The sequence below is a fragment of the Corynebacterium sp. MSK039 genome (assembly GCF_030232315.1).
Classification (GTDB): Bacteria; Actinomycetota; Actinomycetes; order Mycobacteriales; family Mycobacteriaceae; genus Corynebacterium.
Genome location: NZ_JASPJL010000010.1, coordinates 1 through 57,671, shown reverse-complemented (window position 1 = coordinate 57,671; position 57,671 = coordinate 1). Strand labels below are relative to the sequence as shown.

At 63.8% G+C, this 57,671-nt stretch carries 48 protein-coding genes, 1 tRNA gene, 1 other RNA gene and 1 riboswitch (1 of these 51 running past the window's edge); of the genes, 32 read left to right on the top strand and 18 right to left on the bottom strand.

All coding sequences use genetic code 11. The features are described 5' to 3' along the window. Together nagB and pgi are read right to left on the bottom strand one after the other, a co-directional pair. A protein-coding gene (nagB, locus tag QP997_RS07680; RefSeq protein ID WP_070760628.1) for a glucosamine-6-phosphate deaminase crosses the window boundary here: on the bottom strand, positions 1 to 9 show its start. Its footprint begins 765 nt before the window's first position; 9 of the gene's 774 nt are visible here — the first part of the coding sequence; its start codon is at positions 7 to 9; its stop codon lies beyond the left edge, outside the window. Between the two features lie 63 nt (positions 10 to 72). Beyond that, positions 73 to 1,767, bottom strand: coding sequence for a glucose-6-phosphate isomerase (gene pgi / locus QP997_RS07675; protein ID WP_284846751.1), 1,695 nt, complete (start codon positions 1,765 to 1,767; stop codon positions 73 to 75). A gap of 258 nt (positions 1,768 to 2,025) precedes the next feature. Here pgi and QP997_RS07670 point away from each other — a divergent pair, with 258 nt between their 5' ends. After that, positions 2,026 to 3,591 (top strand): NAD-dependent succinate-semialdehyde dehydrogenase, encoded by a 1,566-nt coding sequence (locus QP997_RS07670; RefSeq protein ID WP_284846750.1) that lies wholly within the window; start codon positions 2,026 to 2,028, stop codon positions 3,589 to 3,591. A 100-nt stretch (positions 3,592 to 3,691) separates the two neighbouring features. On the opposite strand, the gene hisN is transcribed toward QP997_RS07670, so the two are convergent. Both hisN and QP997_RS07660 read right to left on the bottom strand, forming a co-directional pair. Next, positions 3,692 to 4,513 carry a histidinol-phosphatase gene (hisN, locus tag QP997_RS07665; RefSeq protein WP_284846749.1) on the bottom strand — a complete coding sequence of 274 codons (822 nt, stop codon included), beginning with the start codon at positions 4,511 to 4,513 and terminating at the stop codon, positions 3,692 to 3,694. 23 nt (positions 4,514 to 4,536) lie between these two features. Continuing rightward, positions 4,537 to 5,412, bottom strand: coding sequence for an inositol monophosphatase family protein (locus QP997_RS07660; protein ID WP_371260062.1), 876 nt, complete (start codon positions 5,410 to 5,412; stop codon positions 4,537 to 4,539). Positions 5,413 to 5,451: 39 nt separating this feature from the next. Here QP997_RS07660 and prfB point away from each other — a divergent pair, with 39 nt between their 5' ends. Next, entirely contained in the window at positions 5,452 to 6,585 is a 1,134-nt protein-coding gene (prfB, locus tag QP997_RS07655; RefSeq protein ID WP_070758753.1) for a peptide chain release factor 2, read from the top strand. Here prfB and QP997_RS07650 read toward each other — a convergent pair. Together QP997_RS07650 and QP997_RS07645 are read right to left on the bottom strand one after the other, a co-directional pair. Further along, positions 6,582 to 10,091 carry a proline dehydrogenase family protein gene (locus tag QP997_RS07650; protein ID WP_284846748.1) on the bottom strand — a complete coding sequence of 1,170 codons (3,510 nt, stop codon included), beginning with the start codon at positions 10,089 to 10,091 and terminating at the stop codon, positions 6,582 to 6,584. The two genes, prfB and QP997_RS07650, sit on opposite strands and share 4 nt — an antisense overlap. Positions 10,092 to 10,518: 427 nt before the next feature. Continuing rightward, entirely contained in the window at positions 10,519 to 12,201 is a 1,683-nt protein-coding gene (locus QP997_RS07645) for an AbgT family transporter (RefSeq protein WP_502870443.1), read from the bottom strand. A 50-nt stretch (positions 12,202 to 12,251) separates the two neighbouring features. On the opposite strand from QP997_RS07645, the gene ftsE reads away from it, so the two are divergent. The 5 genes from ftsE (at position 12,252) to ssrA (ending at position 16,069) form a co-directional block, all read left to right on the top strand. After that, complete coding sequence (gene ftsE, locus QP997_RS07640; RefSeq protein ID WP_070758750.1) at positions 12,252 to 12,941, top strand: cell division ATP-binding protein FtsE; 690 nt, start codon at positions 12,252 to 12,254, stop codon at positions 12,939 to 12,941. A gap of 30 nt (positions 12,942 to 12,971) precedes the next feature. Next, positions 12,972 to 13,874 carry a permease-like cell division protein FtsX gene (ftsX, locus tag QP997_RS07635; protein WP_070758749.1) on the top strand — a complete coding sequence of 301 codons (903 nt, stop codon included), beginning with the start codon at positions 12,972 to 12,974 and terminating at the stop codon, positions 13,872 to 13,874. A gap of 124 nt (positions 13,875 to 13,998) precedes the next feature. After that, positions 13,999 to 14,535 (top strand): SsrA-binding protein SmpB, encoded by a 537-nt coding sequence (gene smpB, locus QP997_RS07630; RefSeq protein WP_070758748.1) that lies wholly within the window; start codon positions 13,999 to 14,001, stop codon positions 14,533 to 14,535. A gap of 34 nt (positions 14,536 to 14,569) precedes the next feature. Beyond that, complete coding sequence (locus QP997_RS07625; RefSeq protein WP_284846747.1) at positions 14,570 to 15,649, top strand: hypothetical protein; 1,080 nt, start codon at positions 14,570 to 14,572, stop codon at positions 15,647 to 15,649. Positions 15,650 to 15,694: 45 nt separating this feature from the next. Beyond that, positions 15,695 to 16,069, top strand: a transfer-messenger RNA (tmRNA) gene (ssrA, locus tag QP997_RS07620). A gap of 595 nt (positions 16,070 to 16,664) precedes the next feature. On the opposite strand, the gene QP997_RS07615 is transcribed toward ssrA, so the two are convergent. Beyond that, complete coding sequence (locus tag QP997_RS07615) at positions 16,665 to 17,042, bottom strand: toxin-antitoxin system YwqK family antitoxin (RefSeq protein ID WP_148812729.1); 378 nt, start codon at positions 17,040 to 17,042, stop codon at positions 16,665 to 16,667. A gap of 44 nt (positions 17,043 to 17,086) precedes the next feature. Beyond that, positions 17,087 to 17,173, bottom strand: a riboswitch (SAM riboswitch). A gap of 263 nt (positions 17,174 to 17,436) precedes the next feature. Between QP997_RS07615 and QP997_RS07610 the strand changes: the two genes are divergently transcribed. The 3 genes from QP997_RS07610 (at position 17,437) to QP997_RS07600 (ending at position 22,679) form a co-directional block, all read left to right on the top strand. Next, positions 17,437 to 20,088 (top strand): Cna B-type domain-containing protein, encoded by a 2,652-nt coding sequence (locus QP997_RS07610; RefSeq protein ID WP_284846746.1) that lies wholly within the window; start codon positions 17,437 to 17,439, stop codon positions 20,086 to 20,088. 612 nt (positions 20,089 to 20,700) lie between these two features. Beyond that, entirely contained in the window at positions 20,701 to 22,005 is a 1,305-nt protein-coding gene (locus QP997_RS07605) for an anaerobic C4-dicarboxylate transporter (RefSeq protein WP_070760644.1), read from the top strand. A gap of 95 nt (positions 22,006 to 22,100) precedes the next feature. Then, entirely contained in the window at positions 22,101 to 22,679 is a 579-nt protein-coding gene (locus QP997_RS07600) for a lipoprotein LpqH (protein WP_148812725.1), read from the top strand. A 164-nt stretch (positions 22,680 to 22,843) separates the two neighbouring features. Here QP997_RS07600 and QP997_RS07595 read toward each other — a convergent pair whose 3' ends face one another. Further along, positions 22,844 to 24,331, bottom strand: a complete 1,488-nt coding sequence (locus tag QP997_RS07595; protein ID WP_148812723.1) for an alanine/glycine:cation symporter family protein — start codon at positions 24,329 to 24,331, stop codon at positions 22,844 to 22,846. Between the two features lie 294 nt (positions 24,332 to 24,625). Between QP997_RS07595 and QP997_RS07590 the strand changes: the two genes are divergently transcribed. Beyond that, on the top strand, positions 24,626 to 25,363 hold the full coding sequence (locus QP997_RS07590) for a DsbA family protein (RefSeq protein ID WP_284846745.1): 738 nt from the start codon (positions 24,626 to 24,628) through the stop codon (positions 25,361 to 25,363). 91 nt (positions 25,364 to 25,454) lie between these two features. After that, positions 25,455 to 25,527 (top strand) — tRNA-Ala (locus QP997_RS07585). A 128-nt stretch (positions 25,528 to 25,655) separates the two neighbouring features. Here the strand turns inward: QP997_RS07585 and QP997_RS07580 are convergent. From QP997_RS07580 to QP997_RS07570, 3 genes are all read right to left on the bottom strand, one after another. Further along, positions 25,656 to 26,036 carry a hypothetical protein gene (locus QP997_RS07580; RefSeq protein ID WP_070760652.1) on the bottom strand — a complete coding sequence of 127 codons (381 nt, stop codon included), beginning with the start codon at positions 26,034 to 26,036 and terminating at the stop codon, positions 25,656 to 25,658. A gap of 535 nt (positions 26,037 to 26,571) precedes the next feature. Next, positions 26,572 to 27,159, bottom strand: a complete 588-nt coding sequence (locus QP997_RS07575; protein ID WP_284846744.1) for a TetR/AcrR family transcriptional regulator — start codon at positions 27,157 to 27,159, stop codon at positions 26,572 to 26,574. A 3-nt stretch (positions 27,160 to 27,162) separates the two neighbouring features. Further along, entirely contained in the window at positions 27,163 to 29,520 is a 2,358-nt protein-coding gene (locus tag QP997_RS07570; protein WP_284846743.1) for an MMPL family transporter, read from the bottom strand. 242 nt (positions 29,521 to 29,762) lie between these two features. Between QP997_RS07570 and QP997_RS07565 the strand changes: the two genes are divergently transcribed. Together QP997_RS07565 and QP997_RS07560 are read left to right on the top strand one after the other, a co-directional pair. Beyond that, positions 29,763 to 30,407, top strand: a complete 645-nt coding sequence (locus QP997_RS07565; protein ID WP_070758739.1) for a vitamin K epoxide reductase family protein — start codon at positions 29,763 to 29,765, stop codon at positions 30,405 to 30,407. A gap of 26 nt (positions 30,408 to 30,433) precedes the next feature. Next, entirely contained in the window at positions 30,434 to 30,823 is a 390-nt protein-coding gene (locus tag QP997_RS07560; protein ID WP_284846742.1) for a DCC1-like thiol-disulfide oxidoreductase family protein, read from the top strand. On the opposite strand, the gene nadE is transcribed toward QP997_RS07560, so the two are convergent. Then, positions 30,820 to 31,653, bottom strand: a complete 834-nt coding sequence (nadE, locus tag QP997_RS07555) for an NAD(+) synthase (RefSeq protein ID WP_284846741.1) — start codon at positions 31,651 to 31,653, stop codon at positions 30,820 to 30,822. The genes QP997_RS07560 and nadE overlap by 4 nt on opposite strands. A 181-nt stretch (positions 31,654 to 31,834) precedes the next feature. On the opposite strand from nadE, the gene ykgO reads away from it, so the two are divergent. The 5 genes from ykgO to nrdE all read left to right on the top strand — a co-directional run bounded on the left by ykgO (position 31,835) and on the right by nrdE (position 36,908). Beyond that, positions 31,835 to 31,957, top strand: a complete 123-nt coding sequence (gene ykgO, locus QP997_RS07550) for a type B 50S ribosomal protein L36 (RefSeq protein ID WP_005288826.1) — start codon at positions 31,835 to 31,837, stop codon at positions 31,955 to 31,957. Positions 31,958 to 32,324: 367 nt separating this feature from the next. Then, positions 32,325 to 32,555: a glutaredoxin-like protein NrdH gene (gene nrdH / locus QP997_RS07545; protein ID WP_070759159.1), complete on the top strand. Its 231-nt coding sequence runs from the start codon at positions 32,325 to 32,327 to the stop codon at positions 32,553 to 32,555. A gap of 326 nt (positions 32,556 to 32,881) precedes the next feature. Further along, positions 32,882 to 34,216 (top strand): MFS transporter, encoded by a 1,335-nt coding sequence (locus QP997_RS07540; protein ID WP_284846740.1) that lies wholly within the window; start codon positions 32,882 to 32,884, stop codon positions 34,214 to 34,216. A 7-nt stretch (positions 34,217 to 34,223) separates the two neighbouring features. After that, positions 34,224 to 34,658, top strand: coding sequence for a class Ib ribonucleoside-diphosphate reductase assembly flavoprotein NrdI (gene nrdI, locus QP997_RS07535; protein WP_284846739.1), 435 nt, complete (start codon positions 34,224 to 34,226; stop codon positions 34,656 to 34,658). 90 nt (positions 34,659 to 34,748) lie between these two features. After that, positions 34,749 to 36,908 carry a class 1b ribonucleoside-diphosphate reductase subunit alpha gene (gene nrdE / locus QP997_RS07530; protein WP_148792547.1) on the top strand — a complete coding sequence of 720 codons (2,160 nt, stop codon included), beginning with the start codon at positions 34,749 to 34,751 and terminating at the stop codon, positions 36,906 to 36,908. Positions 36,909 to 37,037: 129 nt separating this feature from the next. On the opposite strand, the gene QP997_RS07525 is transcribed toward nrdE, so the two are convergent. Next, complete coding sequence (locus QP997_RS07525; RefSeq protein ID WP_041628508.1) at positions 37,038 to 37,529, bottom strand: ferritin; 492 nt, start codon at positions 37,527 to 37,529, stop codon at positions 37,038 to 37,040. 248 nt (positions 37,530 to 37,777) lie between these two features. On the opposite strand from QP997_RS07525, the gene nrdF reads away from it, so the two are divergent. The 4 genes from nrdF to QP997_RS07505 all read left to right on the top strand — a co-directional run bounded on the left by nrdF (position 37,778) and on the right by QP997_RS07505 (position 43,131). Continuing rightward, entirely contained in the window at positions 37,778 to 38,773 is a 996-nt protein-coding gene (gene nrdF / locus QP997_RS07520; RefSeq protein ID WP_070759163.1) for a class 1b ribonucleoside-diphosphate reductase subunit beta, read from the top strand. A gap of 307 nt (positions 38,774 to 39,080) precedes the next feature. Then, positions 39,081 to 40,778 carry an aa3-type cytochrome oxidase subunit I gene (gene ctaD, locus QP997_RS07515; protein WP_070759164.1) on the top strand — a complete coding sequence of 566 codons (1,698 nt, stop codon included), beginning with the start codon at positions 39,081 to 39,083 and terminating at the stop codon, positions 40,776 to 40,778. Positions 40,779 to 40,876: 98 nt separating this feature from the next. Beyond that, positions 40,877 to 42,265, top strand: coding sequence for a phosphoserine phosphatase SerB (gene serB / locus QP997_RS07510; protein ID WP_070759165.1), 1,389 nt, complete (start codon positions 40,877 to 40,879; stop codon positions 42,263 to 42,265). Continuing rightward, on the top strand, positions 42,265 to 43,131 hold the full coding sequence (locus tag QP997_RS07505; protein WP_284846738.1) for an aminoacyl-tRNA hydrolase: 867 nt from the start codon (positions 42,265 to 42,267) through the stop codon (positions 43,129 to 43,131). Before serB ends, QP997_RS07505 begins: the two co-directional genes overlap by 1 nt. Positions 43,132 to 43,224: 93 nt before the next feature. Here QP997_RS07505 and QP997_RS07500 read toward each other — a convergent pair whose 3' ends face one another. The 3 genes from QP997_RS07500 to QP997_RS07490 all read right to left on the bottom strand — a co-directional run bounded on the left by QP997_RS07500 (position 43,225) and on the right by QP997_RS07490 (position 48,359). Continuing rightward, positions 43,225 to 44,796, bottom strand: a complete 1,572-nt coding sequence (locus QP997_RS07500; RefSeq protein WP_284846737.1) for an AMP-binding protein — start codon at positions 44,794 to 44,796, stop codon at positions 43,225 to 43,227. Positions 44,797 to 44,944: 148 nt separating this feature from the next. After that, complete coding sequence (locus QP997_RS07495) at positions 44,945 to 46,948, bottom strand: ATP-dependent DNA helicase (protein WP_284846736.1); 2,004 nt, start codon at positions 46,946 to 46,948, stop codon at positions 44,945 to 44,947. Positions 46,949 to 47,021: 73 nt separating this feature from the next. Then, entirely contained in the window at positions 47,022 to 48,359 is a 1,338-nt protein-coding gene (locus QP997_RS07490; RefSeq protein ID WP_148813094.1) for a nicotinate phosphoribosyltransferase, read from the bottom strand. 201 nt (positions 48,360 to 48,560) lie between these two features. Here QP997_RS07490 and clpS point away from each other — a divergent pair, with 201 nt between their 5' ends. From clpS to QP997_RS07445, 9 genes are all read left to right on the top strand, one after another. Further along, complete coding sequence (gene clpS, locus QP997_RS07485; RefSeq protein WP_148812702.1) at positions 48,561 to 48,866, top strand: ATP-dependent Clp protease adapter ClpS; 306 nt, start codon at positions 48,561 to 48,563, stop codon at positions 48,864 to 48,866. Between the two features lie 35 nt (positions 48,867 to 48,901). Next, complete coding sequence (locus tag QP997_RS07480) at positions 48,902 to 49,576, top strand: DUF2017 domain-containing protein (RefSeq protein ID WP_284846735.1); 675 nt, start codon at positions 48,902 to 48,904, stop codon at positions 49,574 to 49,576. 1 nt (position 49,577) lies between these two features. After that, a complete protein-coding gene (locus QP997_RS07475) occupies positions 49,578 to 50,741 on the top strand; it encodes a P1 family peptidase (RefSeq protein WP_284846734.1) in 1,164 nt (387 codons plus the stop codon). A gap of 69 nt (positions 50,742 to 50,810) precedes the next feature. Beyond that, on the top strand, positions 50,811 to 51,395 hold the full coding sequence (locus QP997_RS07470; RefSeq protein ID WP_284846733.1) for a rhomboid family intramembrane serine protease: 585 nt from the start codon (positions 50,811 to 50,813) through the stop codon (positions 51,393 to 51,395). A gap of 109 nt (positions 51,396 to 51,504) precedes the next feature. Continuing rightward, positions 51,505 to 52,371, top strand: coding sequence for a glutamate racemase (gene murI, locus QP997_RS07465; RefSeq protein ID WP_284846754.1), 867 nt, complete (start codon positions 51,505 to 51,507; stop codon positions 52,369 to 52,371). A 155-nt stretch (positions 52,372 to 52,526) separates the two neighbouring features. Then, complete coding sequence (locus tag QP997_RS07460; RefSeq protein ID WP_284846732.1) at positions 52,527 to 53,333, top strand: MBL fold metallo-hydrolase; 807 nt, start codon at positions 52,527 to 52,529, stop codon at positions 53,331 to 53,333. A gap of 21 nt (positions 53,334 to 53,354) precedes the next feature. Next, positions 53,355 to 54,128: a ribonuclease PH gene (rph, locus tag QP997_RS07455; protein WP_148792541.1), complete on the top strand. Its 774-nt coding sequence runs from the start codon at positions 53,355 to 53,357 to the stop codon at positions 54,126 to 54,128. Positions 54,129 to 54,160: 32 nt separating this feature from the next. Further along, a complete protein-coding gene (locus QP997_RS07450) occupies positions 54,161 to 54,796 on the top strand; it encodes a non-canonical purine NTP pyrophosphatase (protein ID WP_284846731.1) in 636 nt (211 codons plus the stop codon). A gap of 86 nt (positions 54,797 to 54,882) precedes the next feature. After that, positions 54,883 to 56,238: an amidohydrolase gene (locus QP997_RS07445; RefSeq protein WP_284846730.1), complete on the top strand. Its 1,356-nt coding sequence runs from the start codon at positions 54,883 to 54,885 to the stop codon at positions 56,236 to 56,238. A 50-nt stretch (positions 56,239 to 56,288) separates the two neighbouring features. Here the strand turns inward: QP997_RS07445 and QP997_RS07440 are convergent, their stop codons facing one another. Together QP997_RS07440 and QP997_RS07435 are read right to left on the bottom strand one after the other, a co-directional pair. Beyond that, positions 56,289 to 56,669 carry a DUF3817 domain-containing protein gene (locus QP997_RS07440; RefSeq protein WP_284846729.1) on the bottom strand — a complete coding sequence of 127 codons (381 nt, stop codon included), beginning with the start codon at positions 56,667 to 56,669 and terminating at the stop codon, positions 56,289 to 56,291. Positions 56,670 to 56,724: 55 nt separating this feature from the next. Further along, a complete protein-coding gene (locus QP997_RS07435) occupies positions 56,725 to 57,168 on the bottom strand; it encodes a hypothetical protein (protein WP_012360708.1) in 444 nt (147 codons plus the stop codon). Positions 57,169 to 57,671: the final 503 nt, after the last annotated feature.

The window sequence follows — 57,671 nt, the reverse complement described above, 5'->3', positions numbered from 1 at the left end:
AACGTCCATGAGCAGGCGGTTCTTTCCAGTATCGGTCGGCGCAGGTCATTGCGCCGATGGTGTTTATTGAGTCTAACCCTCGTTGCGGTGCTGCCGGTAAAAGCTGATCAGCGCGTCGGTGGAGCCATCCCCGGCGGCCACCGCAGCCGTGCCCCGTACCGCTGGGAGTAGGTCGCTGGCCTGGAGTTTTCCGAACTCTACGCCCCACTGGTCGAAGGCGTTGATGCCCCAGATCACCGATTGCACGAAGGTGATGTGCTCGTAGAGTGCGATCAGCCCACCCAGGGAACGCGGGGTCAGCATGTCCGCCAGGATGGTGGTGCTGGGCTGGTTGCCCGGCATCTCCTTGTGGGGGATCAGCTCTTCCGGGGTGCCCGCGGCGCGCAGCTCGTCCGCAGTGCGACCGAAGGCCAGCACCCTGGTCTGGGCGAAGAAGTTTGCCATCAGCATGTCGTGCATCTTCGTGCCCTCGGGTTGGGTGGTGACCTCGCCGTGGGGGGTGCAGAACCCGATGAAGTCCGAGGGGATGAGCTGCGTGCCTTGGTGGAGCAGCTGGAAGAACGCGTGCTGGCCATTTGTCCCGGGCGCGCCCCAGTACACCGGGCCCGTGGGGACCCCGACCTTGGATCCATCCAGGCGTACGGACTTGCCCAGCGACTCCATGGTCAGCTGCTGCAGGTAGTCCGGGAATTCGCGGAGGTCCTCGCTATAGGGCATCACCGCGTGGGACTGGGAGTCCAAAAAGTCGCGGTACCACACGCTGAGCAGACCCATCAGGGCTGGCGCGTTGGCATGCAGCGGGGCGGTGCGGAAGTGCTCGTCCACGTCGTGCAGGCCGGCGAGGAATTGGTCGAAGTCCTGCGGGCCGATCGCGGCCATGAGGGTGAGCCCGATGGCGGAATCCACCGAGTAGCGGCCGCCCACCCAGTCCCAGAAGCCGAACATGTTCGCCGGGTCGATGCCGAACTCCGTGACGGCTTCGCGGTTGGTGGACACCGCGACGAAGTGTTTTTCGATGATGGCTTGCCGCTGCGCGCTCGTGTCCGCTGCTACGCCGCGACGCTCCAGTTCGGTGAGGAGCCACTGCTTCGCCGCGCGCGCGTTGACCAGGGTCTCCTGGGTGCTGAAAGTCTTCGAGCTGATGACGAAGAGGCAGGACTCCGGATCCAGGTCATCCAGCGCGGCGCTGAGGTCAGCCGGATCCAGGTTGGAGACGAAGTAGGGCTCGATGCCCGCGGTTCGGTAGGGGCGCAGCGCGGCCGCCGCCATGGAGGGGCCCAGGTCGGAGCCCCCGATGCCGATGTTGACGACCTGCTTGATGGTCCTCCCAGTCACACCCAGCCACCGGCCGCTGCGTAGGTCGCGGCAGAAGTCCCGCATCCGACCGAGGACCTCGTGGACGTCGGCGGCGACGTCCACCCCGTCGACCTGGAAATCCTGGTCCACCGGGACACGCAGCGCGGTGTGCAGGGCGGCACGGTTCTCGGTGGTGTTGACCGTAGCCCCGGCCATCATCGCGTCGCGGTACTCCGACAGCCCCATCGCTTCGCCCAGCTGGACCAGCAGCTCCATGACGCGGGCGTCGGCGAGGTTCTTCGACAGGTCGATGTGCAGGGGGCCTGCCTGGATGGTCATGTCCTCGACGCGGGTGGCCTCCTGGTTGAAGATCTCCCGGAGGGTGGTGCCGACGAAGCTTTCCTTATAGTCCTGGAGTTCCTGCCACGGTGCGGTGCTGGTCACCCGCTGTGGGTTGGGTGGGATGCTCACTGCTTGAGTTCTCCTCGGGAGGTGCGTCGCCGGTGAATCTTGGACGTATCGTCACCCAGCCTAGTCGTCTCGGTGGCGGTCGCACGGTAGTGCCACAGCGTGCCCCGCGACATAGCTACCGGTGGGGCTGTGTACCCGCGCGGTGGTCGGTGTCTGATCCCAGCGACCAGCGCTGAAGCACGGTGGCCGACGGTCACGCCCAGCGGCCGGCGCTGAAGCACGGTGGCCGGCGGTCACGCCCAGTGGCACAGTGGAGGTATGGCTACTTCGGCAGAAAACAACACAGCACAGAACACCTCGAATCCAGAATTCTTCACCACCGTCACCGCCGGACCGCGGGAGATCACCGTCCCGACGGGGCTGTTTATCAACGGCCAGTGGCGCCACGGCGCGGACGGGGAGACCCTCGGGGTTACCGACGCCGCGACCGGCCAGGAGTTCGTGCGGGTGGCGTCCGCAACGGAGGGCGACGCCCGCGAGGCGATGGATCACGCTGCGAAGGCGCAGCCCGATTGGGAGAACACCAGTCCGCAGGAGCGCGCCGACCTGCTGCGCTCCCTGTATCAGCTGGTGCAGGACAATGCCGATGACCTGGCCTACCTGCAGTCCCTGGAACTCGGGCGCGCGCTGAAGGACAGCAAGGGCGAGGTCGGCTACGGCGGCGGATTCTTCCGCTGGTACGCCTCCCGCGCTGAGGCTATCGCGGGGGAGTACCGCGTGTCCCCGGACGGCGGTAGCCGCATCATCACCCACCCGAAGCCGGTCGGTCCGGTTCTGGCGGTGACCCCGTGGAACTTCCCGCTGGCGATGATCACCCGTAAGCTCGCTCCGGCGTTGGCCGCGGGCTGCACCATGATCGTCAAGCCCGCGCAGATGACCCCGCTGACCGCGCTCTACCTGGCCGAACTCTCCCGCCAGGCCGGCCTGCCGGACGGGGTGTTCCAGGTGCTGCCGACCAGTACCGCGTCGAATGTCTCCGCCATTTTGGACGACGACCGCCTGCGCAAGTTCACCTTCACCGGTTCCACCGAGGTGGGCCAGGCGCTCGGGGCGAATGCCGCCGAGGGCACCATCCGCACCTCCCTGGAGCTGGGAGGCAACGCCCCGCTCGTCGTCCTCGAGCACGCGGACATGGACAAGGCCGTGAACGCCGCCATCGACGCGAAGATGCGAGGTGCCGGGCAGGTCTGCATCGCCGCCAACCGCATCCTGGTGCACGAGTCGCTCGCCGAGGAGTTCACCGCAGCGGTCACCAAGCGGATCGGCGAATTCGTGCTTGGCGCGGGCACTGATAGTGACGCCACCGCAGGCCCAATGGTCAGCGCGGAGCAGCGCGACAAGGTCGCAGACATGGTCGAAAAGGCCGTCGAGCAGGGCGCGAAGGTGGAGATCGGCGGCTTCACGCTGACCGAGGACTCCCTGGCGAAGCACCCGGAGCTCAAGACCACCGGTGAGCTGGACACCAACGGCTTCTGGTACGCCCCGACCGTCCTCTCCGGGGTCACCCAGGACTTCGAGATCGCCAACCAGGAGATCTTCGGACCCGTCATGACCATCCAGACCTTCGCCGATGAGGACGAGGCCCTGGCCAACGCCAATGCCACGAACTTCGGCCTGGCCGGCTACGTGGTCGGCGAGAAGCTACAGGAGACGATGGCCTTCGCCGAGAAGATGGAGGTCGGCATGGTGGCCGTCAACAAGGGCCTGCTCTCCGACCCAGCCGCGCCATTCGGTGGGGTGAAGCAGTCCGGCATCGGCCGCGAGGGCGGCTTCGAGGGCATCGAGGAGTACCTCGAAACCCAGTTCATCACCGTTTCCTACTAGGGCCGGTCCGGGGGAGTTCCCCCCCCAACAGTTAAGGACGCCACCGCAACGTGCGGTAGCGTCCTTTTTCTTTCTGTCTGCCCTGGTTAGGGCAAGCGGCTTAGTTATTCAGCGCGGTGATGACATCCTCGTGCAGCAGCCCGTTGGTGGCCACCGCGGAACCACCGTGCGGTCCCGGCTCGCCCTCCACGTTCGTGAAGGTGCCGCCGGCCTCCGCCACGATCGGGACGAGTGCTGCGAGATCCCAGAGGCTGACCTCCGGCTCCGCCGCGATATCCACGGAGCCCTCGGCGACCATCATGTAGGACCAGAAGTCCCCGAAGCCGCGCAGGCGCCAGGTCTTGTCGCTCAGTCCCACCAGCTGCTCCCGCAGGCCGCGATCCTGCCAGCCGGACAGGGAGCTGATGGAGAGGCTGGCGTCGGCGATCTGGCTCACTCCCGACACGCTCAGGCGGCGCGGTTGGGCAGAAGGGGTGGAGTCCTCGTCGAAAGTATTCGGTACAGAGAAGGAGCGCCACGCCCCGGCCCCTGGCGCGGCCCACCAGCGGCGGCACAGCGCGGGCGCGGAGACCAGACCCACCTTCGGCACGCCGTCCTCCAACAGGCTGATCAGCGTGGCCCACACGGGCACGCCACGGACAAAGTTCTTCGTGCCATCGATCGGATCGATGACCCACTGGCGGCCCTCGAAGTGCGCTTCGCCGCCGAACTCCTCACCCAGCACGAAGTCGTCCGGGCGGGAATCCGCCAGGATCTCGCGCAGGCGACGCTCGACGGCGGTGTCGGCGTCGGAAACGGGGGTGAGGTCGGGCTTGGATTCGATGCGGAGATCCTCGGCCTCGAACCGAGCCATGGTGATCTCGTCCGCGGCGTTGGCCAGCTCGAAGGCAAGCGACAGGTCATCGGAGTATGTGGTGCTCATGCCCTGGATCTTAGCCTCAAAAACTAACTGCCGATGAGCGCAGTCTTAACGCTCGCAACAGCCGACTCGGTGCCGGCCACCGACCAGGTCTTGCCCGCAGCCTCGATCTGCTCGGTCACGCCACCGGCGCCCTCCACGAGCGCCCGGCCCGGCAGCCAGTCCCAGGCCGCCACGGAGTCCTGAATCCAGCAGCCGAGCTCCCCGGAGGCCACGCCGGCCATGTCCACGGAAGCTGAGCCGAGCATGCGGACGGTCGCGAAGTTGCCGGTCACCGCGATCCAGGCGTCCCTAACCTCTGGCACGGAAAACAGCGGCGGGTGCAGGTAGGTGCCGACTACGGTGCGTTCCGCAGGGGTGTTCTTGAACTCCGGGACCGGCTGGGCGTCGCGGGTGGTGGGGATCTCCGGGCCACCGAACCAGGTGTAGCCCATCGCGGGGCGGTGCACGGCGCCGAAGATGACCTCCTCCGGGTCATTCGGGTCGCCCTTAACCAGGGCCAGCGCGGAGCACCAGTAGTCCGAGCCGGTGGTGAAGTTATAGGTCCCGTCCACGGGGTCGATCACCCAGGTCCGCCCGCTGGTCCCTTCGCGCCGGGTGCCTTCCTCGCCGAGGACGCCGTCCTCCGGTCGGATCGTCTCCAGCGCATCGGTGATGAACTTCTCGGCGGCCCGATCCGCGGCGGTGACGACGTCGGAGATGGAGGTCTTCGTCTCCGTCTCGAGCCCGGAGGCGCGCATCCGCCACGCCAGGCGGGCGGCGTTGTACACCAGCGCCTGGGCGAGGTGGTTATCGGTGTCGTCGACGTGCGCGACGATGAAGGTCTTGATGATCGCGTTGAGCATCTCCTCCGGCACCGGGGAGTTGCCGGTGGAGGTGGACGTATTCTTTGCCTTAGCCATACATCCCATTGTGCACACTGCCGGGTAGACTTGCGCACTATGCAACCGGATGTGAGCTCTGATCTGAAAGACCTGGAAGGCACCCTGACTACCATCGAGCGGGTGTTGGACCTCGACGAGCTGGACTCGCGGGCCCGCGAGCTGGAGGATCAGGCCGCCGACCCCTCGCTGTGGGACGATCCGGATCACGCCCAGCAGGTCACCTCGGAGCTCTCCCGTGTGCAGGCCAAGCTGAAGAAAATCCGCGAGCTGCGCCAGCGGCTGGACGACCTCCCGGTGCTCTACAACATGGCCGAGGAGGAGGCCGCGGAGGATCCGGCGGCGGCCGAGGACGCCGCCGCGATGGCGGAGGAGGAGCGCACGGCGCTGCGGGCCGCCATCGAATCCCTGGAGATCACCACGATGCTCTCCGGCGAGTACGACCAGCGCGAGGCGCTGGTCAACATCCGCTCCGGCGCCGGTGGGGTGGATGCCGCGGACTGGGCGGAGATGCTGCTGCGCATGTACACCCGCTGGGCCGAGCAGCACGGCCACAAGGTGGACATCTACGACATCTCCTATGCGGAGGAGGCGGGTATTAAGTCCGCGACCTTCGTCATCCACGGTGACTATATGTACGGCACGCTCTCCGTGGAGCAGGGTGCCCACCGCCTGGTGCGCATCAGCCCCTTCGATAACCAGGGGCGCCGCCAGACCAGCTTCGCCGAGGTGGAGGTCCTGCCCGTCGTGGAGCAGACGGACTCCATCGAGGTGCCGGATGCGGACGTCCGCGTGGACGTCTACCGCTCCTCCGGTCCGGGCGGGCAGTCGGTGAACACTACGGATTCCGCGGTGCGCCTGACCCACATCCCAACCGGCATCGTCGTGACCTGCCAGAACGAGAAGTCCCAGATCCAGAACAAGGCCTCCGCCATGCGCGTGCTGCAGGCCAAGCTGTTGGAGAAGAAGCGCCAGGAGGAGAAGGCCGAAATGGATGCCCTTGGCGCGGGCGGCAACGCCTCCTGGGGCAACCAGATGCGCTCCTACGTGCTGCACCCGTACCAGATGGTCAAGGATCTGCGCACCGAATACGAGGTCGGGGACCCGCAGAAGGTCCTCGACGGCGACCTCGACGGGCTCATCGAGGCCGGCATCCGCTGGCGCATGGCGCAGCAGCAGGAGGAGAACGCCTAAGGCGTCAGCCCGTGGATGTAGCCGAAGCGGTGCTCGGTGGTGGCGATGTTCTGCTCCAGCAGCATCGTCAGCAGCTCGCGGTGGCCATCCGGTAGCACCGGCTGGTCGAAGATCTTCGAATTCGAGTCGACCGCTGCCTCGTAGAAGGCATCCGGGCTCTCGCCCAGGGAGCGGATGCGGGAGTTCGCGGCCTTCGAGATCTCCGCGGCGAACACCAGGTCGCTGGCGATGCGGAAGCTCTTGCCCAGCTCACCGAACTGCGCTGCCACCTCCTCGGACGCCGAGATATCCAGCTCCGTGCCGGTGACCGCCGCCCCCAGCTGGAGGCGCAGGACGTCGCGCGCCTTGGCGTCGGCGTTAACGCGGACGCGCAGCGGTTCCAGCAGCGGCTTGTAGCGGAAGACGTTGGACTCCACGACCATCGCCGACTTGTCGTGCTCGACGCCGAACTCCACGGCCATCGCGTGGGCGTCGGACTCCGCCGCCCGGCGGAGCCACTCGTGATCCGCGTCCTCCAGAACCGGGGAGCCGAGCCCGCGGAACTCTCGCAGCAGCTGGGTGATGCGGGGCTCGACCGTCCCGGAGGTCAGCTCCTCGACATTGCCTTCGGTCCACACGCCCTGTTGGGCGACGTAGTTCGGGCCGCCGGCCTTCGCTCCGGAGCCAATGGAGGAGCCCTTCCAGCCACCGAAGGACTGGCGCTGCACGATCGCACCGGTGATGCCGCGCTCCACATAGGCATTGCCCACCTCGACCCGCTCGCGCCAATAGGCGGTCTCATCGCGGTCGATGGTGTGGATGCCGCCGGTCAGCGCGAAGCCGGTGGAGTTCTGCCACTCGATCGCCTCGTCCAGGTCCTTGGCATGCATGATGCCCGTGACCGGGCCGAAGGCCTCGTTGGTGTGGTACCAACTGCCCGGCTGCACGTTATCGCGAATACCCGGGCTCCACAGGGTGCCGGTCTCGTCCAGCTGCTTCGGCTTGACCAGCCACTTCTCGCCCCTATCGAGCTTGCGTAGCGCCCGGTCCAGCTTCTCGCCTGGGGCCTCGATGATGCCGTTCATGTACGTGGAGATGTCGGTGCCGCGACCCACCTTGATGGACTCCACGGCATCGACCAGCTGGTTCATGAAGCGCTCGTTCTTGGACATCGAGCCCACGGTGATGATCAGGGAGGCTGCGGAGCACTTCTGACCCGCGTTGCCGAAGGCGGACTGGTAAATATCCTCCACGGCCAGGTCCGGGTCCGCGGCCGGGGTGACGATGATGGCGTTCTTGCCGGAGGTCTCCGCGTTCAGGACCTTGCGGGGGTCCCAGCTGCGGAACAGCTGCGCGGTCTCCGAGGCTCCCGTGAGGATCACGGATTCCACGTCCGGGTGGCTGATCAGGCGCTTGCCAGCCTCGTCCTCGTCGGCGTTGACTAACTGAAGCAGGTCCTCGCCGACACCGGCCTCGCGCATGGCCTCGACGAAGACCTCGGCGATGCGCAGCACCTGGGGCGCGGGCTTGAGGATCACGGCGGCGCCAGCGGCCAGCGCGGCCGTCACACCACCCACCGGGATCGCCACGGGAAAGTTCCACGGCGGGGTGACCACGACGACCTTGTACGGGGTGAAATTCGAACCGCGGTGCCGGTCGAGCTGGCGGGCGGATTCTGCGTAGTAGTGCGCCATGTCGATGGCCTCGGAGATCTCCGGGTCGGATTCCGCGATCGTCTTATCGGCCTCGAAAGCCGCCGCAGAAATCAGGCGGCCACGGTAGTTCGCCAGGGAATCAGCGACCTTATCCAGCAGCTCGGCACGCTCCGCGCCGGTCTTCTGCCCCCACGCTCCCTCGTGGGTCTCAACGGCACGCTGCACGATCTTGTCGATCTCCGCCGGGTCGGTGACCAGCGGAGACTGTGCCGGGCCCGGGTCGGCCTCCGGGGTGAGCAGGCTGCGGGCCCACTCGCGGTTCTGCGCCAGAGCGGGGTCGGTGTCAGGCTCGTTGAGGAAGTTGCCCGGGATGGAGCCGCCCGTGGCACCAACCTTGTCCCTGGCTTCCTGGATGCGGTCCTGGGTGCGGCGCGGCCCGTGATAGGTCGCCCAGCGGTCGGCGACGGCGTCCCGGAAGCGCTGCTCCTGGTTTTCCATCGGCGTCAGGCCGGTGTCGTCGTCCTCTTCGGGGGTGAACAGCGCGTAGAGGAAGTTCTGCTTCGCGCCGTTTTCCTCCAGGCGGCGGACCAGGTAGGACACGGCGACGTCGAAGTCCTCCTTGCGGACGACGGGCGTGTACAGGATTAGGTTGCCGGTCTTCTTCTGCACCTCGCTGGCCTGGGCTGGAGCCATGCCCTGCAGCATCTCGATGTCCAGCTGCTCGGCCACGCCCCGCTGTTCGGCGAGCTTGTGGGCGAGTGCTACGTGGTAGACGTTGTGGCTGGCCACGCCGATGCGGATGGCCTGCGCGTTTTCCGGGTTCAGCACCCAGTCGATCAGGCGCAGGTAGTTGGCGTCGACCTCCGCCTTCGTCAGATAAGGGGTCTGCGGCCAGTTGTGCATCTCCGCATCCACCCGCTCCATCGAGAGGTTCGCGCCCTTGACCAGGCGCACCTTGATCTTCGCGCCACCCTGGGCCACGCGCTGCTTCGCGAATTCAGTTAGTCGCTGGAGGGCCTCGAAGGAATCCGGCAGGTAGGCCTGCAGCACAATGCCGACCTCTAGGTCGAGGAACTCCTCCTCGGCGAAAAGCTCGGTGAATAGCTCCAGCGTGAGGTCGAGGTCTTCATAGGCCTCCATGTCGAGGTTGACGAAGGTGGGCTTGCCGGACCGTCCCTGGCCCGCACGCTTGGCCTCCCGGTACAGCGGACGCAGGCGGTCCTTCAGCCGGTCGACGGAGCCGCGGAAGTCCCAGTGGTTGAGCTGGGAGACCACGGAGCTGGCCTTGACGGAGACGTACTCCACCTTCGGGTTCCGGATCAGGTCGATGGTCTGCTGGAGGCGTCGCTTGGCCTCCGCCTCGCCGAGGACGGCCTCGCCCAGCAGGTTCAGGTTGAGGGTGAATCCCTTCTCCCGGGCATCGTCGAGCATCGCGTCCAATGTCTCGGAACCGGCGTCCAACACCAGGTGGCCGACGGTGGAGCGCAGGTACTTTCGCGCGATGGGCATCACGACGTTCGGCAAGATCGGGGCTGCGATGGAGCCCGCCGTGACCAGGATCGTGTCGATCAGGCCGAGGAATGCCGGGGCCGGGTCGGTGCGCTTAAAGGGGGAGGCGATCTTCGCGAACTCTTCGGCCGCGACCTTGTTGTCCTCCGGTCGGGCCACGCGGTCGACGAAGCTGAAGGTGAACTCCACGCCGTGCGGGTCGTGGACCATGTCGGCCAACTGCTTCGTGGCCGGGGCTGTTTCCTTGACCTCCAGCCACGTATCGGCCTGTTCGATGGCGACGTCGACGAGGCCCTCCATGTCCTGGTTCGGCGCGAGGTCCTGGTGTTCGGTGTTCTTGCTGTTCTCCTTGTGAGAAGTCATGGTCGCTGTCTCTCTATGTGAGGGGTTTCCCGTTGTGGCCTGGCTCCACTGCGGTTTTTGGGGGAGCCGAAAAGAAGGCCTCGAACGGGCTGGGCAAGAGGGGGGGACCGGCTGCCGGGGCAGGGGCGGTCTTAGACAGCGAGAACGGGCGGGCGGTCACCGGGTCGGCGACGACGATCGCGGGATAGCGCGTGCAGCCGGGTTTGAGTGACCCGGCTCAGCGCACCGCGGTACTGGGTGCTGTACCGGGCGATATGCCCGGTGTTGCACCCCGCGGGGGAAGCCGTGTCATTCCACATGACCCAAATCTACGCCCTTTTCGGGGCTGTTTCATCAAGTGAAATAAAAACCGCGCACGCCCTAGTTGCGGGGGAGTGCGCGGTGTGCGGGGCGCCCCGCCGGAAGGATATCCGGCGGGACCGAGTGTTTAGGCCGGGTAGTCCATTGGGGTGCCCGGGCCCAGCGGGATGCCGAGCAGCCACCAGGCGACGAAGAAGAGGAACCAGCCAATGAGCATCGCCGTCGCATAAGGCAGCGCGAGCGACATCAACGTGCCGATGCCCGAGCGCGAGTAATAGCGCTGCAGGAAGGTCAGCGCCAGCGCGAAGTAGGGGCTCATCGGGGTGATGATGTTCGACGGCGAATCACCCATGCGGAAGAGCATCTGGGTGACCTCCGGGGCGTAGCCCAGGTACATGAACATCGGCACCACGATCGGGGCCATCAGAGCCCACTGCGCAGAGCCCGAGGTGATCAGCAGGTTCAGGCCCGCGACCAGCAGGACGAAGAGGGCGAAGAGCAGCAGCGGGGGCAGGTCCGCCTTCTGCAGGATCTCCGCGCCGGTGATCGCGGTCCAGGAGCCCAGGTTGGACTCGGTGAACCACGCCAGGAACTGGGCGACGGCGAAGAAGAGCACCATCATCGGTAGCAGCGTCTTTAGACCGCGGGCCATCCACTCCGGGACCTGGTGCCACTTGGTCAGGGTCTTGGCGACCAGGCCGTAGACCACACCGAGCAGGAAGAAGCCGACCGCGATGGGGACGCCGACGTCCGTAATCAGGGGGCTTTCCATGACCGCGCCACCCTCGCCCTGCAGCGGGGAGCCGGGGACAAACAGGGCGGCGAAGTACGCTGCGAAGAAGACGACGGCGGCGACGCCGGTCCACTTCAGGGCGCGGACCTCCTTCTCGCTGAGGGCGAGGTCTGCCTCCAGCTCGTCCTTCGTCATGTCCTTGGCGTCCTTGTCGAGGGCTGCGCTGCCCTCGGAGTCGACGTGCTCGGCGTTACCAAAGGTCAGCTCCTCGTAGTTGATCCGATCGTGGTCGACCAGCTCGAGAGCCTTCTTATTGATATAGAGCTCCGTGACTGCGGTGATGATCAGCGCGAGGACGACCGCGGAAGCCATGACGAAGAAGTAATTAGCCAGCGGGGAGACCACGTACTCGGCGTCCGCGATGTTGGCGGCCGAGGTGGAGATGCCTGCGAGCAGCACGTCCGTGATGTTGAGGACCAGCGAGGAGTTGAAGCCCGCCGAGGAAGCGGCGAAGGCGACCATCGCACCGACGATGGGGGAGCGTCCCATCGCGCGGAAACTCATCGCCCCGATGGGGATGAGGATGACGTAGACGGCGTCCGAGGCGACGGAGCCGGTCACGCCAGCCAGCGCCACGACGAAGGTGAGGCTCTTCGGACCCACCTTGCTCACCACCGCGCGCACCGTCGAGGCGATCAGGCCGGAGTGTTCCGCGATGGCCACGCCCAGCATGACGGTGATGATGAGCCCGAGCGGCGGGAAGCTGGTGTAGTTCTCGACCGCGTTGGAGACGATGGAAGACAAGCCCTCGGCGGAGAGCAGGTTCTTCACGACGACGGTTTCGCCGGATTCGGGGTCCTTCGCGCTCAGCCCAGCCAGTGAGCCCAGCCAGGAGCTGAAGAGGACGAGTCCGCCGATGATGACGAAGAGCCAGAAGGGCTCTGGCAGTTTATTGCCGACGCGCTCCACCCAGCCGAGGAAACCGCCAACCTTCTCAGGCGCGTGTTCCTCGTGGTGTTCTTCGCTGCGGTCGGTTTTCTGGTCGCTGTGCTTGTTCGCTGTCTTCTCGGCAGTCACACGCTTCCCTTCTGTAACAGTTTCATCTTTGGTTCGCTAAGGTTAGAGCCGTGATCACTTTCGATAACGTTTCCAAGAGCTACCGGACCTCAACCCGGCCTGCGCTCCAGAATATTTCCGCAGAGATCGAAAAGGGCGAGTTTGTCTTTCTTATTGGCCCTTCCGGTTCCGGAAAGTCTACGTTTCTGCAGCTCATGGTCCGCGAAGAGGCGCTGGACTCTGGTGACCTGCATGTCGCCGGGTTCCATGTCAACGCGCTGAAGGATAAGGAAGTCCCGAAGCTGCGCCAGCGCATCGGCTACGTCTTCCAGGACTTCCGTCTGCTCCAGAAGAAGACGGTCTTCGAGAACGTCGCATTCGCCCTCGAGGTGATCGGCAAGAAGCGCCCGGACATCGAGAAGCTGGTCCCGGCTGCCCTCGAGACCGTGGGCCTGCAGGGCAAGGAGAACCGCTTCCCGCACGAACTTTCCGGCGGCGAGCAGCAGCGCGTCGCTATCGCCCGCGCCTCCGTCAACCGCCCGCTCGTCCTGCTTGCCGACGAGCCGACCGGAAACCTTGACCCGGATACCTCCGCCGAGATCATGAACCTGCTCAACCGCATCAACCAGCAGGGCACCACCGTCGTCATGTCCACCCACGACGACGTCGCCGTCGACTCCATGCGCAAGCGCGTCATCGAACTGCACAACGGTGAGCTCGTGCGCGACGACGCTCGCGGCATGTACGGCGTCGGCCACTAAGCCGGGGCAACGAGGAAGGTTTAAATACTTATGCGAAGTAACTTCATCACCCGCGAGGCCTTCGGTGGCCTGACCCGCAACGCCACCATGACGATCGCGATGATCATCACCACCGCGATCTCCCTGGCGCTGCTGGCCACCGGTTTCCTCATGACCACGATGACCGAGCGCACCAAGGACATTTACATCGACCGCATCGAGGTCATGGTTCAGCTCAAGGACGAGGTCTCGGTCGAGGACCCGGAGTGCGCGAAGCCGGAGTGCGCCAAGCTCCGTGAGCAGCTGGAGGGCGACGAGGCCGTCAAGTCCGTCACCTTCCGCAATAAGCAGCAGTCCTACGACCGTTTCGTGGAACTATTCCAAGACTCCGACCCGCGTCTGGTTGAGCAGACCAGCAAGGACGCCTTCCCGGCGGCCTTCCACGTCCGGCTGGAGGATCCGACCGACACCGCCCCGATCGACGCGGTGCGCGATAACCCGGTCGTTCAGGATGTCGTCGATCAGGGCGAGGACCTGCAGGCAGCGACCCGCAACCTGGACTCCATCCGTAACGCGGCGTTCTTCGTCGCCGCTGTGCAGGCGGTGGCCGCGATCTTCCTGATCGTGAACATGGTGCAGATCGCGGCGTACTCGCGCCGGGAGGAAATCAGCATCATGCGCATGGTGGGCGCGTCCCGCTGGTACACCCAGGCACCGTTCGTGCTGGAGGCCATCATCGGCGCGGTGATCGGTGCGGTCATCGCGGTGGGCGGAATGCTCGCCGGCAAGGCGCTGGTCGTGGACAAGGCGCTGGACTCGGTCTACCGGGCCAACCTGGTCGCGAAGATCACCACCGCCGATATCTGGCTGATGGCACCGATCCTTGTCATCATCGGTGCCGCGGTGGCGGCGATCACCGCGCAGATCACACTGCGCTGGTACGTCAAGAACTAGCGTTGTGTTTGGCGGGGCTGGCTGATGGGGGATCGGCTGGCCCTTCTGCTTCCTCTTAGCTGGGCGCATTCGTCCTCAGCTCGACTGCTTCGCCAGCCGTGCGGCTGGTAACGTGTGAGCAATCATGGCTAAGAAGAGCACCCCGGTGGACTCCGGGAAATCGAAGGGGAAGAAGGCCTCCGCACCACGTGGTGGGGGCCCGGCTGTCATTGCCACCAACCGCAAGGCGCGCCACGACTACCACATCCTCGACACCTACGAGTGCGGCGTGGTGCTCGTCGGCACGGAGGTCAAGGCCCTGCGGGAGGGTAAGGCCAGCCTCGTGGACGCTTATGCCACCATCGATGCCGGCGAGGTCTGGCTGCGGGGGCTTCACATTCCGGAGTACTCCCGCGGCAACTACTGGAACCACACCCCGCGTCGCGTGCGTAAGCTGCTGCTGCACCGCCGCGAGATCGACTCGCTGATGGGCAAGGTCCGCGACGGCAACCACACGCTGGTTCCGCTGCAGCTGTACTTCGTCGACGGCAAGCTCAAGTGCGAGCTGGCCCTGGCCCGCGGTAAGCAGGACTACGACAAGCGCCAGGACATCAAGCGCCGCACCGAGGAGCGCGAAGTGGTCCGCGAGCTGGGGCGCAAGATCAAGGGGATGAAGGGCTAGGCGCTATCGGCGTCGAGACGAAGGGAGTACCGCCGTGGAGCACTGGCGGCTTAGCCACCCGAGCCTGGGGCAGCTCGAGGTATGTGTCGGTCAGCCGGCCGAGATTCGAAGCGTTGACCCGGGGTTCCCGTTGCCTACGAAAGACGACGCCCAATCTGACGCGGTGGCCAGCTCCGAAGGGTTTTACGAGCTTGAATCACCGGACGGCGCAAAGATCGAGGTGGGGGAATTACCCGCGTCGCGGTCTGCTGAGCAGCGACCTGCTTCCCTCGCGGAAGGGGAGAAAGGAAGCCCTGATGGTGGGGTACGGGGAAAGATCGCCGAGAAGTGGCAGTCATTTCTCGAATACGAGGCGCCTCCCGTGGTCGTGCTCCAGCACGGTGTGCCCGTCTATCGGGAACGCAGCCTGGGCCAACGAAAGGTCCGGCTGGCGCCGGCGGGGCGTGACCCCAAGCAGGTGGCCGACGGGGAGTTTTCCGAAACGCTCGATCCGGGCGTCTCTGCGGCTCCCGCGATGTTGAAATTGGACACCGCGGTTTTCGACCGGCATCTCCTCCAGGTCGGGGTGAAAACCAAGGATTCTTTCATCTTCTTCGATCCACCGGCCGGTACTCCTGCCGCGGAGCGTGCCGCGAAGATGGAGGCTTCGCCTGTCCGGCGCTGGCTCTATCCGCTGCTCGGCGGGCTCGGTAAGAGTGGTTGGGCGATCCTGGCCGTTCTCCTGGCCCCGGTTGTGACCAAGTTCTTGGTGTGGCTGATCGGGCTGATTCTCACGCCCATCATCGCCGTCATTGAGTTCCTGCTGGGGCTGTTGCCAGATATTGACTGGCCGGAGATCCGCTGGCCAAAGATTCCGTGGCCGGACATCAACTGGCCCACCATCCCATGGCCCGAGATTAACTTTCCCAGCCTGCCGAGCCTTCCCGAGTTGCCAGACTGGCTCGTCTGGCTGCTGGACCACCCGAAGTTCTGGGTGCCCATCGTGATGGGAGCCGTCGTAGGAATCATCGCGGTGCGCAACGCTCGACGGTCGCAGAAGGAAAAGCTGCACTGGCAGCGGCAAAAGATGGCAACGGCATTGAACGCGCTTTACGAAAAGCGAAAAATGCAGTAATCTGAACCACCCTGCTGAGACGCAACTTCCGCAGCAGGCTTGTATGGGGCCGACATGGTTTCGACTTCGTGCATTGAGCTAGGGGAAGCGTGCCGGTGAAGGCAGATGACCACCGTAAGCGTCGCTGCGATTTCTAAGCGCCGAGAACACTCAGCGCGACTACGCCCTCGCTGCCTAATTCAGCGACCGCGTGTCTGTCGGCCTAAGCTAGCCTCTGGCTTAGCACCCGGCATCGTTTAAAGAGGCTTGCTGTGCAGCTAGGTCACTCGAGCTGCATGGGACACTTGAGAGTGACTGGGCTCATCATCCGGGCTGGTTCGCGTGACCCGGAGAGCCGAGCAGAGATGACAGCGAACTGCGCACGGAGAAGCCCTGGCGAAGTCGCGAAGGACGCGGGTTCAATTCCCGCCGGCTCCACGATTGTCATCAGTCGCGACATAGTTGACAGCTCAGTCGCGACATGATGGACAAACCGGCGCCTTGGTTTTTATTTTCCAACGGCGCCGGTTTTGTGTTTTTACACCAGGGGCGGGTCCCCTTTTCGCCAGTATGGTTTTTGATAATCACGGGACGTGTCGATGTAGTGCTCCGTGATGATTTCTGCGGTGAGGCGCGGGAGGGGCACATACGCCGACGGCAAGGCCTCAGAAGCTCGTCCTGTGCTGAATCGTGGGCTGTGCAAGCGGCTGACACCCTGCCTGGCTGATCCCCGCCCGCCTTCGCGCCACGCTTGCATAGTCAGTGTCAACGATGTCGCGACTGATGTGACAACCATCATCCCGCAACGGTGCTATCGGTCGGTGTCAACGATGTCGCGACTGATGTGACAACCATCAGGAATGTTCTGCCAGGCACACCGTGTCAACTATGTCGTGACTTCAGACACCGCCGGCTCCACGATTGGCTTTACCCCTGGTCACAGTGACCAGGGGTTTTGCCGTTCCTGCGCGGTTATATTGGTGAATACTCTGATGGGGCCTGCCTCATATTTCGGCGCTGCGGGGGCGGCCCGCCTTCAATCCAGGGAGCCATAGCCTTCGGGCTTGACCACGCGCGGCCAGCCGATTCCAGACTTGGAGATGGTGAATGGCCCGGAGTGGAGAACCTGACCCTCTTCGTCGAAGAAGGTTCCGGTTACGGGGTAGGAGGGGCCATAGTACTGCCCATCGTCCGGGTCGTTGTATGTCGCGACCGATTTGAGCCGGCCATTGGGGTAAAACTCGCAGCCGTAGACCAGCCCCCTGCGCTGGAACGTCCCAACCTTCTTCGGCGTGCCGTCCTCGTAGTATTCGATGCCGTAACCCTTGCGGTAGACGTGCCCCGTCTGCGGATCGGTGGTCGTACCACCGAAATATTTGAGCTCGCCGCTGTCGTAAAAAATCTCGCCGCGCATGTCTTCTCCTTGATGTTGATCGGCTGGAAACAACATAAAAAGAAGACTCATCGTTCAAGCTGGAGCACCTTGCACGTCGGTAGGTTGCTGAAGGGTCATCGAGCTTGTCTCTCGCCTTCTCTTTATGAATGACCCCAGGCTAGCAGCCCGGAGAGCGTTCTCGATGAAAAATTTTTGTGGTCGTGCATATTCGATGACCGAGACATCCGGGTTCGATCTAGATGAGTCCGGGTTGATCTGCCCCGAATGGGGCTAGGTGGTAGGAGGTGTGGGCCGCTGGATGTGGCAGCCATTCGTCACTGGGTATCAGATGTGAAAACATTAAGAATGTAGTGGCGAATATCCTGGCCCGTACAGAGCGAACCAGCGCCGCTTCCTTTTGAGAGGAGTAGCAATGGGTCGGCTATATCGGTCTTGGGCAGCAATTCTGGTCGCACTGTTGGCCACCATCGGGTTGGCGGGGGGAGTGGGGCACGCGGCCGAGGTCAATTCGTGGGAGGAAATGGTTGCCACGGTTGATGCCCTCGACGCGGGTGGTTCTGCGGAGCTGTCAATCGCGTCGGACATCGAAGCGCAGGAGGGCACGCAACCGCTGACGGTACGTGAAGGAAGGGCGCTCACCCTCACGGGCAGCGGGCAGCTGACTGGTCCCGGTGCCCCTTTAATTACGGTGGAAAAGGGGGGATCGCTGACCCTGGCGGGACCCACGTTCCGTGGCGTGCAGTTTGCCGTCGCTGGTGATCTGAATTTTAACGCTGGCGCGATTCGGGACACTAAGGTCACCGGGCCAGTGATCTTCGTCGACGGTGGTTCGCTGACCATCGGCGGAACGGCGGATTTTTCGCAGAACTCCGTTGCCGATGAGACGGGCGAGCTGAATCCGGCCGGGGTGGAAAAGGAAAAATACGCCCCTATCACTGCATATAACGGCACTGTTCGCGTCGAGGGCGGGACGCTCACCGATAACTCGGGGCTGCGTTATGGCGGTGTGATTGGCCTGTGGGCGCGTGATGGCGAAAAACCGAGCTTCGAGATGACGGGCGGCACGCTGCAGGGCAACAAAGTCAGTCATCCGAAGTACAACGGCCGCGGTGGTGCCGTGTATGGTGACGGCGCTGTGGTGGCCATGTCCGGCGGCTCCCTGAAAGAGAACACGACGGAGCAGGGTGCGGCTCTTGCCTTCATCGATAGCGATGTCACGATGTCAGGCGGAGTTCTTGTCCAAGGCAATAACAACGGCGACTACAAGGGTTTTGGCGGTGGCCTATTCCAGCATGGTGGCACGCTGAAGATCCAGGGTGCCACCTTCACAGAGAACGTATCCACTGGTCGTGGCGGTGCAATCTACACGACCGGGGATGCCACGGTGGAGATCACCGGCGCCGAGATCACGTCGAATACCGCTGCGAAGTCGGGCGGCGGCATCGCCTTTATGGGAACCACCAAGGCCACCCTCCACGCTGCGGATTTGAGAGATAACACCTCGACCGGCTTCTGGGGCGGCGGGGCCATGTATAACGACACCAACACGGATGTGACGATTTACAACGGCCTCATCCGCGACAACGTCATCAAACCCGGGTTTCTGATTGGTGCCGGGAACCACCCGGTGAGCGCCCAGGGCGGTGGCGTGTGGAACTGCCCCACGGGCTCGACGGTCATGCACGTCAACCGCGGCGTGGCGATCTTCGATAACGTGGCCCCCAACGTGGTTGGAGGTAAGAACGCTGGTGCGGGCGATGATTTCGCGAGCATCATTAAGCACAAGTTCGGCGAGCCTGTGGAAGGCCACTCGGTCGTGGTTACCGACCGCATGCTCGGCGGCAGCCCACGCCAGTGGTTCCAGGATGGCTCGATCTACAACGTCCACAGCAACTGGTCGGAGGAAGGGAAGGTTCCGCGTTATTCCGAGGAAGGGCCGAATACGGCGATCGAGCCGAACACGGAAGTCACTGAGAATATCGCTTTCAAGTCCGTGCCGAGTGAGGACGCCAAGGCGATTGCGGAGCGCCTCGCAACGGTGCGGATCGTGGAAAACACCGCTACGGGCACCGGAATCTCGGGGGCAGGTATTGCCAATAACGGCAAGCTGACCTTCGGCGAACCCGACCCCTGGACCGTCAAAGTGGCTAAGACCTGGGTTAATGATGAGCCAACCGAGCGCCCGGAGGACCTCTTCTTGGATGTCAAGCTCGGGGACAAGGTTCTGGAAACCGTGAAGCTCGACAAGGCCAATGGTTGGGAAGCCGAGCTCAGCAACTACCCGGATCCGAAGACTCTGATCGATGCCAAGACGGGGGAGACCATCCCGTTGACCTTCGTCGAGCACGCAGTCGATGGTTACATGTCCCACACCCCTGTGGTGACCTTCAACGAGGCTACCCGGACGTATGAGGTTGCGCTGCGCAACGAGCCGCCGACGTCGATCGACGTTCGGAAAGAATGGTCCGGCGACGCGGAGGAAGACCGCCCCGAGGCTATCGTCGTGCAGCTGCTGGCCGACGGCGAGGAGACCGGGAAAACTCTTGAGCTGACCGCCGAAGATGGCTGGCACGGGAAGTTCGAGGGGCTGCCGAAGTATAAGACGGTGGATGAGCAGCGGACCGAAATCAAGTACTCGGTGCTCGAGGTCGACGTCCCTGGTTATGAGTCCTCTGTCAGCGGTGACGCGGAGCGCGGCTTTGTGCTGAAGAACTCGAAGGATGTGCCACCGCCCACGGAGACGACCGAGGTGCCACCTCCAACGGAGACGACGGATGTCCCACCGACGGAGACGACGGACGTTCCACCGACGGAGACGACGGATGTCCCACCGACGGAGACGACGGACGTTCCACCGACGGAGACGACGGACGTTCCACCGACGGAGACGACGACCGTTCCGCCGACCGAGACCACGGACGTGCCGCCGACGGAGACCACGACCGTGCCGCCGACCACGGATAAGCCTCTGGCTCGGACCGGTGTCGCGGTTAGCGGCCTGGTGGGAGCGGGAGTGCTTCTACTTGGCGCGGGAGCCCTGGTGCTCGCACGCCGTCGCGGATAACTAAGTTGGGGCTGGCTCCACAGATAGTGGGGCCAACTCGCCCCCTTTGTGGCGGACTGATGGCGCAGCACTGCGCCCATGTCCCAGCGGGTGCTCCGCCAAACGAGTCACCGAGAGGGGAGGAATGGGGGAATTGCCGTTCAGGGCTCTGGGGTGCTGTGAGGAAGTTCCTGGGGGTATTCCTAAAAGAAGCTGCCTGAAATTAAAGCAAGCGTGAAGTCTCCGTGTTTGCGGTTAGATGGTGACTTGTCACGCCTGTTATTGAGATCACTTTTGGGATTAACTCCTTTTTGGATGAGCTTCGATGAGCTAGGAGAAAAAAGAGCTACCCGCATGGCTTGAGCTGGAAAAATAGCCCGATTTATCGGACGTATGACCTTATTGAGGTTCCCTTAAAATCGATATAGTGACGAGCTGCACATTATGGTTGTCTTGTTTTTTGAGGCTTAGTGGACTTTATTTTCCGTGTTATTCTCGGGTTCCCGAGGGCGCATTTCATCTCATTGTTGTGCGATTCATAGCGTTCTATGAACTTCCTTTTGCTCCGCATAGGTACTGCGGTTAGTGGGCGAGTGGAAGCCGAACCCTCGTTGAGTTGAAAGAAACGCCACCATGATTTGGGTTCACCTACTGATCGTCCTCGCGGCCATTGTGCTCGGCGCGCGGTACGGTTCCATCGCGATCGGTGCTGCCGGTGGCCTCGGTGTAATCGCCTTGGCGATCGCTGGCGCGCCGGTAACGGGGGAGGATATTCCCTTCGACGTCATCGGCATCATCATGTCCGTCATCGCTGCCATCGCCGCGATGCAGGCTGCCGGCGGCATGGACTGGCTCGTCGCGCAGACCGATAAGCTGCTGCGTAAACAGCCGAAGCGAATCACTCTCTTCGCTCCGATGGTCACCTATTTCCTGACGCTTTTCGCGGGCACCGGGCACACCGCCTTCGCCGCTTTGCCGGTGGTCACGGAGGTCGCCAAGGAAAACGAGATTCGCCCATCGCGGCCGTTGTCGATCGCGGTCGTGGCCTCGCAGATGGCTATCACCGCCAGCCCGATTTCCGCGGCCGTAGTGTTCCTGGCCTCCATCCTGGAGCCGATGGGGGTGGGGTACCTGACGTTGCTTGGGATCGCGATTCCTTCGACGTTCCTCGCGGTCATTATCACCAGCTTTGTTGCCAACTGGCTTGGCACTCCGCTTTCGGAGGATCCCGTCTACCTGGAGCGTAAGGAAAAGGGGCTGGTGAAATTCCGGGGAAAGGTCCAGTACACCGAGAAGCCGGGTGCCAAGGCATCGGTGCTGATCTTTCTGCTCGCCATCGTCGCAGTGGTCAGCTACGCGGCGCTGATCTCGGATAACCTGCAGGTTATTGTCGACCCGACCCTGCCGCGCACCGAGGCGATCATGTCGATCATGCTTGCCGCGGCGATGGCTATCACCGTGTTCTGCCGAGTCGAGCCGGGGCGGATTCTGGAGATGGCAACTTTCCGCTCCGGGATGTCCGCCTGCGTGTGTGTCCTCGGTGTGGCCTGGTTGGGGACGACTTTCGTGAACGCTCATCTCGACGAGATTACGGATGCTGCCGGGGCGACCCTCAGCACCAAGCCGTGGCTGCTGGCCGTGGTTCTCTTCTTCGCGGCGGCCCTGCTGTACTCACAGGCTGCGACGGCAAAGGCGCTGATGCCCACGGCGCTGGCGCTTGGAGTTGGCCCGGTTGCTGCTATCGCTGCTTTCCCGGCCGTGTCCGCGCTTTTCGTGCTGCCGACCTACCCGACGCTGCTCGCGGCGGTCGAGATGGATGACACCGGCTCGACGCGGGTGGGTAAGGCGGTCTTCAACCACCCGTTCATGATCCCGGGTGTGGTGAATATTGTTCTTGCGGTGGCTTTCGGATTCCTTTTTGGGTCTTTGCTGATCTAGCTCCACGTTATTGCTGAGGGGAAAGTCGCCCTGATTCACTGTTGAGCCCGATATGGTTTCGGAGGGCAAAGGCAAGAGTCTGTTAGCGTGGATTTATGACTAACACCGCTAAGAGCAATGTTCTGAAGTCGCTGACCGCTGCCGTCGCTGCCCCGGCTCTACTGCTGGGCGTGGCTGCGTGCGGTGACTCTGGCGAAGAGACGGTCAACAACGCCACCGAGCAGGCGGGCGACGCCGCCAGCTCCGCGACCGAGAAGGCTGGCGACGCGGTGGATTCCGCGAAGGCGGACGAGTCCACCTCCACGACGGACGCTGCCGACGAGAACTCGGACCTGAGCCAGCCGGAGATCCTGCTGGACGGGAAGCCTGTTGACGGCGAGTTCGCTCCTGTGAAGGTCAAGCGCACCACGGACGATGGCCAGCAGGAACTGAAGTACGAGGCTGGCGATGGTGCTACCGAGCTCGAGGTCGAGATCATCGAGGGGGATGACCCGGCCCTCGACGAGCTCAGCCTCAAGGTCGACGGTAAGGAGTGGGAGACCTCCGACCAGCAGGAGCGTGACGCCAAGGTTGTGAAGGCCGGTGACCGCTACGTCGTCAGCACCGAGGTGCACGAGGACGATAACGAGCAGAACACCGCTTCCGTGAAGGTCACTTTCGACGCTAAGCAGTAGTCAGTGCCCCCTCACCCCAAGCAGCTTTTCTCGGAGACGCGGGTGAGTTTGGGGAGAAGCGCCCGGTAGCGCTAAAGGTCGGTCCCCACCAGGATGGTGGGGACCGACCTTTACTCATTGCTGGCCACGGTTCCACGTGGCCAGCCGGGGGCAGTGGCTAGGCCCTACTTGGCGTCTTGCGCCTCGTGCGGAACATCGATGGCCCTGTTCGGGTCCGTGCGCCACGGGTTACCGGAATCGATGAGGAACTGCTCCACCTGCTCCGGCGTAGCCCGCAGGGTGGGGTCGAAGTCCAGGTAGGCCTTCGTCTCCCGGGCGATGAGACCAGAGAGGATCAGCAGGCCGATCAGGTTAGGCAGCGCCATCAGACCATTCGCGAGGTCGGCGAAGGTCCAGGCCAGCTCCAGCTCCGTCGTCGCGCCAACCACCACGACGCAGGTGAAGAGCATGCGGTAGATGGGGGATGCCCAGTCGCCGAAGACGCGCTGCGCATTGCGCTCACCGTAGTAGGACCAGCCCAGCAGGGTGGAGAAGGCGAAGAAGACCACCGAGACGGAGACGATCATGCCACCCCAGTCGGAGCCCAGGCCGGCGGAGTAGGCACGAGCGGTCATCACGCCCGCTTGGTCGGAGCCGAGCTCCCACACGCCCGTCGTCACGATGACGAGGCCGGTCATGGTCACCACGATGATGGTGTCGATGAAGGTCTGGGTCATGGAGACCAGGCCCTGGCGCACCGGGTGGGAGGTCTTCGCCGCCGCAGCTGCGACAGCGGCGGAACCCATGCCGGACTCGTTGGAGAAGATGCCTCGCGCGAAACCCATCTGCATCACGATGATGATGGACGAACCGATGAACCCGCCCACCGCAGAGGTGCCGGTGAAGGCGTCGCTAAAGATCATGCCGAACGCGGCCGGAATCTCAGCGGCATGCTTGATGAGCACGATGATGCCGCCGCCCAGGTAGATCACAATCATCATCGGCACAAAGCCGGAAGTCACCGTACCGATGGACTTGATGCCGCCCATCAGCACCGCGCCGACACCGACGAAGAGGAAGACCGCGGTCAGGCGAGGGTCAATGTCGAAAGTATCCTTCAGGCCCTCAGCCACAGCGTTGGCCTGGGTGAGGTTACCGATGCCGAAGGAAGCGATGACCGTGGCGATCGCGAAGAACCAGGCGAGGAACTTACCGAGACCGCCCTTGATGCCGTGCTCCAGGTAGCGCTGCGGGCCACCGGAGATGTTGCCCTTCTTATCCGTGGTGCGGAAGCGAACGCCCAGGAAGGCCTCGGCGTACTTGGATGCCATGCCGACCAGGCCGGTGACCCACATCCAGAACAGCGCGCCGGGGCCACCGATGGACAAAGCGGTAGCAACACCGACGATATTGCCCACGCCCACGGTCGCGGCCAGCGCTGTGGTCAGGGCCTGGTACTGGGAGATATCTCCTTCGCCGCCCTCGTCGTCGCGGTCCAGGAGCCCGTGACGGAGAGCGACGCCGAGCTTGCGGAACTGGACGCCGCGCATGCGGATCGTGAGGACCAGACCGGTACCGAAGAGGAGGGGGATGAGCAGCCAGGGCCCCCACACGAAGCCCGAGATTGTGCCCAACACATCATTCAACTGTGAGGCAAAAGTTTGTTCTTCCATGGTCTAAACATACGTCGGTGAGCTACGTCACTTGCCAGAAGGTCAAAAATTCCTGTCAATAACATGTACGCCAACATGCACGCAGCCACGACGAAGTGAAGCTGTGGGAACTCTGGCAGCTTATGGCCGTGGGTAACAGCTTCCTGTCAACCTGGGGTTTTGGGGTCTCCCAAGTGGATTTTGTGACTTATGAATCACTAGGGTTAGCGACGATAGGCCGGGAACCGGCCGTCCATTTGGGCGTCCCCGCACCCGGCGAATGGCGCGCATGTGAAGGTCCGAAAGGAAGTTTGAGTGAGCCAGAAGGTTAAGGCCCCCGATCAAAAGGGTGGCAGCGGTTTCATGTGGACGATCATCGCCGTTCTGGTGATCGCGGCTGTCGTTATCGGCATCGTCGTCACCCGCGGTGGGGCGAAGGAGGACATCGCGGCGAACATGCCTCAGGAGGACGTCAACTTCACCATCACCGCGAAGGATAACGTCGTCGAACTGGCTTCTAAGAATATCGACAAGGACGCCCCCGTCGTAGACATCTACGAGGACTTCTCCTGCCCGTACTGCTCCCACCTGGTGAAAGCAGACCACCAGGACGTCAAGCAGGCCGTCTCCGATGGCAAGCTCAAGGTTCGTTTTAATTTCCTGAACTTCCTGGACGACGGCCGTCGTGGTCCGTCGACCCGTGGTGCTGCGGTGGCATACGCCATCGCTGAGACCGGCAACGTCAAGGCGTTCTGGAACTTCCACAACTACACCATGCTCGAGCAGGAGACCGTTGCACGGACCTGGGACTACGAGGACCTGGCGCAGGCTGCTTCGGCATATGACTTGGACGCTTCGCTGATCGAGAAGATCAAGAATGGCGAGCTGGAGGATAAGGGCGTCGAGGTTGGCGAGGCCAACGCGAAGGTCCTGAAGAAGAAGGTTGGCCAGGTGTCCTCGCCGATCGTCCTGGTGGATGGCCAGAAGCTCGACATTAAGACCGGCAAGGACGGAATGCCGCAGTCCTGGGTTCCGGACGTGGTCAAGAATTAAATAACCGCAGCGTGAGGGTCGGTTTTTCGGCCCTCACGGCCACCGATTTGGTGGGTTGTGTTCCGGTGGGGTATCTTTAGATCCGCACCAAGGGGCTATGGCGCAGTTGGTAGCGCACCACACTGGCAGTGTGGGGGTCAGGGGTTCGAATCCCCTTAGCTCCACTTAGAGAGAAAACCTCCGGTCTTATCGGCCGGAGGTTTTTCGTGTTTCGGAGGGACCTGACTCGCTGGACTGTGCTCGGTGCTGCGGGGGTCAGGTGCCCGTCAGCCTTGTCAAGGGGGAGGCAGCTTTAGGTTTCGGGGGTGTTCTGCTGCTGAATGCGTTCGCCGATGCTGCACAGAATCATCATCATGCCCGAGGCCCACATCCCGAAGAATCCGGTGGCGATGACTGCCCACGCTGCGAGGAATGACACGTCGGCAAGTACCGATGGCGATTCAAAGACGCCGTCGAGTAGTTCGAAGCCAAAAAGCCCAACGAGCAGCGAGATAATAAAGAAGGTGAAGGCGCTCCATCGCCATACCTTCAGTCCACCGAGGCGCCGTCGTGCACCTGCCGGACCGAAAACGAACGCTTCAAACTTCGAAGGCTGCTTCTGTGGCGCAGGGTAGGCGGGGGAGCCGGGCATGCCAGGGGAGTAAGGAGCGCCGACCGGGTACTGCTGTGCCATCGGAGCGCCCGGCTGCTGGGGAGGCAGCGGTGCGCCGCTGTATGAAGGCTGTTGGGGTGGTGCCATGTGGGGCTGTTGGGGTGGCTGCGCCGGCGAAAATTGGGCAGGGTCAGCACGCCAGTAGCTGGCGCGGGCGTTTTCTTCCGGCCCGTGTGACTCGGAGGGCTGCCCGGCTGCTGACACCCCATTGGTGTGGGAGGTCGGAACCCCCTCCTGGTGCGGGGTAGATTCCGGCTCCGGTTGGGGTGATTGACCCACGTTCTGGTCCGAGTTATCCGTCATGGCAATCCTTTCGAAGCATGGCACCGGGGCTGCCAATAAATACAGCGCGGTGTTGTTGAGCGGCTCGATCAGCTGTGACCTTCATGTCCACAGTCTGCTTATTGCTCAACCTTAAGCTTCGTGACCTCGGTTCACTCACGCTGGGTGTCGCATGGGCACAAAGAAAACGCCACCCCAACCTTGGAGTGGCACATATCTGTTGCTGCCAGCGCGGCCATGCGGTGGCAGCAACTTCCCTCAGGAAGATGAGGTGTTACTCGTAGTCGCGGAGCAGCTGGAAAGCCCGGCGGATGAGCTCGCGGCCCTCTTCAGGATCGCGAGGCTCCGGCCGGTCCAGGTATTCCCTGATAGCGACCCCACTGGCGGCGGAGTAGGCGCCAATCAGTACCTGTGCATCAAAATGCGTTGCTCCAGGAATTCTGTTCTTGAGGGCCTTCATCATGGAGGAAGAAATCTCCGTGACGGTTTCTTCGCTGGGTGGGCGGCGCGAACGAGAGCTCGCGTGGCTTCCCAACAAAACCAGTGTGGACGCGGAGTAGAGCTCCACGCCGTCGTCATTCAACGCGTCAGAGGCGATCGCTTCCATCGCTTGGGCCGCTGTCCACTGTTCAGGAAGCGCATTGATCTGGTCACTGATTTTGTCGAAGGTCTGGCGGAGGAACTCGAAAATCGCCTCATCGGTATCTGCGAAGTAATTGTGGAAGGTGCGAACCGAGATATCAGCTCGATCCGAAATCTGGGCGACGGTCGGCATCCTGTCCGGGTGCTCCAGCATCAGTTGAACCGTCGCCTCGGAGATTGACCGCCGCGTCGCGGCCTTTTTTACTTCCCGGTAATCCATGGCTTATACCGTAGCCTTCACCTGCGCCTGGGAATGTTTTTGATGGAGTTTCTCACCCTCGATGTCCAGGTTCGGCAGGATCTTGTCTAGCCAGCCTGGGATCGACCACGCGCGATCACCCAGTAGGTACATGGTTGCCGGGATGAGCGTCATGCGAACCACAAAGGCGTCCAGCAGAACGCCTGCCGCAAGGGCGAAGCCCATGGCCTTAATGAAGGGTTCATCGATCAGCATGAATGCCGCGAACACAGAAATCATGATCAGCGCAGCAGCGGTCACCACACGCGCACCATGCTTGTATCCATTGGCCACGGCGTTGCCAGCTTCCTTGCCGCGCGAGACATAACCTTCGCGCATACGAGTGACCAGGAACACCTGGTAGTCCATCGCCAGACCAAAGGTCAGTCCGATGAGCATGATCGGCAGGAAGGACAGCAACGGCTGGGGATCGTCGATCAGGCCGAACATACCCTCTTGGAAGATCGCCACGGTCACGCCGAAGGTGGCGGCCATGGAAAGGCCGAAGCCGATTGCCGCGATAAATGGCACCCAGAGCGAACGGAATACCAGGGTCAGAACGATGAACGCCAGGCCCAGAACAATGGCGATATAGGGCACGAGCACGTCCGAGAGCTTTTCAGAAATGTCATCGAAGATCGGGGTGATGCCGGTGATGCCGAAGGTTCCACCAGTTTCTTCCTCGAAGGAACCCTTGAATTCGCGGAGGCGCTCGAGAGTCTCGGTGGTCGCCTCATCGGTTGCGCCGGTCTCCGGGGTGATGAGCACCTGGGCGGCGTCCTGGTTCTCTGTCGTGGCGATGATCTGGGCGTTCACGACGCCCTGAGTGCTGGAGAAGTCCTGCAGCAGCTCCTGGTAAGCGGCGGGACGGTCCTTCGCATCGACGTTGGCGGTATCCACGAACGTGATCATGGGGGCGTTGCGGCCATCCCCGAACTTCTCTGCGGTCATCTCGTAGGCATCGCGCTGCGGGGATCCCAGCTTTGCCGTGCCATCGGTTGGCATTGCCAGGCGCAGCCCCGTGGCGGGGATCGCCAAGATGCCCAGCAGAACCACTCCTGCCACCAGGGTCGTCCATGGGCGCTTTCGGATCTGGCGAGCCCACTTGAGACCCATGGTGGGCTTTTCGTCTTCTGGGTCGGGAACCTTGGGGCCAGGAATGCGGATCGCGAACGCGCGCGTACCGAGCAGGCCAAGGAGTGCGGGCAGGAAGGTCAGCGCGACCAGCACAGCGACCAGCACGGTGGCTGCCGCCGCGAAGGCCATGGCCGTCAGGAACGGGATGCCGATGATTGACAGAGCGGCCAGTGCGATCAGCACGGTGGCGCCAGCGAAAACAACCGAGCCACCCGCGGTGCCCAGCGCCATGCCCATGGCGTGGGCGCGCTTGTCCACGCTCATCGTGCGCAGTTCTTCCGCCAGCTCCTTCGGCGAGAGATCGTTGAGCCCCGAGGAGGAGATCAGCTCGTTGCGGAACCGGGCGACGATGAAGAGCGAGTAGTCGATGCCCACTGCCAGGCCGATCATGGAGGCCAGCATCGGGGTCATGTCCGAAATCGAGTCGGTGACCAGCGTGGCCAGCTGGATGCCGAGGATTCCCACGCCTACACCGACCAGTGCGGCGACGATCGGCAACCCAGCCGCTAGGAGGGAACCGAAGGTCACCAGCAGGACAACCGCAGCAACAGCGATACCGATCAGCTCGGCGGTACCGTCCATTTCGTTCGCCCCGGAGAAGACGTTGCCGTTGTACTTCACGGTGAGGTCCGTGTCGTCGTGCTTAGCAAGGACGTCGGTGACTGCATCGCGCGCATCCGAAGGGACCTCAAGGACAGAGTCGTAGTCAAAGGTGATGCTGACGGTGCCGGTGGTTTCGTCGGAACTCAGCGGGGAGAGAGCCTCAAGGTCGGATTTGATCTGCTCCTCCGGCATGCCCTGCGCGGCCTTAGCCTTCGTCATCTGCTGTTCCATGCCCTTGGCGGCGAGAACAGGGTTGACGATGGACTCCTGGTCGGCCAGCTCGCCGGTGGCCTTGAGCTCATCCAGCATCTCGTCGACGTCTGCCATGACGGCGCGGTCGGTCAGTTTCTTGCCCTCCGGCGCTTGGATGACGACGGAGCCCGAGGGCACACTCATGGCATCTTCGTCGGAGCCGAAGCGGTCGTTCATCTCCTCCTGGGTGACGGTGGAGTCCATGTCCGGCATGGAGAAGGTGGGGCTTGGGTCTTTCGCGTATGTGGCGGCGCCGAAGCCGAGTGCGCCGAGGATGACGATCCAGGCGACCAGGAACGGCCATGCTTTGCGGTAGGACGTTTTGCCTACCCGGTATAAGAACTGAGACATGTTGCAGAGACTATGCAATCACGAATTCTTGGGCAATGCGCGACTCTGCCAATCGTGTATAAAAACATGCCAAGATCTGTGTTTATGTGAATATTTTGGCAAGGTATGAGAGCTGTGCTTTTCAGCCACGGAAGGCTGGGGTCGGCGGCCTCGTCGAGGGGCTTGCAAACGGGATATAATCACGCACAATGACCCGGTGGACCGTACTGCTGGGTACCCGTTTTCAACTTTAAGGTGACCCCATGTCAACTGCCTCCGCAGAGGCGAAGCGATCGTCAGTCGAGCCTGCTGAAGCTGGTGTTGAGTCTGTAACTGCTAAAACCCGAACCATTGGGGCGAGTCCAGCATTCGGCATCCTCATGGCGGTGCTCGGCGCGGTGGGGTTGTTCTTCTCCGCGCTGATCATGCAGGACAAGGTCACGCTGCTGTCCAACCCGGGCTACATCCCCGCCTGCACGGTCAACGCGATCGTGTCGTGCACGGACGTCATGGCCTCTCCGCAGGCCTCTGCCTTCGGCTTCGCCAACCCCTATATCGGTCTAGTTGGCTTCGCCCTGGTGACCTTCTTCGGCGTCTCCCTGGCCGCGGGCGTGCGCTTCCCCGAGTGGATGTGGGCAGGCGAGCTGCTGGGCCTGATCTTCGCCGTGGTCTTCGTGCACTGGCTCGCCTACGAGGCCGTCTTCGAGATCGGCGCCCTGTGCATCTACTGCATCGCGGTCTGGATCGCGACGCTGCCGCTATTCCTCATGACGTTGGTTCGTTTCGTGCGCGGCAGGGCGCACAACCGGGGGCGAGCGACGGGGCACGGGGTCGCCCAGCCGGTGATCGTGCTCATCGCCTGGTACCTGGGATTCGTGGTCATCATCGGCAGCCACTTCTTCTTCTAGCCGCTCTTGCCTAGGCTCTAGGCATCATGGCCTTTTTCTTTTACGACGCCCATTGCGCCGTCTGCGAGCGCCTCGCCCAGACTCTCACCCGGCTCTCCCCGGGGCTGAGCTGCGTGGCGGGTTCCGTCGATGACCCGTCCCAGCCCGCCGACGTGCGAGCCAACATTGCCGAGCACGCGGTGTACTTGGGCGACGACGGCGCGCTGGCCCTGGGCCACCGCGCTATCGGCGAGGCATTGTGGCGCCACGGGCGGAACTTTGGTGTGCGCCTGGCGGGTCGGATGCTGCTGATCTGTGCGCTCTCGCCGATCTACGCGCTGGGCTACCGGCTGTTCTCGCACAATCGGGCCCGCATCGGCAGGGCCATGGGGCTGGGAGCCTGCGAGTCCGGCGGCTGTGCTGTGCCCCGCGGCTAGTCGCGCCACCAGGTGTCCGCCGGCCCTGGGGGAGTGGTGCGCTTGTGGCGGCTGACCCGCCACAGGTGCTCGATGCGCTCCGCCGCCTCTGCAGGGACGTCCTTGCCCTCCAGGTAGCCATCGATGTGCGCGTAGGTCACTCCCAGCGCCTCCTCGTCGGAGAGCATGGGGCGATCTTCCTCCAGGTCCGCGGTGGGTATCTTTTCCCATGTCGACGCCGGCGCGCCCAGGTGGCGCAGGAGTTCAGCGCCCTGGCGCTTGTTGAGCCCCACCAGCGGCATTAGGTCGGCGGCGCCATCGCCGAACTTGGTGTAGAAGCCTGTAATCGCCTCGGCCGCGTGATCGGAGCCGACCACGAGGGTGCCGGTCTCGCTGGCCAGGGTGTACTGGGCGATCATGCGCTGCCGGGCCTTGACGTTGCCCTTGTTGAAGTCGCTCACCGGCTCGCCCGCGAGGCTTTCCGAGACAGCGCTTGCGATGGCCAGGGTGGCGTCCTGAATATTGATGGTGACGGACTGTGACGGCTGGATGAAGCGCAGGGCGATCTGGGCGTCCTCCTCATCGGCTTGGGTGCCGTAAGGCAGACGTACCGCGTAGAACTCGGCTGAAGCGCCACGGCGGCGGAGTTCCTCGACGGCGAGCTGGCACAGTCGGCCGGCGAGGGTGGAGTCTTGCCCGCCGGAAATGCCCAGAGTGAAGCCCTTGGCTCCGGTGCTGAGCGCATAATCCACGAGGAAGTTCACACGTGCGGTAACCTCGGCCTCGGGGTCGATATGTGGCTTGGCGTGGAGCTCGGCGATGATGTGGCGTTGCAGCGCGGTGGTGTTCATGGGCGTCCATGCTAGTCAATCGTTTTTGCTTCTGGCTGTTCAGACGCTACAATCAGTCGTTGTGTTTCAGCTTGGCACGTTGCCGCGCGTGAAGAACGTGTGAACGTGCTGCTTCACGCAGCGCTCGCAGTGATGCGAAAGTGTCGAGCTTTTGAGAAGTCTATAAAGAAAGGAGCGCCCGATGAAGGTCCGTAAGTCCCTTCGGTCGCTGAAGAACAAGCCGGGCGCTCAGGTTGTGCGTCGTCACGGCAAGGTCTACGTCATCAACAAGAAGGACCCGCGTTTCAAGGCTCGTCAGGGCTAATCCTTAGGGGATAGTTTCCACCGCGAGCGCGGCGCGAAGCCGGTTGCATTCCATGTGGGATGTGGCCGGCTTTTTGCGTTGCCTTGTGTGGGATCGGTTGGCGGTGCATCGGGGGAGTAGAGGGGGATACTGAGTGTGGAATTACAATCTTGTATTCCGGGGCTCAACATGTAGTGGCGAGCTCAAATCACCACCTGCGCTTTTAACACCGACAACCACAATATCTAGTGTCTTGCGCACCTATGTGGCCCAAAATATTGTGGCAATACGGGTTGTGCGAGTGGTGACAGGTGTGTAATCTCAAGGCAGTCAACACGCCACAGACTCCGCCCACAGGGGCGGCGCGATACAGGAGATTTGCGCGGATATGATCACCGTTTACACCAAGCCAGCTTGCGTCCAGTGCACCGCAACCCAGAGGGCTCTCGACAAGGCTGGGCTGGAATACGAGATGGTCGATATCAGCCTCGACGATGAGGCCCGCGAGTACGTCCTGGCACTCGGCCACCTCCAGGCTCCGGTCGTCGTCTCCGGCGAGGACCACTGGTCCGGCTTCCGCCCAGACCGCATCAAGGCGCTGAGCACCGCGGCTGCCTAAGTCGCCGAGTGTCGCAGCAGCCTGAGGCGTCGTCACCGGACATCCTGCTGCAGCTCACTCAAACTTTCTAGCCCCGCGCCCAGCCTGAAGTGCGAGGCCGGGACACAATTCTGCGGGCTGGATGCCCGCGCCGCCTCCCACGCTAGGAGCGGCACCTCAACCGCCAGCGTTAGAAACTTTGCGCTGTCTTTACTTATGCCTGATTTCGCCTCACGCGGGAGCGGGCCCAATGCAACAGCCCAGGTGGGAAGGGTCCACTGCGCCCCTGCGTCAGCACTGCACCCACGCGGGGAAGCCACTGGAAACCAAGAAAGGTCACGGTCGTCGTGCGTCAACTGCTCGTAGACACCACGCCCTTGAAGGTTCCCGAATTTCGCCGCCTATGGCAGGCAAACATCGTCACCGTTATCGGCGCACAGCTCAACATCATCGCTGTTCCTGCCCACATCTACGCGCTGACCGGCAGTTCCGCCTACGTCGGACTCGCCAGCCTCTGCGGCTTCGTCCCGCTGGTGGTCTTCGGACTCTACGGCGGTTCCCTCGCAGACAACATGGACCGCCGAACCCTGCTCCACATCACCACCACCGGCATGATTCTTTCGGCGGCAGGATTCTGGGTCTTCGCGGCGACCGGTGGCGCCTCCGTGTGGCCCTTGCTTGCCCTATTCGCGGTGCAGCAGGGCTTCTTTGCCGTCAACCAGCCCACCAGGGTTGCCATCATTGCCACCCTCGTGGGCAGGCAACAGATCGCCGCGGCGACCAGCCTTAACATGACAGTCCAGCAGACCGGAGCGATCGTCGGTCCGGTGCTGGGCGGCATGTTGATTCCGATCCTCGGGTTCAGCTGGTTGTACTTCCTGGATTTTATGGCGCTGTTCGCCACGCTCTACGCCGTGCACCGACTGCCCGCGTTGCCGCCGCGGACTACCGATGACGGACAGCCCGCGAAGGCGGGGATCGCCTCCGTGATCGACGGCTTCCGGTTCCTGCTCACACAGCCGATCATCCTCATGACTTTCGCCATCGACCTCATCGCGATGGTTTTCGGCTCACCGCGGGCACTTATCCCGCAGATGTCCGCCGAAGACTTCGGGGAACAGGCCAGTGGCGGGATCATGTACGCGCTGCTGTTCGCGGCCCTGCCCGTGGGCGCAGTCCTCGGTGGACTGTTCTCCGGCGTGGTGACGAAAATCGAACGCCGCGGACTGGGCGTGACCTGCTTCGTTGGGCTCTGGGGCGTGGCGATCCTCGTCATGGGCCTGGCCGTGTCTGCAGCGAATGGCACAGTGGGATTGTGGGCGGCGGTGGCCCTGCTGGCCTTCGCGGCGGGTGGTGCTGCGGACATGTTCTCCGCGGTGCTGCGCTCCACGATGCTGCAGGAAGCCGCGACCGATGAGGTACGCGGCCGAGTGCAGAGCGTGTTCTTCGTGGTCGTCGCCGGCGGCCCCCGCATCGCGGACGGCCTCCACGGCTGGGCGGGCTCCCACTACCCGGCCGGCACCGTCACCGCAGCAGGCGGTGGCTTAGTCATCATCGGGACCATCGTGATGCTCCTGGTCGTGCCACGTTTCCTGACGTGGACGCCAGCAGCCGCCCTCGAAAACATCGAGGCCGAGCATCACGGGGATGCGGCTCAAGGCATTCAGAAAGAAGGATCTTAGAGTTCACATGCTCATCACGTACTTCTCATCAACGACCAACAACACGCACCGCTTCGTGCAAAAGCTCGGGCTGCCGAATAAACGCATCCCGATCTACCGCTACGAGGAACCGTTGGTGGTCGATGAACCCCACATACTCATCGTGCCCACCTACGGCGGTGGGGTGGGTATGGTGGGGGAGAACTCCCGACCCGTCCCCAAACAGGTCATCCACTTCCTCAACGAGAAGCAAAACCGGGATTATCTGCGAGGGGTCATCGCCGCTGGCAATATCAATTTTGGTCCAGATTTCTGCCTCGCCGGGGACGTCATCTCAGCCAAGTGCCAGGTGCCCTATCTCTATCGCTTCGAAATGATGGGCACGGAGCACGACGTGGAACGGATCAAGGAGGGCCTCGCAGAATTCAAGCAGGCCATGATCGCCGAAGGCACCTGGGAATAACGGCCCCGAACGCCACATTAAAACTAAAAACAACGCACTACCGCCAGCTACTGGCGTCGTAATAAAGAAGAACATCAAGAGAGGACAATGATGGCCGAGAACTTTGGCAAGACTGTCGCAGAGCCAGTCAAGGAGTCCGAGAAGCTGGACTACCACGCGCTCAACGCAATGCTGAACCTGTACGACGAAAACGGGCAGATTCAGTTCGACGCGGACCACCAGGCCGCGAACCAGTTCTTCCTGCAGCACGTAAACCAGAACACCGTTTTCTTCCACAACCTGGCGGAAAAGCTCGAGTACCTGGTTGAGAACAAGTACTACGACAAGGAAATCCTCGACAAGTACGATTTCCCCTTCATCAAGGCGCTGTTCAAGCAGGCTTACGCCAAGAAGTTCCGCTTCCAGTCCTTCCTCGGGGCGTACAAGTACTACACCTCCTACACCCTGAAGACCTTCGACGGTAAGCGCTACCTCGAACGCTTCGAGGACCGCGTCTGCATGGTGGCCCTCGGCCTCGCGGATGGCGACGAGGAGATGGCGAAGTCCCTGGTGGACGAGATTATCGACGGCCGTTTCCAGCCGGCGACCCCAACCTTCCTCAACATCGGTAAGGCACAGCGTGGTGAGCCGGTGAGCTGCTTCCTCCTGCGCATCGAGGACAACATGGAGTCCATCGGCCGCTCCATCAACTCCGCCCTGCAGCTCTCCAAGCGCGGCGGTGGCGTGGCACTGCTGCTGAGCAACATCCGTGAAGCAGGCGCGCCGATTAAGCACATCGAGAACCAGTCTTCCGGCATCATCCCGGTCATGAAGCTGCTGGAGGACGCCTTCTCCTACGCCAACCAGCTGGGTGCCCGCCAGGGGGCCGGCGCGGTGTACCTCAACGCCCACCACCCGGACATCCTGAATTTCCTGGACACCAAGCGCGAGAACGCGGACGAGAAGATCCGCATTAAGACGCTCTCCCTCGGCGTGGTGATCCCGGACGTCACCTTCGAATTGGCCCGCAAGAACGCGGACATGTACCTGTTCTCCCCGTACGACGTCGAGCGCGTCTACGGCAAGCCTTTCGCCGACATCTCCGTCACCGAGCACTACGACGAGATGGTTGAGGACCCACGCATCCGCAAGAAGAAGATCAACGCCCGTGACTTCTTCCAGACCCTCGCGGAGATCCAGTTCGAGTCCGGCTACCCGTACATCATGTACGAGGACACCGTGAACCGTGCCAACCCGATTGCCGGCCGCATTACCCACTCGAACCTGTGCTCCGAGATCCTGCAGGTCTCCACGCCGTCCGTCTTCAACGAGGACCTCACCTACGAGACCATCGGCGATGACATCTCCTGCAACCTGGGCTCCATGAACATTGCCATGGCGATGGACTCCGCGGACTTCTCGAAGACCATCGAGACCGCAATCCGGGCGCTCACCGCTGTCTCGGATCAGACGGACATCGACTCCGTGCCGTCCATCCGCCAGGGCAACGATCACTCGCACGCCATCGGGCTGGGGCAGATGAACCTGCACGGCTACCTGGGTCGCGAGCACATCCACTACGGCTCTGAGGAGGCACTGGACTTCACCAACGCCTACTTTGCTGCCGTGATGTACGAGTGCCTGAAGGCCTCCAACAAGATCGCGATCGAGCGCGGCACGGCATTCCACGACTTCGAAAACTCCGAGTACGCATCCGGTGCCTTCTTCGACCGTTACGACCCGGCTGAGTTTGCTCCGAAGACGGAGAAGGTCAAGGAGATCTTTGCCGCATCCAGCATCGAGGTGCCGACCGCCGAGGACTGGGCGGAGCTCAAGGCCTCCGTGGCGAAGCACGGCATCTACAACCGCAACCTGCAGGCGGTTCCGCCGACCGGCTCGATCTCGTACATCAACAACTCCACCTCCTCGATCCACCCGATCGCCTCGAAGATCGAGATCCGCAAGGAGGGCAAGATCGGCCGCGTCTACTACGCAGCGCCGCACATGAATAACGAGAACCTGGAGTACTTCGAGGACGCCTACGAGGTCGGCTACGAGAAGATCATCGACACCTACGCGGTGGCGACCAAGTATGTGGACCAGGGCCTGTCGCTGACGCTGTTCTTCAAGGACACCGCCACGACCCGCGACATCAACCGTGCCCAGATCTACGCTTGGCGCAAGGGGATCAAGACGATCTACTACGTCCGCCTGCGCCAGACTGCGCTGAGCGGTACCGAGGTCGAGGGCTGCGTGTCCTGCATGCTCTAAGGAGCGCTCGCGCTGAATAGTTGAAGGGTGGTGTCGGAATGATCCGACACCACCCTTTGGCTTGGGGCTGTTAGGTCAGCGCCCTGCTGATGCCACGCAACCGTGGCGAGGGGAGGGGCGAGGCGTGTTTTACTCGCGGCCGCCGAGCTGGGCGTCGAGCCGCAGCAGGCCGCTGCCGTCGGCGCCGACCATCTTCAGGCGGTCGATGATCTCGCCAACGGTGGCCTCCTCCTCGACCTGCTCGCTCAGGAAGGAATCCAGCAGCGGTCGGGAATCGATGTCCTTGACCTCCTCGGCGACCCGAACGAGGTCGCGGATCATCGCGGAGACCTTCTTCTCGTGGGCCAGGGAGAGCTCGAAAGCCTCCAGGGCGCTCTCGATCTTGATCTCCGGGAGCTCGATAGTCTTCAGATTGACGCGGGAATCGCGGTCGATGAGGTGATCGGCGAAGCGCTGGGCGTGCTCCCGCTCCTCGTCGGCCTGCGCGAACATCCACGCGCTCATGCCGGTCAGAGAGAGGCGGTCCAGTTCGTACGCCAGCTGGGTGTAGACCAGTGCAGCCTGGTGCTCGGCGATGACTTGATTATTGAGCGCTTCTTCAAGCTTCTGATTGATACTCATAGCAGCAATATTACTGGACGGTGGGGCGTGTGACTAGGGGGAAGCGACGATGGTGGTGGAACGGGCGCCGGGACTGGCACGCAATGCTGGATTGCGAACCAGTGGTACCCGCCACCACGCCGTGCGGTGAAGAGCATTCACGGGTAGAGTAGGCATGTATTCATTTCGCTCACCGCGCACTATACGCGCAGGTCAGCGGTTGGAAAGTTGGGAACTCTGCTGAGTTCAGATGAGGAGAATGCGCGTTTATGCCTGCTAGGCCATCTCAGTCCCCTGCGCAGCACAAGGCGGGGAATATCATCGGTTCCGTTAACTGGAACGAGGTTCCGGACGACCGTGACCTCGAGGTATGGGATCGGCTGACGGCCAACTTCTGGCTGCCAGAAAAGGTACCCGTCTCGAACGACATCCAGAGCTGGGCCACGCTCAACGATGCGGAGAAGAACGCGACGATGCGCGTGTTCACCGGGTTGACAATGCTCGACACCATCCAGGGCACGGTCGGCGCGGTCTCTCTGATCCCGGAAGCGACCACCATGCACGAGGAGGCGGTGCTCACCAATATCGCCTTCATGGAGTCCGTGCACGCGAAGTCCTACTCCCAGATCTTCATGACCCTGGCGAGCACCCGTGAGATCAACGACGCATTCCGCTGGTCCGAGGAGAACGAAAATCTCCAGCGCAAGGGTGAGATCATCCTTCAGTACTACAAGGGCGACGACCCGCTGAAGCGCAAGATTGCCTCCGTGCTGCTGGAATCCTTCCTCTTCTACTCCGGGTTTTACCTGCCGATGCGCTGGTCCTCCATGGGCAAGCTGACGAATACCGCGGACATCATCCGCCTCATCATCCGCGATGAGTCCGTCCACGGTTACTACATCGGCTACAAGTACCAGCGAGCCCTCGAGAACGAGAGCCCGGAGCGCCAGGAGGAGCTGAAGGGCTTCGTCGTCGAGCAGCTGCTGGACCTCTACGACAATGAGGTCGAATACACCGAGTCCATCTACGACGAGATCGGCTGGACCGAAGATGTGAAGCGCTTCCTGCGCTACAACGCCAACAAGGCGATGAACAACCTTGGCTATGACGGGCTGTTCCCGGTAGAGGAGACCCGCGTTTCCGCTGCCATCCTCGCCGCGCTGAACCCGGGTGGCGACGAGAATCACGACTTCTTCAGTGGCTCTGGGTCCTCCTATGTCATCGGTAAGGCGGAGAGCACCACCGACGACGACTGGGACTTCTAGCTCCGCGCTCCAGCCCATAACACGAACGGCCGGCTCGCTAGGTGCAGCGAAACGGCCGTTTGGTGTTTTCAAGCGTGGAGAAACCTTGGAACTACCCCCAAAACTGTGAAGGAACTGGAGGTTTCCCGCCACCCGGCTTCTTATATTCGGGAAAAGGGGATAACATAGCACCAACCCTTCGTGTAGGGACCCTTTCTGGGCTGCAAGGAAGCTAATGCTCTCGCACTCAGGGGAGGGTTCTGAGAAGGCCAAAATTCTTTGGAGTGTCAGGGAAAAACCCTCGACACTGCGTAGTCAGGAGGAATCAATGACCGCGGTCGCGCCACGGGAACCACAGCAAGTTGCTCCCGAACGCCCACAACCGTCTGGCCATGGGCGCCGAGGCAGCTTTGCCTGGCATGCGCTGACGACCACCGACCACAAGCTGCTGGGCATCATGTACCTCATGATGGCCTTCACCTTCTTCCTGGTTGGTGGCCTCATGGCCCTGCTTATCCGTCTCGAGCTGTTCAATCCGGGCATGCAGTTCCTGTCCCCGGAGCAGTTCAACCAGCTGTTCACCATGCACGGCACCATCATGCTGCTGCTGTATGGCTCCCCGATGGTGTTCGGCTTCGCTAACTACATCGTTCCGCTCCAGATTGGTGCACCGGACGTGGCCTTCCCGCGTCTGAACGCCTTCGGCTTCTGGCTCACCACCGCCGGTGGTGTCCTGATGCTGACCGGCTTCCTCACCCCGGGCGGCGCGGCTGACTTCGGCTGGACCATGTACCAGCCACTGGCAGACGCTATTCACTCCCCGGGCCTGGGTTCTGACCTGTGGATCGTGGGTGTCGGCGTCGGTGGTGTCGGTACCATTCTTTCCGGTGTGAACATGATCACGACCATCCTGGTGCTGCGCGCCCCGGGTATGACCATGTTCCGCATGCCGATCTTCACCTGGAACATCTTCGTTACCTCCCTGCTGGTCCTGCTGATCTTCCCACTGCTGGCTGCTGCCGCACTGGGTGTTCTCTACGACCGCAAGCTGGGCGGCCACATCTACGATCCGGGCAACGGTGGCGCCATCATGTGGCAGCACCTGTTCTGGTTCTTCGGCCACCCTGAGGTCTACGTCCTGGCTCTGCCGTTCTTCGGCATCGTCTCCGAGATCTTCCCGGTCTTCTCCCGCAAGCCGATGTTCGGCTACGTGGGCCTGGTCTTCGCAACCCTGTCCATCGCTGCTCTGTCCATGGCTGTGTGGGCACACCACATGTTCGTCACCGGCGCGGTTCTGCTTCCGTTCTTCGCCTTCATGACGTTCCTGATTGCAGTCCCGACCGGTATGAAGTTCTTCAACTGGCTCGGCACCATGTGGGGCGGTCGCCTGACCTTCGAAACCCCGATGATGTTCGCACTGGGCTTCTTCGCCACCTTCCTCTTCGGTGGTCTGACCGGCATCATGCTGGCTGGCCCGGCAATGGACTTCCACCTGTCTGATACCTACTTCGTGGTTGCGCACTTCCACTACACCCTGTTCGGCACGGTTGCCTTCGCATCCTTCGCTGGCCTGTACTTCTGGTTCCCGAAGATGACGGGCCGCATGCTGGACGAGCGTCTGGGCAAGCTGCACTTCTGGCTGACCATGATCGGCTTCCACACCACGTTCCTGATTCAGCACTGGGCTGGTAACTCCGGTATGCCGCGTCGTTACGCGGACTACCTGCCGACCGACGGCTTCACCGGCTACAACCAGGTCTCCACCATCGGTGCCCTGATCCTGGCCGTCTCCGTGCTGCCGTTCCTGTGGAACGTCTTCAAGTCCTACCGTTACGGCGAGGTCGTCACCGTCGATGACCCATGGGGCTACGGCAACTCCCTCGAGTGGGCAACCTCTTGCCCGCCGCCGCGCCACAACTTCACCTCCATGCCGCGGATCCGCTCCGAGCGCCCAGCGTTCGAGCTGCACTACCCGCACATGGTCAAGCGCATGCGCGACGAGGCTCACGTCGGCCGCCACTTCTAAGAAGTCGGCCACGGTGCCGGGGCCAGCAGCCAGCTGGCCGCGGCGCATACTCCAGCACTGAGGTGCTGTGAGCGCAAACCACACCCTTACTACGCAGGGTGTGGTTTTTCTTTTGCCGAAAAACGGGGGTAGCGGATCCTCCTTGCCACAGCCACTGTGGTTCAATCGTGGGTGTGACTAGCGCAAATAACTCCACCCCAGTCGATAATCTCCAGCCCACGAGGCTCGCCTTCCCCGAAGAGCTGGAATCCATCCTGAATAACGGCTGCGAACCGGCCGTCATCACCGTCACCGGTGACGACAAGCCCGGCGTTACCGCCCGCTTCTTCCGCAGCCTCGCTGCCCACGACGTCCAGCTCATCGACGTCGAGCAATCCGTCTTCCGTGGCAATCTCGCCCTCGCCGCCCTCGTCGGCGTCGACGCTGATACGTTGGCCACCCTGAACAACGAGCTGCCCGCCGACCTGGAGGCCCTCGGCATGAGCGTGCAGATCCAGACGGACACGGAGGCCATGGCGACCAAGCCAATGCCCTCCCACGTCATGGTCGTGCTCGGGCGCCGAATCACCGCCGAGGACGTCCAGCGCATCGGACAAACGCTGGCTGCCGAGGACGCGAATATCGATACGATTCGCGGGATCGCCGATTACCCGGTCACCGGGCTGGAGATTCACTTCACCGTCGCTAATCCCCGCCCGGGTGGCGGCGTGGAGCTGCGCAAGGCAGTCTCCGAGCTCACCGCTGAGCTACACCTCGACATCGCAGTCGAGCGCGCCGGCCTGGCTCGCCGCAGCAAGCGCCTGATCTGCTTCGACGTGGACTCCACCCTCATCCAGCAGGAGGTCATTGAGATGCTGGCGGCCTACGCCGGCCGCGAGGACGAGGTCGCCGCTGTTACCGAGCGAGCCATGCGTGGTGAACTGGACTTCGCGGAATCCCTCCACGAGCGCGTCAAGGCCCTGGCTGGGCTCGACGCGTCTGTCGTGGAGAAGGTCGCCAACGACATCAAGCTCACCCCGGGTGCGCGCACCACGATTCGTACCCTCAAGCGCCTGGGATACAAGACCGGCGTGGTCTCCGGCGGCTTCATTCAGATCATTGAGCCGCTGGCCCGCGAGCTGGGCCTCGACTTCGCCCGAGCCAACACCTTGGAGATCCGTGAGGGCAAGCTCACGGGCCGCGTGATCGGCCCGGTCATTGACCGCCGTGCGAAGGCCGAGTCCCTCAAGGAGTTCGCCTGGTCCAATGGCATCAAGCTCAACCAGACGGTGGCAGTGGGCGATGGTGCGAACGATATCGACATGCTCTCCACCGCGGGCCTGGGCATCGCCTTCAACGCGAAGCCGGCCCTTCGCGAGGTGGCTGACGCATCCGTGAATTACCCATTCCTTGACCAAGTACTCTTCCTGCTCGGCATCTCCCGCTCCGAGATTGAGCACGAGGACATGGCTGACGGCACCTACCGCCGCCCGCCACTGCAGGACTAGTGCGCGAGTACAACGAACCAGGGGAGTTGGAAGCAGACGAGCGGGAGCTGGTCCGGCGGGCGCATGCGATGCTCGTCCACCTTGCTGGGCACCCTGGTACCGAAGACCCACAAGACCCCAGCAGCGTGCAGGCTATGCCCATGGTTCTGCACCTGCCGAAGGTGGATGCGCCGCTGCGTCACGATCTCCTGGCTGCGGCTGCCTCCGCCTGCGCCCGTGTCTGCCTCGACCCTCGAGCAGGCGAGGGAGACAGCGAGTGGGCGCAGGCGTTAAAAAGCTGGTACGGCGCGAAGATTCGGAAACTCGCCCGCCGCGCCCGCGCCAGCAAGTGGGACGCGGTTCTTGGGCTGCCTGGGCACGAGGTGAATGTGCACGGTGCGATGGCCAAGGCTTTCCTGCCCGGGCGCGTTGATGGCGTGGATCCGAGGATCAACAAGTTGCAGATTCAGGGTTCCGACTTGCCACCCGAACCTGGCCCGCTGCCCACACCCGAACCGGATCCATTGCACCCAGTCATTTTCGTGGACGCCGGGCTGGGCATGACGGTCGGCAAGGCCGCAGCCCAGGTCGGCCACGGGTCGATGCTTTATGCTGCCTTCCTCAGCCCGAAGCAGGCGGTTGCGTGGTTCGAGCTGGGCTGTCCCGTGCACGTGCGGGAAATCCCGGCCGAGGAGTTCGCCGCCAAGCGCGCGGCACTCGCGGAACGTCACGCCGCAGACGCCGCCGCTGCGAGCTCGCGGTGGATCACCGCGGTCGGCGGGCAGTGGCCGGTGGTGGAGGTTCGCGATGCAGGCCACACGGAGATCGCCGCGGGGAGCGCGACTGTTATTGCTGCCTCCTATGGCGGCCAGCAGCCTCCGCGTTAGCGCGATCCGCCCGGAGGTCTGGGAGATCGTATTTCGAGACTGCGAGGGCTGCGGGGAGCGCTCGGGACGTGACCCGAGCGATGCCGCCTCTCGCTAGTCCTCGCGGGCCCGAAGCACGCGACGCAGGATCTTGCCGGTCGAGGACTTCGGGATCGCATCGATGAACTCGATGGCCCGCACCTTCTTATAGCTCGGCACCTGCTCGGCCACGTAGGCCATGATGTCCTCAGCCGTGGCCGTGGCGTTCTGCTGCAGCACGATGAAGCCCTTGGGGATCTCCAAGCCATCCTCACCCGCGACCCCGATCACCGCGGCGTCCGCGACCTCCGGGTGCGTGAGCAGTAGGGCCTCCAGCTCGGCGGGAGCGACCTGGTAGCCCTTGTACTTGATGACCTCTTTGAGGCGGTCCACGACATAAACATTGCCCTCGGGGTCCTGGACCGCGAGGTCGCCGGTGCGCAGCCAGCCACCGTCCACGAGGGTTTCTGCCGTCTCCCGGTCGCGGTTCAGGTAGCCGAGCATTACCTGGGGGCCACGCACCCACAGCTCGCCGACCTCCGAGTGCCCGTTGCTCGGCCGCGGAATCTCCTCTCCCGATTCGACGGCGACGAGCTTGTGCTCAGTGTTTGCCACTGGCAGCCCGATGGAGCCGCGGGGCACGCTCATGTCCAGGTTCAGGTGGGTGACCGGGGAGGACTCGGTCATCCCGAAGCCCTGGTAGACGTCCACCCCGAGGCGCTCCTGCATGGCCTCCGCGAGGCTGGTGTCCAACGCTGCAGCGCCCGAGAGCACGGCCCGCAGGCTGCTCAGATCGAATTCCTCGACCTGGGGGTGCTTCGCCAGCAGCACCGCGATGGGTGGGGCGATGAATGTGAAGGTCACGCCGAAACGCTCGTGAGAGGCGAGGAAGCTGCCCAGCTCGAAACGCGGCTGGGTCACCAGCGTGGCGCGCTGCTTGAGCGCGAGGTTCAGCAGCGCGGTGAGCCCGTAGATGTGGAAGAAGGGCAGCACCCCGAAGACGACGTCCTCCCGGGTCACGAGGTCCTGATCCGCAGCCTGGCAGACGTTGGCGACCAGGTTGCGGTGGCTGAGGCGAACCCCCTTCGGATCCTGGGTGGTTCCGGAGGAGTACGGCAGGACGGCGAGGTGGGTCGCAGGGTCAAAACTGATGTCCTCCGGCGCGTGGCGCCGCTCGGCCAGCATCTGCTGCATTCCCGAATTGCGGTCGAGGTGGTGGACCTGTTCCTCGCTGAGTCCGGCGGCTTGAGCTGCCTGGGCGGCGTGATCGCCCATCGCGGCCAGCGTGATGAGCATGCGCGCGCCGGAGTCTTGCAGCTGCCGGGTGATGGCGGCCTCATCCGCCAGGAGGGAGACCGGGGTGAGGGTCGCGCCCAGGCGCCAGACGGCGTGGGCGTAGACGACGAAGGCCAGGGAGTTGGGGCAGTGTAGTGCGACCACATCGCCGCTGCGGATACCGAGGTGGGAAAGCCCACCGGCAACGCAGTTGATGTAGCTGCGCAGCTGCTGATAGGTGGTTTCCGTGCCATCGGCGATGTCGATGATCGCAACCTTGTCCTCGTCCGCTGGATCCAGCTGGCCGAAGGTGAATTCGTAGATTCCAACGTCGGGGATCTGGATGGTCTCCCGCGTGCTCTGAACTGGCATGGCTGGTCCTTCCTAAGCGCCATCGGATGATCGCGCGCTGTACGAGGCAAATATTTTTGCGCTCCCGCTCAAAGCGGGAACCGCAGTTGGCACCATGATAAACGCCACACCACGGGCGTTAGGCCGATTTCATCGAGCCCACGGCGCGCTATTTCCCGGGTTGCGCATTCAGCCTGCGCAGCGCCCCGCGCGCCACATCCAGATCCGAGGTCTCCCAGAACCGTGGCATGCTGGCGCGGATGAAGGAGCCGTAGCGCGCGGTGGCCAGCCGGGAGTCCAGCACGGCGACGACGCCGCGGTCGTCCACGCTGCGCAGCAGCCGTCCCGCCCCCTGCGCCATCAGCAGCGCGGCGTGGGTCGCAGCGACTTCCATGAAGCCACTGCGGCCAGCTTTATCTGCGGCCTCTTTGCGGGCCTGCTTCAGCGGGTCATCCGGGCGAGGGAAGGGGATGCGGTCGATGAGCACCAGTTGCAGCGCGGAGCCGGGCACGTCCACACCCTGCCACAGACCCAGGGTGCCGAAGAGGCACGCGGACTCGTCCTTCCGGAACTTCTCCACGAGGCTGGACATCGAATCCTCACCCTGCAGGAGGATCTCATAGGGAACCACGCTGCGTAGCTGATCAGCCATCTCCTCGGCCGCCCGGCGGGAGGAGAACAGGCCGAGGGTGCGGCCACCGGCGGCGTTGATGAGCTGGGCGGCGTGGTCGATGAAGCCACTGGATGGTCCACTGCGCCCAGGGGCGGCGAGGTCGCGGGCGACGTAGAGGATGCCGTGGGTCCGGGCGTCGAAGGGGGTTCCCACGTCGAGGGTCTTCGTATCCTTCGCCGCACCCCATTGGGCGAGCATGGCGGTGAATTTCCCGCCCAGCGCGAGGGTCGCGGACGTCAGAATCACCGTGGATTGGGCGAAGAGCCGCTGCCGCAGCAGGTCGGCGACGGACAACGGTGCGACGCGGACGACCTTGCGGTTGCCATCGGTAGAGAGCCAGACGACGTCCTCCCCGAGCAGGTCCTCCTGATCCGCGGCGGCATCCGCGGTGGAAGCCCCGAGGACGCGCACGCACGTATCGTTCAGCTCTTCGGTGGCCACGAGCAGGGCCTGGCGCTCGGCGGCCTTCGCCGGGTCGTTAGCGAACTCGCCGGCGGGTATCGAGTTGATCTGCCGGTTGGTTTTCCACGCCGCGTCCTTGAGCACGCCGAGGGGAACCTCTAGACCGTTGGGGACCCCGGTCCACCGGCCGACGATCCGATCACCGTCGGTGGCGATCGCGCCGTCGAGAGCGGTGACCCACTCGTCGAGCGCCTCGGTCAGCGCATCGCCGGTGCCGTCGGGGCCGATCTTGCCGGTGCGTTTGGCGAGGATCGCGATATTGGTGGGGGAGAGCTCCGCGGTGGCTGTGGAGGTGATGCGGGACTCGAGCTCGTGGGCCTCGTCGATGACCACGCAGTCGTGCTCCGGCAGGACCGGCACGTCGGAGAGGGCGTCGATGGCCAGCAGCGCGTGGTTGGTGACGACGATGTCCGCCTCCGCCGCTTCCGCCCGGGCCCGTTCCGCGAAGCACTGGTCGCCGAACGGGCAGCGGCTCGCGCCGACGCACTCCCGGGAGCTGACGGAGACCTGCCGCCAGGCGGTGTCGGACACGCCGCGGTCGAGGTTATCGCGGTCGCCGTCCTCGGTCTCCTGGGCCCACTCGTGCAGGCGGGCCACCTGGGCTCCCGTCTTCGAGATCTGGGAGGGGTCGAGCAGTGCGTCCTCTTCTGCCTCGGGGATTGCTTCGTCGCCAATGCCGTTGATCTTGTTGAGGCAGAGGTAGTTATTGCGCCCTTTGAGGATCGCGGAGGTCAATGGGCGGGGGAGGTGCTCCTCCAGGGCGTCGGCGAGGCGGGGGAGGTCGCGTTCCACCAGCTGTCGCTGCAGGGCGATGGTTGCGGTGGAGACGATGACGGGGACGTTCGTCTGGGTGGCGTGCCGCGCCGCGGGGACCAAGTAGGCCAGGGACTTACCCGTTCCCGTGCCCGCCTGGACAGCCAGGTGCGTGGATTGTTCCATGGCCTCGGTGACGGCATCGGCCATTTTTTGCTGGCCGGGGCGCGGCGCACCGCCAATGCTGGCGACGGCTGTGGCGAGGAGGTCTTGGGTGGAACTCACGGGAGCACTTCTTCTACGAGTAACGGGAAAGGTACTGGTGACCGGTCGGGGAGCTGGCCGGTTTCTGCCCCAGTTAGCCCTGGGTGTGGGGCACGTGGCGGACGCTGATCACCGGCTCGTCGCGGGATAGGGCCAGGCCCTCCCACGGCAGGGAGACCAGCCGGTCGGCCAGCAGTTGGCGGGAATCCTCGAGGGTGGGCAGGCCATCCACTGGTTCACCGTCGCGGATGAGCGGGACGGAGAGTTCGATGGCATCCAGGATGCCAGTATCCGGGCGGGCCTCGCCGAAGGGGAAGGTGATCTCCTCGACGGCGGTGCCGGTGTCCCGGCATGTTCGGATTGCAGCCTTCGCTCCGCCCTGCGAGTTCTTGCCGCGGGAGCGCTTCGCCACCGGGGCGCCCTCGACCTCGACGAGCTTGTAGACCAGCCCTGCGGTCGGCGCGCCGGAGCCGGTGACCACCGAAGTTCCCACGCCGAAGCCGTCCACCGGCTCGCTGCGCAGCGCGGCGATGGAGAATTCATCCATATCGCTGGAGACGATGATCTTCGTGTTGTGCGCGCCCAGGGAATCCAGCTGGTCGCGGACTTGCTGGGCGAGCACACCAAGGTCGCCGGAGTCGATGCGCACCCCGCCGAGCTCAGGGCCGGCCACGCGGATGGCGGTTTCCACGCCTTCGGCGATGTCATAGGTGTCCACCAGCAGGGTGGTCCCCACGCCGTGGGCGGCGATCTGTGCCCGGAAGGCGGCCTCCTCGTCGGTCGTGCCGTCCGGGTGGGTGTGCAGTAGCGTCCAGGCATGTGCGGCGGTGCCGGAGGCCGGGATGTTGTAGCGGAAGGCTGCCTCGAGGTTGGAGGTGGCGTCGAAGCCAGCGAGGTAGGCGGCGCGGGCGCTGGACACCGCGGCGTACTCGTGCGTGCGACGGCTGCCCATCTCGATGATGGGGCGACCGTTGGCGGCGGTGACCATGCGGGCGGCCGCGGAGGCCACGGCTGAGTCCGCGTTGAGGATGGAAAGGATCACTGTCTCCAGGATGACGCACTCGGCGAAGGTGCCCCGCACGGTGAGGATCGGGGAGTGCGGAAAGTAGACCTCGCCCTCCAAGTAACCGTCCACCTGCCCGCGGAAGCGGTAGTTGCGCAGGTATTCCAGCGTCTCGGGCTGCAGGAAGTCCAGGTTTTCCAGCTGGGCTTCGGTGAAGACGAAGTCCCGGATCGCGCGGAGGACGCGCTCGGTGCCGGCGACGACCCCGTAGCGGCGTTCGTTGGGTAGGCGGCGGGTGAAGACCTCGAAGGCGCACTGCTTCTCGGCGGTGCCGTCCTGTAGCGCGGCTTCCAGCATGGTCAGCTCGTACTTATCGGTGAGCAGAGCGGAGGAGCGCGGTGCGGAGAGGTACGGGTCGAGGTGGCCGATCGAGCCGTAGGCGGCGTCCTGTTGTGGGTTCTGGGCTGTGGAAGACAAGTGGATCCCTACGCGTTTTCTTCTTCAGGTGGTGCCGTAGCCGTCGAGTGGCCCCGGCGAATACTCACACTCTAGCGAGCGGTGCGGACAGGCAAAGAAATATTCCGTCACGATGCCTTCGCCGCCCCGGCGTGGCGACGGTATCCTTGGGGCATGACTTCCCCAGCTGCACCAAGCGCAACCCCAGTTGCGGAGAAACGACCCGAGACCCTCGCGGATGCCGATCTGCCGTGGCAGTGCATCTGCTGGGACGATCCCGTCAACCTCATGAGCTACGTGACCTACGTCTTCGAAACCGTGCTCGGTTACTCCCGCAAGAAGGCCACCGAGTTGATGATGCGGGTCCACACCGAGGGCAAGGCTGTGGTCTCGTCTGGTGAGCGCGATAAGGTCGAGGGAGATGTCAAGAAGCTCCACACAGCGGGCCTGTGGGCCACGATGGAGCAGGCGGCAGGCTAGTAAGCATCCCGCGAGGCGAGGAGGACTCCCCACAGATGGAACCGTGGAAGAAGAAGACCGGCATGCTGCGCGGCACGCGCTTCGTCACCCAGCTCAACCCCCTGGAACGGGAGACCTTGGGTAATTGCGCCGCCACCGTCGCCGACGCCCTGATGGAGCGGGTGCGCACCGCGCCAAAGGATGAGCTAGCGGAGCTGACCGGCATGGCCAGCGGTCATTCGGAGCGCCCGAGCAGCCCGGCGCTTGCCCGACTCCTGCCGGACTTCTTCGCAGACGGTGCCGAGGAGGTCGAGGGGGATGCCGCGCTGACCCGGCAGCTCAACGAGACCGACATCATCAAGAGTAAGTTGATGAACCTCGCGCTCATTGCCGAACACATTGGCCCGGATGGCTCGGTGAACATCACCCTGAGCCAGGAGGAAGTCCAGCCGTGGCTCTCGGCCATCAACGACGTTCGGAACTACTATCACGAGCTCTGCCAGCCCGCGCTGCACGGACTGGAGGGGCCGGATCGGGTTGACGCGGCCAAGGAGTTGACCTCGTGGCTGGCTTTCCACCAGGACAGCCTGCTGCGCGCGATGATGGGGGAGCCGCCCGCAGAGATGATGGACAACCCGGACGGCGACGATCCGCAGAATCCGGGCGAGGGCCGCGGTGAAGGGCCGGAGGGGCAACACGGCCCGGGCAACCGACCGACGGGCGAGTTTTAGGATGTCCGCCGAATTGTTCGGCGCCCAGCCGGGGCCCAGCAACTCGCTTATCGACGTCCGTGGCCTCGGCGTGGGGCACGCGATCAGTGAGGGTGGGGCCGGCGACTCCGGGGCCACGATCATCGCCGCACCCGCCGGGGCAGTCGCCTCGGTCGATGTGCGTGGTGGCGGGCCCGGAACCCGTGAGACGGATCTGTTGGAGCCACACAATACGGTCGAGCAGGTTCACGCCATCGCATTGTGCGGTGGCTCTGCCTACGGCCTTGCAGCCGCGGACGGCGCGATGGCCGCCCTGGAGGCGGCGGGCATCGGCTTCCCCGTGCTGGGGGAGGACGCACCCGAGAAGATCGTGCCGATCGTGCCGGGTGCGGTGATCTTCGACCTGCTGCTGGGCCGCTGGGACTCCCGCCCCAGCCCGGAGACCGGCGCGGCGGCCGCCGAGGCCGCGTTGCGCAGTGCAACAATCGCCCGCGACGGGGAACCACCACGCGGGCAGGGCGGGAATGATGCAGCTCTCGCCCCCGCTACCGCATCGGGCAATCTCGGTGCTGGACTGGGAGCTTCCGCCGGTGCCCTGAAGGGCGGATTCGGGCAGGCCAGCGCGGTACTCCCGGAACTGCCGGGCGAGCTCGCGGCACTCAGCGGGGCGACGGTGGCTGCGGGCATCGTCGTCAACCCGCAGGGCGCGGTCTTCAACCCCGCCACCGGGCGACTGTGGGGCTTCGATGCAGAGCTGGCCGGTGAGTTCGGCGCCGCCTCGGTCACGCCGGTCTCCGAGGAGGCCGCGGCGCACTTGCGCGGAATGAACCTCGCGGGCACCAAGTTCCCCGCACCCGACGACGGACAGCCCGGCAGCCCGCAGCTGAACACCACCATTGGCGTGGTCGCTACGGACGCCCCGCTCACCAAGGCGCAGGCCAAGCGCCTGGCGCTCTCCGCTCACGACGGCCTGGCACGCGCGATCCGCCCGGCTCACATGCCCATGGACGGGGACACCCTCTTCGGGCTGGCCACTGGCACCCGTGGCGGCAGCGTGGACGCCGTGGGCATGTCCGTGCTCGCCGCCACGGCCGCCAACTGCGTGGAACGGGCCATCGTGCACGCCGTGCTGGCAGCAGAGCCCGCCTACGAGCATCCCTCCTGGCGCAGTATCGTGGGCTGTTAAAGAACCCCGCGGCGTTATCCCGTCACCGCGCCGGGGTGGTACCAACCCCTAAAGTTCAGGAGCCTGAGCATGCCGAACCTCGCCTTCGCCCTGCGGCTCGTGGCGGTGGCCTGGATTGTCCAGGTCATCAACATGATGCTGGGGTACGGACTCAACGCCTTCGGTATCCGGCCCGGTGATCCCTACGGCCTTCTCGGTGTGTTCGCCGCGCCTTTCCTGCACGGGGGCTGGGATCACCTCATCGCCAACTCCATGACTGCGGTTGTGCTGATCACGATGATCTGCTGGTCGGGCAGACGCGCGTTCTGGCGCTGTTCCCTGATTATCCTGCTCGCCAGCGGAGCCGGAACCTGGCTTATTGGCGGCGCGGGCACCGTTCACGTGGGCGCCTCCGGCATGATCTACGGCTGGGTCGCATTTCTCATCACCCGCGGGCTCTTCACCAAGAAGCTCAGCCAGCTGGCCGGTGGGGTCGTGGTCCTGCTGCTCTACGGCTCCCTGTGGACCGGAATCCTGCCCACCAACCAGGCCATCAGCTGGCAGGGCCACCTCTGCGGGGCGTTGGCCGGCGTCCTCGCTGCTTGGCTGATTCCGAAGATGCCCACCGCCACGCGGGCCGTGCGCACCGCAGGCCGTGCCTCCCTCGGCATGTAGCCGCGGCCAACCAACCCCAGGACGCGGCCGGCGCACGGATGCTTGGGGCCGTGAGCGACGTCATTAAACTAAAACAGCGAGAACAATGAAGGAAGGACCGAGCAAGCACATGGCGGAGCAGGCGGACGGCGGCAGCGCGGCAGGCAGTACCCCGGAGCAGGAATCCCACAACAACGCTCCCATCGGGATCTTCGACTCCGGGGTCGGCGGGCTCACCGTGGCGCGCACGATCGTGGACCTTCTGCCGCATGAATCCATCATCTACATCGGGGATACCGCGAACTCGCCTTATGGGGATAAGACGATCGCGCAGGTCCGCGAGTACGCCCGGATGGTCGCCGATGAGCTGGTCTCCCGCGGGGTGAAGATGATCGTCATCGCCTGCAACACCGCCTCCGCCGCCTTCATGCGCGATGCCCGCGAGCGTTACCCGATCCCGGTCGTCGAGGTCATCCTCCCCGCAGTCCGCCGCGCCGTATCGGCAACCCGGAACAACCGCATCGGCCTGATCGGGACGCAGGCGACGGTGACCTCCGGGGCCTATCAGGACCTCTTCGCCGCTAGTCCGGACGTCACCGCCGTCGCCCAGGCATGCCCGCAGTTCGTGCCCTTCGTGGAGCGGGGGATCACCTCGGGCCGCCAGATCCACGCGTTGGCGGAGGGGTATCTCGAGCCGTTGAAGGAGGCCGGGGTGGACACCGTGGTGCTGGGGTGCACGCACTACCCGCTGCTCACCGGGGTGGTCCAGTTCGTCATGGGGGAGGACGTCACGCTGGTGAACTCCGCTGAGGAGACCGCGAAGATGGTTTACCGCACGCTGGCGGAAAGCGGACAGCTGGCGGATAACGACCCGGAGCGCCAGGCCACCTTGTCCTTCGAATCCACCGGGGACCCGCACCGCTTCGCGCAACTCGCACAGCGCTTCTTGGGGCCGAAGATCACGAGTGTGTCGCAGATCCCGGAGCTGCTGCGCTAGTCCCTGCGCTAACCCCTGCGCTAACCCTTGGGGCGCGACGGAATCGCCCCGGAGTTGGTCCTGGACAGCCCGGAAACCGCCCCGCTGAAGGAAACCTGATCTAAAGCTTGCCCAAATATCGAAAAACGCCGGGCATCGTGAAACAATATCCACTTATGGAGATGCTTGTGTTGGGTTGTTCCGGAAGCGTGCCCGGCCCCTCGGCCGCGGCCTCGGGGTATTTCCTGCGCAGTGCAGCGGGTGAGGGCGTGGTCGTGGACCTGGGCTCGGGGGTGCTCAAGCAGATGCAGCGCTATGAGGGGATCGATCCCTCCGACTGCCACGTCGTCCTCTCCCACATGCACGCCGACCACTGCTCGGACGTCCCGAGCCTGCTGGTGTGGCGCCGCTACCACCCCTTCGCGCCGGCGAGCACCCGCCACAAGCTGATCGGGCCGAGTATTGCCGCCAAGCACATCGGGCAAGCAAGCGCCGACTCCCCGGAGGCGCCGGACGACCTCACCGACACCTTCGAGGTCCTTGACCACGTTGTCGGGCCGGAGAGCGACTTCGATGCCGAGACCTGGCCGCATCACACCATCGGTGACCTGCGGATCTATGCGGTGGACGCCATTCACCCCACCGAGGCCTACATTACCCGCTTCGAGGACTCCTCCGGCTTCTCCGTGGTCTACAGCGGGGACACCGCGCCAACCCCGGCCCTGGCGCGCATCGCCGCGGGGGCGGACGTCCTCGTCTGCGAAGCGACCTGGGGCGATGGGGGAGCGACCATGCCGGAGGGCATGCACCTCTCCGGCGCGGAGGCTGGCGAGGCCGCCCAGGCAGCGGGCGTGGGTCGGCTCGTGCTGACCCACATCCCGCCATGGGGTGATAAGGCCGCCACCGTCGCCGCGGCCGCCCGCCACTACACGGGGCCGATCGAGGTCGCCCGGCCGGGTCTGCGCATCAGCGAGCAGCACTAAGCGCCCGCTACACTGGCTGGCATGTCTAATACGCCAGAACAAAGCACCCATACCCGCGCCGATGGTCGCAGCGTCGACCAGCTGCGCGACATCCGAATCACCCGCCGGTTCACCACCAACCCGGCAGGCAGCGTGCTCGTCGAATTCGGGAACACCCGGGTGATGTGCACCGCCAGCGTGGAGCTCGGCGTGCCGCGCTTCAAGCGGGATTCCGGCGAGGGCTGGCTGACCGCGGAGTACGCGATGCTGCCCTCTGCCACCCACGAGCGCATGCCGCGCGAGTCCATGCGCGGCAAGGTCAAGGGCCGCACTCACGAGATCTCCCGCCTGGTTGGTCGCGCCCTGCGCGCCGCCGTGGATCTCACCGAGCTGGGTGAGAACACCATCGCCATCGACTGCGACGTCCTGCAGGCCGACGGTGGCACCCGCACCGCCGCGATCACCGGCGCCTACGTCGCCCTCGCCGACGCCCTGGCCTACCTGCAGGAGCAGGGTGTCGTGCCGGGCAAGCCGCTGCGCGACCCCGTCGCCGCCGTCTCCGTCGGCATCATCGACGGGGTGGCCTGCCTCGACCTGCCCTACGAGGAGGACTCGCGGGCAGACGTGGATATGAACGTCGTGATGACCAAGGCCGGCCGCTTCGTGGAGATCCAGGGCACCGGCGAGGCTGCGGAGTTCGACCGCGCGGAGCTCAACACCATGCTGGACCTGGCCGAGGGCGGCCTGCACCAGCTGATTGAGCTGCAAGAACGCGCACTGAACACCGACCCGGCTTCCGGCCCGGTCACCCTCTAGAAAACCCACGGACCACGCGGAAGGAGGACGCAATGCAGGTGCTGGTGGCGTCCAGAAATAAGAAGAAGCTCGCGGAACTGCAGCGGGTGCTCGCGGCGGCGAACATCGAGGGCATCGAGCTGCTCAGCCTCGCGGACGTGCCGGAGTATCCGGAGACCCCGGAGACCGGCGCGACCTTTGAGGCCAACGCCCGGATCAAGGCCCTCGACGGGGTACGGCATGCTGGCCTGCCCACCGTCGCGGATGATTCCGGCCTGTCCGTCGACGCGCTCAACGGCATGCCCGGGGTGCTGTCCGCCCGCTGGTGCGGTGCCCACGGCGAGGACGCCGAGAACAACCGGCTGCTGCTAGCCCAGCTCTCCGACGTTCCCGACGACCGACGTGGCGCCCGATTCGTTTCCTCCTGCGTGCTCGCTGTTCCCGCCGAGATTGCCGACGCCGCGGGTCTGGAGCCCGAGGTGGCAGTCACCGGCGAGTGGGAGGGCCGGATTCTGCGCGCCGAGCAGGGCACCAACGGCTTCGGCTACGACCCGCTCTTCGAACCCGCGGAAGCGCCGGGCCAGTCCTCGGCGGAACTCTCCCCGGAGCGTAAAGATGAGCTCTCCCACCGCGGCAAGGCGCTGCAACAGCTGGTCCCGGCGCTGCGCGCGCTGGCTCAGTCCGCGTAGTAGGCCCAGGCAGGTCCCGAGTGGGCGAAAACGCCACCGGGTCACCCAGCGCGCAATAAGGTCGAACGCAAGAAAGGAAGTGCACCGTGACCACTCCACCCACCCCGAGCACGATCGTCGCCAACGCCGCGGCAGATCTGAGCTGGCAGGAGGACCTGTATAAACACCTCCACGCCCACCCAGAGCTCTCGGGGGCGGAGGAGCAGACGGCCCAGCGTATCGAGGAGGAACTGCAGCGCTTCCCCGACTGGTCGGTCACGACCGGCATCGGCGGCTACGGCATCACCGCAGTGCTGCGCAACGGGGACGGCCCGACGGTGCTGATGCGCGCGGACTTCGACGGCCTGCCCGTCGCCGAAGCCACCGAGGTGGACTACGCCTCGAAGCATTCCCAGCTCAACGCGGAGGGTCAGCGGGTGCCGACGATGCACGCCTGTGGCCACGACCACCACACCAGCTCGTTGCTGGGCGCGATGGCAATCCTGGATGCGACGCGGGACGACTGGTCTGGCACCGTCATCGCGCTCTTCCAGCCCGCTGAGGAGGCCGCGGTGGGTGCGCACCGCATGGTCTCCGATGGACTGGACCAGATCATTCCGCGGCCGGACGTGTGCCTGGCGCAGCACGTTGTCGCGGGGCCGGCGGGTGAGATCTACACCGCGCCGGGACCGGTGATGACCTCTTCGACGACCATCGAGATCACCCTGTACGGGCGCGGTGCGCACGCCTCGATGCCGCACCGTTCGGTCGACCCGGTGGTGCTGGCCGCATCCACCGTGATGCGGCTGCAGACGATCGTGTCCCGGGAGGTCCCGCCAGGCCAGTTCGCCGTGGTCACGGTCGCGTCCGTGGAGGCGGGTAAGGCCAATAACGTGATCCCGGACTCGGCGAAGATCTCCCTGAGCTGCCGTTTCTATGACGAGGACTTGCGCAAGCGCGTGGTAGCCGCGATCAAGCGGATCGTGCGCGCCGAGGCCCAGGCAGCGGGTGCCGACCGGGAGCCGAGCTTCAAGTTCGTCGGCATGCTGGGGGCGACCGACAATGCGGCTGAGGCCTTCGAGACCGTGCGGCCCGCCTTCGACGAGCGATTCACCGAGAACAGCCTGGACATGGAGCCGTGGACGGCCTCCGAGGACTTCTCCGTGATCCCGAAGCACTTCGGGGTGCCTTATCTGTTGTGGACCGTGGGCATCACGCCGCGCCGTAAGTGGCAGCGGGCCGAGGAAGCGGGCCGGCTAGATATCGATATTCCGACGAACCACAACCCGGGCTTCCTGCCTGATCTGGGGACGCTGCCGGTAGCCACGGAAGCCGCTGCGGTCGCGATTCTGGCCTGCCTGCAGCGCAGCTGGCCGGATACCTCCAGCCCGGAAGAGTTGCGACAGCAGCCGACGCAAAAAGAAATCGCCGCGGCGCAGATCGAAACTGCACCGGGCGATTAATTCAGGGCGATTGATCCCGGGGGCTAAGCCAGGCGGGGGTTGCCCCGGGCTTAGCTCAGCGCGAAGGCTTCCTTCACCTCGACACGGCGCTTGTGCTCGACGAAGAAGCTCAGCAGCGGGACCACGCCGGCGAGGATGGTGGTGAGCCACTTGCTGGGCTCCCAGCGCGCCTTGGTGCCCAGATCCAGGCAGGTGATGCAGTAGAGCATGAAGAAGATGCCGTGGGCCGGGCCGATATAGGAGAACCAGGCTGGGGTGTTATCGCTGCCCAGGATCAAGTACTTGAAGGTCATCTCAACGACCAACACGAGCAGCCAGATACCGGTGGCGATCGCCATGACCGAGTACCACTTCAGGGCCTTTGCGACCCGCTGCTGGCGTGCCGGGTGGATCTGGGCGCCCGCTGGCTGGGGCGAGGCTGGCTGCGTCATCTCAAGTTCTTCCTCTACGGTTGGGGTGGATTATCGGGAATCGGGCGTGCGGGCGCTAACCCTCGTTGGCCTGGCGCTTCCTTCGTTCTTCCTGGGCCGGTAGCGGTGCCGAGCGGGCATCCCGCCTGCGGTGATCCTCGAAAACCTCCGCGGTCTCGGATTCCCTCGTTGCGCTGGGGGCCAGGAAGTCTTCCGGGACCTCGGTGAGCTGGTCTTCCGCGTATTTTTCGACGGCGGCCTCGTCGTCGCCGAGTAGGCGCTCCCGCTCGTATTCGATGTACTTGCGGTAGGTGACGATAAGGAAGATGCCGAAGATCGGCCACTGGAGCGCATAGCCCAAGTTCTGGAAGGAGCCGCTGGTGGATTGCCAGCGTTCATATTGCCACCACGCGAGTAGCAGCGTGGCGATGACGCCGAGTGCGAGAAAGATGATCTGCACAATGCGCACGCGCAGGGGAAAGGGCTCCTGCGGATCCTGGTTTTCGCGCGATTCCTTCACAACTCCCGAGTCTACCCACGGCGGGGGCGAATCCAAATGACCGCCGGATGAGAAAATCCGGCGGTCACGAGGGAAAATATGGTGCGCCTGGGGAGACTTGAACTCCCCGATATATCCTAGATCAGACAAACAACCGCCCGCTGACCCTTCGGTTTGTACACTGCATATCGCTCTACCTCATACCCATTACGCCGCACGCGGTGGGAAAACAGAAAAAGAGATGTGCCCCCGCCCCGCGCCACTGAACTGCTCCCCGTTAGTTGGACTGAGAAATCAGCTACTAACTGGTGGGGAGCGGTTTTCCGCTCAGAGCACGAAATCCGCTGAGCGAAGATCAACGCGAGTAGTAAGTGGCCAGTTCTGGCCAGATCATGGGACACCAGCGCGCTGCAAACAGAGTCAGGGTGTCGAAGTGCGCATTGAAGGGTCCCAGGTTTTGTTCCGTTTGAGTAGATGGGAAAATCTGGAACATGCCGAAGAAATTTGACCAGGATGCCAAGGAT

Excerpts from the sequence above, each read along its gene's own strand:
- QP997_RS07670 (WP_284846750.1), top strand. The coding sequence starts at position 2,026 with ATGGCTACTTCGGCAGAAAACAACACAGCACAGAACACCTCGAATCCA.
- hisN (WP_284846749.1), bottom strand. The coding sequence starts at position 4,513 with ATGAGCACCACATACTCCGATGACCTGTCGCTTGCCTTCGAGCTGGCC.
- QP997_RS07660 (WP_371260062.1), bottom strand. The coding sequence starts at position 5,412 with ATGGCTAAGGCAAAGAATACGTCCACCTCCACCGGCAACTCCCCGGTG.
- prfB (WP_070758753.1), top strand. The coding sequence starts at position 5,452 with ATGCAACCGGATGTGAGCTCTGATCTGAAAGACCTGGAAGGCACCCTG.
- QP997_RS07650 (WP_284846748.1), bottom strand. The coding sequence starts at position 10,091 with ATGACTTCTCACAAGGAGAACAGCAAGAACACCGAACACCAGGACCTC.
- ftsX (WP_070758749.1), top strand. The coding sequence starts at position 12,972 with ATGCGAAGTAACTTCATCACCCGCGAGGCCTTCGGTGGCCTGACCCGC.
- smpB (WP_070758748.1), top strand. The coding sequence starts at position 13,999 with ATGGCTAAGAAGAGCACCCCGGTGGACTCCGGGAAATCGAAGGGGAAG.
- QP997_RS07615 (WP_148812729.1), bottom strand. The coding sequence starts at position 17,042 with ATGCGCGGCGAGATTTTTTACGACAGCGGCGAGCTCAAATATTTCGGT.
- QP997_RS07610 (WP_284846746.1), top strand. The coding sequence starts at position 17,437 with ATGGGTCGGCTATATCGGTCTTGGGCAGCAATTCTGGTCGCACTGTTG.
- QP997_RS07605 (WP_070760644.1), top strand. The coding sequence starts at position 20,701 with ATGATTTGGGTTCACCTACTGATCGTCCTCGCGGCCATTGTGCTCGGC.
- QP997_RS07600 (WP_148812725.1), top strand. The coding sequence starts at position 22,101 with ATGACTAACACCGCTAAGAGCAATGTTCTGAAGTCGCTGACCGCTGCC.
- QP997_RS07595 (WP_148812723.1), bottom strand. The coding sequence starts at position 24,331 with ATGGAAGAACAAACTTTTGCCTCACAGTTGAATGATGTGTTGGGCACA.
- QP997_RS07580 (WP_070760652.1), bottom strand. The coding sequence starts at position 26,036 with ATGGCACAGCAGTACCCGGTCGGCGCTCCTTACTCCCCTGGCATGCCC.
- QP997_RS07575 (WP_284846744.1), bottom strand. The coding sequence starts at position 27,159 with ATGGATTACCGGGAAGTAAAAAAGGCCGCGACGCGGCGGTCAATCTCC.
- QP997_RS07570 (WP_284846743.1), bottom strand. The coding sequence starts at position 29,520 with ATGTCTCAGTTCTTATACCGGGTAGGCAAAACGTCCTACCGCAAAGCA.
- QP997_RS07565 (WP_070758739.1), top strand. The coding sequence starts at position 29,763 with ATGTCAACTGCCTCCGCAGAGGCGAAGCGATCGTCAGTCGAGCCTGCT.
- QP997_RS07560 (WP_284846742.1), top strand. The coding sequence starts at position 30,434 with ATGGCCTTTTTCTTTTACGACGCCCATTGCGCCGTCTGCGAGCGCCTC.
- nadE (WP_284846741.1), bottom strand. The coding sequence starts at position 31,653 with ATGAACACCACCGCGCTGCAACGCCACATCATCGCCGAGCTCCACGCC.
- ykgO (WP_005288826.1), top strand. The coding sequence starts at position 31,835 with ATGAAGGTCCGTAAGTCCCTTCGGTCGCTGAAGAACAAGCCGGGCGCT.
- nrdH (WP_070759159.1), top strand. The coding sequence starts at position 32,325 with ATGATCACCGTTTACACCAAGCCAGCTTGCGTCCAGTGCACCGCAACC.
- nrdI (WP_284846739.1), top strand. The coding sequence starts at position 34,224 with ATGCTCATCACGTACTTCTCATCAACGACCAACAACACGCACCGCTTC.
- nrdE (WP_148792547.1), top strand. The coding sequence starts at position 34,749 with ATGGCCGAGAACTTTGGCAAGACTGTCGCAGAGCCAGTCAAGGAGTCC.
- QP997_RS07525 (WP_041628508.1), bottom strand. The coding sequence starts at position 37,529 with ATGAGTATCAATCAGAAGCTTGAAGAAGCGCTCAATAATCAAGTCATC.
- nrdF (WP_070759163.1), top strand. The coding sequence starts at position 37,778 with ATGCCTGCTAGGCCATCTCAGTCCCCTGCGCAGCACAAGGCGGGGAAT.
- ctaD (WP_070759164.1), top strand. The coding sequence starts at position 39,081 with ATGACCGCGGTCGCGCCACGGGAACCACAGCAAGTTGCTCCCGAACGC.
- QP997_RS07500 (WP_284846737.1), bottom strand. The coding sequence starts at position 44,796 with ATGCCAGTTCAGAGCACGCGGGAGACCATCCAGATCCCCGACGTTGGA.
- clpS (WP_148812702.1), top strand. The coding sequence starts at position 48,561 with ATGACTTCCCCAGCTGCACCAAGCGCAACCCCAGTTGCGGAGAAACGA.
- QP997_RS07480 (WP_284846735.1), top strand. The coding sequence starts at position 48,902 with ATGGAACCGTGGAAGAAGAAGACCGGCATGCTGCGCGGCACGCGCTTC.
- QP997_RS07475 (WP_284846734.1), top strand. The coding sequence starts at position 49,578 with ATGTCCGCCGAATTGTTCGGCGCCCAGCCGGGGCCCAGCAACTCGCTT.
- QP997_RS07470 (WP_284846733.1), top strand. The coding sequence starts at position 50,811 with ATGCCGAACCTCGCCTTCGCCCTGCGGCTCGTGGCGGTGGCCTGGATT.
- murI (WP_284846754.1), top strand. The coding sequence starts at position 51,505 with ATGGCGGAGCAGGCGGACGGCGGCAGCGCGGCAGGCAGTACCCCGGAG.
- QP997_RS07460 (WP_284846732.1), top strand. The coding sequence starts at position 52,527 with ATGGAGATGCTTGTGTTGGGTTGTTCCGGAAGCGTGCCCGGCCCCTCG.
- rph (WP_148792541.1), top strand. The coding sequence starts at position 53,355 with ATGTCTAATACGCCAGAACAAAGCACCCATACCCGCGCCGATGGTCGC.
- QP997_RS07450 (WP_284846731.1), top strand. The coding sequence starts at position 54,161 with ATGCAGGTGCTGGTGGCGTCCAGAAATAAGAAGAAGCTCGCGGAACTG.
- QP997_RS07440 (WP_284846729.1), bottom strand. The coding sequence starts at position 56,669 with ATGACGCAGCCAGCCTCGCCCCAGCCAGCGGGCGCCCAGATCCACCCG.